Consider the following 57,671-nt stretch of genomic DNA (forward strand, 5'->3'; position numbering starts at 1 on the left):
ATTATGGCATTTCAGGATTTCAAGCCGTACGACGGGATGTTAGGCTCGAAGTTTATCGGCCTTGAGCACTTTCGCTTCATGTTCGAATATCCGGACAGCAAGCAGGTCATTTGGAACACTTTGATTATTTCCAGTCTGAAGATCGTATTCGGCCTCATCGTTCCGTTCGCGTTCGCGATTTTGCTGAACGAAGTCCGGAAGATGTTTTTCAAACGGGTCGTGCAAACGCTGGTATACCTGCCGCACTTCATCTCGTGGGTTATTCTCGGCGCTATTTTGACGGATATGCTAGGGAGCAAAGGGATCGTGAACTCCACGCTGAACGCGATCGGACTGGATTCGGTCTTTTGGCTGGGAAATGGGGACTGGTTCCGATTTACCGTCGTTGTCAGCGACATTTGGCAAAATTTCGGCTTCAACACGATCGTGTTCCTCGCCGCGTTGGCAGGGGTGAACCCATCACTCTACGAGGCCGCGGAGGTGGACGGCGCCAACCGCTGGAAGCAGACGACTCACATTACGGTTCCCGCGATGATTCCGATCGCGGTCGTCGTAGGCACGTTATCGCTCGGCAACATCCTGAACGGCGGATTCGACCAAATATTCAACTTGTACAATTCGCTCGTGTACGACAAGGGCGATATCATCGACACCTTCGTCTACCGGACGGCGATCCTGAACGGGCAATACAGCTTCGGCACGGCGGTCGGGTTGTTCAAGTCGTTGATTGGCCTGATCCTGATCGTGTTCTCTTACCGAATGGCCTACAAATACGCGGGATATCGAATTTTTTGACAAAGAGGGTGAGAGAACATGTATCATAAATCGAAAGGATATAAAGCGTTTTCAGTTTTCAACTATCTCTTGCTGGCTTTAATCTGCGTCTCTTGCGTATTGCCGCTTGTGCATATTCTGGCCGTCAGCTTCAGCGCAAGCGCTCCCGCGAACTCCAATCTTGTGGGATTATGGCCGATCGGCTTCAATCTCGAGGCGTATACGAAGACGTTGAACAACGACAACTTTCATCACGCGCTGTTAAAAGGGCTGGAACGTACCGTTCTGGGCACGCTCATCGGCATGTCGCTTATGCTGCTTGCCGCCTACGCCTTGTCCAAGGACGGAAGGGGCTTTAAGAGCCGTTCGTATTACGTGTGGTTCTTCCTGTTTACGATGCTGTTTAGCGGCGGAATCGTGCCGTCTTACATGCTGATCCGCAATCTCGATCTCATGAATACGATCTGGGCGCTCGTGCTTCCGCTAGCAATCAACGTGTTTAATATGGTGCTGCTCATGAACTTCTTCCGGGCGGTGCCGAAGGAACTGGAGGAGGCGTCGCTGATCGACGGCGCGGGACACTTTCGAACGTTGCTCAGCATTTACCTGCCGATCTCGATGCCGGCGATCGCGACGATCTCGCTCTTTACGATGGTCATGCATTGGAACTCCTGGTTCGACGGATTATTGTATATTTCCGATTATCGAAAGTATCCATTGTCTACCTTCTTGCAGACGATTATCGTGCAGCAGGACTTTAATAAAATCAACCCCGATGTCAACGAACTAAAGAACATTTCGCAGCGGACGGTCAAGTCGGCGCAGATCTTTATCGGCACGCTTCCCATCCTGCTCGTATACCCGTTCCTGCAGCGTTATTTCGTCAAAGGCATCATCCTGGGCGCGGTCAAAGAATAGGCGAGAAAAGGGCATGAATGACAAAATTGTGGTCTTTAACGGCCTTGGCTGCGGCATTATGATTACATTATAACGATTTAGAAAATATCGTTATCTATAACATTATTTAACTTATAGGGGGTAGCAGAATGAAGAAAAAATGGCTTTCTACGCTGCTGGTATTGACTTGCGCGGCTTCCATCGCGGCTTGCTCGAGCAATGAGAATGGCGGCAGCAACGGCGGTGCGGCAACAAACAAGCCGGACAACACGGGCGGAGAAGCGACCAAAGCGGCGGATGCCGGCGATAACGGCTTCGTAAACGGCAAATATTCGACTCCGATCACGTTGACGACGGTATGGGGCTTGAACGAGAACGGCGCCATCTTCAAGGAAGGCGAGACGATCGAAAATAATATTTTGACGCAGACGATCGAGGAACGTCTCGGCATCGAAATCAAATATAACTGGGTTGTCACGAATACAAATGACGCCTACAAAACGAAGCTGCGTCTGATGCTCTCCTCCGGCGAGAAGATGCCGGATGTCGTGGCGTACCGCGGCGATCTGGAGACGGTCAACATGTTGATCGATTCCGGACAGTTTATGCCGGTGGGCGATCTGGTCGACCAATACGCGAACGAAACGTACAAAACAGGTCTCGAACTTGACCCTGCTATCTGGCTCCCTATCACTCGCGATGGCAGCAAAATGGCGTTGCCGATTCTCGACTATGCCTACAACGGCGACCATGTCATGTGGGTCCGTCAGGACTGGCTCGAAAATGTAGGTTTGCAAGCGCCGACAACTATCGCCGAGCTGGAGACGGTTATGGACGCGTTCGTGAACGGCGATCCCGACAAGGACGGTCAGAAAAACACGATCGGTCTCGCCACGGGCTTCAAGAACGGCTTCAACAACTGGATGACGGACATCGGCTTCGTTTTCGGCGCCTTTGGCACCATGCCGGGCCAATGGAACCTGAACGCCGAGGGCAAGCTGGAGCACGGCTCCGTCAACCCGGCTGCCAAGGCAGCGCTCGCCAAGCTGAAGGAATGGATGGACAAAGGATATATTTCGCAGGACGCGGCGTTGTATGACGAAACGGCGGGATCCGAGCTGTTTACGAAAGGCGAAGCGGGCATTATGTTCGGACCGAACTGGCTGCCGGCATGGCCGTTCCCGGATCTGAAAACGAACGTGCCTGGCGCGACGTTCAAGGCTTATCCGGTACCTGGCGGCAACGACGGCAAGATCGGCTCCGCGGGCGGCAACCCGCCGTCCAACGGTTATCTCTTCATTAACAAGGACGCCAAACATCCGGAAGCGGTGCTTCATTACTACAACTGGTTCTTCGAGAACACGGCCAACCCGCAGCCGGACAGCGAATTCGCTAACGGCTTCAAAGAAGGCTACGATTACGCGCTGCTGCCTGACGGCACGCTGACTGCGGACATCGCGAAGTATCCGGAGCTATTCCCTGGACTAAAGGATAAGGCTGCTCCGCCGCTTTTCTACGCACTGACTTACGAAGGCGCTCGTATTCCGAGCCTGTACGCCGACACGCATGTGAAGCTGGCAAGCGGCGCGGCGGCCGAGACGCCTTACGAGAAACAAGAGTTCAATACGCGTACCAAAGAAAATACGGACGCGATGAAAGTCGTCGTCGACCAAAAGGACATTCGCATGAAAAACTATTACATGGGTCCGCTGACCGAAACGATGCAGAGCAAAAACGAGCTGCTGAACAAGCTGCTTAACGAAACATTCAGCAAAATCATCTACGGCCAACAGCCGCTGGATTCCTTCGACACGATGGTGGAGAACTGGCACAAGTCGGGCGGCGAGCAAATCACCAAAGAAGTCAACGAGTGGTATGACAAGGCGAAGTAAATGCAAAGTCTTTAATAATAATAAGGTTTAAAAAATCGATTTTCAGCACCGAGAAGGTTGGATGAAGCTAGAAACTGAGGAGCGGAGCGTAGTGGAACTACGTGAGCACCGGAAGTTTCGGCTGAATGCAAGATTCGACGTCGAATTGACATCCAGATATACTTCGTGATCAAAATTGTTTTTTTAAACTACCTCTGAAAAAGCAGCCGGCCAACTTTGCGTTTCTCTGTGGGAACTCCAAGGAGGCAGGCTGCTTTTCTCATGTCGATGTAAGCGTTATCGAATTAAACTCTTCTATTATTGTCAGGTTAGGAGTGTATACATTCATGCGAAAAAAATGGCTTAGTTGGCTTATGATCCTGGCTATCGTATGCAGCCTGATGCCGGCGCCGGCATCCGCTTCGACAGGCGATCAAGGCAAGGAGGCGGCTTTTAAGAGCGAGAAGCTTTGGGGAGAAGCATTAATGCGGGATTGGATTGCGCAAGGATTGCTATCCGGTTATCCGGACGGCTCGCTGCGCCCGAATGAGCCCGTAACCCGGGCACAGTTCGCGAAGCTTCTAAATACTTTATTCCAATACATAGACGGCGGCTCCGTTGCGTTCAGCGATGTGGAGAACGGGGCATGGTATGCGGCGGATGTCAGAAACGCGGCAGCTGCAGGCGTAATTTCGGGTTTCCCTGGCGGCTTTTTCAAACCAGGGGATCCCATTCGAAGGCAGGATGCGGCAAAGCTTTTGGATACCGCCTTTCAGCTCGCCTTAACGAAAATGGGTTCTGGCAAGGACCTCTCTGCTTTTTCCGATGCTTCATCCATTCACGCATATGCGGCAGAATCCATGACTCGACTCGTCTCGGGTGGCTATATGAACGGCTATCCGGACGGGACGATTCGGCCGCTGCGTGCGGTAACGCGTGCCGAAGCAGTCTCCCTGCTGGCTGCGCTGGCTGGCGAAGTCATTGGGAAGGCAAGTGTTATTCGGGATGTTGTATATGAAGGCAACCTTCTGATTGGAACAAGCGGTGTTCGGATTATGGACTCCACCATAAAGGACCATGTCTACATTGCGCCGGGGGTTGGAGAAGGCGAGGCGTTTTTCGAGGGAACGTCGATTTTAGGGAATTTGTTCGTAAGCGGAGGCGGAGTAAACAGCATTTATCTGACAGATACCGATGCAGACGAGCTTGTTGTCAACAAAAAGGGCGGACCCGTGCGCATCGTAGTTGGCGAGGGATCGCAGGTTGGCACTCTCCAGGTGGAGAGCGAAGCGATCATTGAGCTTGAGAATGATGCTCGCATCGATAGCCTTGTTTTCCGGTACGGGGCGGAAGGAAGCGAACTCCGCGACAATGGCGGCTTCATCGGCGAGATCGTGAACGATGCCGGCATTGCGATTCAGGGAGGCAGCAGTACGAGTCGGCCAAGTCCGACTCCGACATCCCGGCCGGTAACGGGACCAACGACCGGACCGACGGCGGGTCCGACGGCGAGTCCGACCGCGGAGCCGTCCGCCGAGCCTAGTCCAAGCCCTACGACGGAGCCGGAGAAAGCCTGGAGGCTGGTATGGAACGATGAATTCGACCGTTCAGGGGATAATTTGGACGACAACGGAATCGACTTGGACAAATGGGGATACCAGCTGGGCACCGGCGCGCAATACGGGCTGGACGGCTGGGGGAACAACGAACAGCAATATTACAGATCCGAGAACATGATCGTTGACGAAGAGACGGATATGCTGATCGTGACCGCCAAGAAGGAGACGCACCAAGGCAAGCCGTATACGTCCGGCCGGATTTATACGGAACCGACATTCTCCCAAACGTACGGCAAGTTCGAAGCCCGCATGAAGCTGCCCGCAGGCGAAGGCGTCTGGCCAGCGTTCTGGATGATGCCAAAGGACAGCGAATACGGCGTCTGGGCAGCCTCGGGCGAGCTCGACATTATGGAGGCGCGCGGACGGCTTCCGGAGGAGGTCGGCGGAACGATCCATTTCGGCCGCAATTGGCCGAACAACAAAGCGACGGGAGACGAGTACCATTTTCCCGAGGGAGAAGACATTACGGGTTTCCATACGTACGGCGTGGAGTGGGAGCCGGGAGAGATTCGCTGGTACGTGGACGGGAATTTGTATCAAACCTTAAATAATTGGGATAGCTGGGGGGCGGACCAGCCGGCGAAATACGCCTATCCGGCACCGTTCGATAAGCCGTTTTACATGATTTTGAACCTCGCGATCGGCGGCAATTACGACGGCGGGAGACTGCCGAAGGAAAGCGATCTTCCCGCTCAGATGCTCGTCGATTACGTACGTGTGTACGAACCGGATGGCTGGGAATACCGCGAGCCCCTCGAACCGCAAATTGATGCGGAGCCATATCCCGATGCATATAAGGCGCCCATAAACGGCAATTTCGTCTACGACGGCGAGTATGGGGAGACCTTTACGAACGTTACGGAGGCCGGCCAGTCTTTGAACAAGGACTTCTGGAATTTCGTGACCGTAGGCACATTTCTCGGCCAAGCAACGGTTTCTGTGGAAGAACTCGACGGAAAGCGGTTCGCCAAAGCCGATATCGCAGCCGGAGGAAACGCGGTCCATGCGGTACAGCTTATTCAGAACGTGACGCTGGGCAAAGGAAGATGGTATAAGCTGTCGTTCGATGCCAAGTCGAACGCAAGCCGCACGATGACCGTCAAGCTCGGCGGCGGGGAGAACCGGGGCTGGTCGGTCTACTCCGACAGTCTGGAGGCAAGACTGAACGATTCGTTGCAAGGTTACGAAATGACGTTCCAGATGACGGCGGAGACGGATACGTTGGCGCGGCTGGAATTTAATATGGGACTCGCCACAAATCCCGTCTGGATCGGGAATGTGAAGCTGGAAGAAGTGGCTGCGGCGGATCCGTACAAGGAAAATGATCCCAAGACGCCGCTGGCGGACGGCAATCACGTATTTAACGGCAACTTCGATCTCGGACACTTGAACCGACTCACTTACTGGAAGCTTTCCACGAAAGCAGGAGCGGAAGCGGCCGTCTCGGTAGATCCGGTCGAGAGGCAGCTCGCGGTAAGCATCTCCCGGGCAGGGGGCGAGGCAGGGGACATCGTGCTTGCGCAGAGCGGGATCGAGCTTATTGAAGGCAATGATTATTCCCTTTCGTTCCAAGGAAGCGCCGCAGCCAACAGAACGGTAACGGTTGCGTTAGCTTCGACGGACGGCACTGTCTATGACGAGGGGCAAGCAGAACTTGAGCCCGGCGATTTGACGGGCCGAACGGTATCCCTCCGCATGGATGGAGCTACCGATCGCAACGCGGTATTGCTGTTGATGTTCGGCGGAGCGGATGCCGATGTTCGGATGGATGATATTCGTCTGACCAGGCTGACGAACAATAACGTAGGAGAGCCCGAGCTGAATGCGCAATTCCCGCTGAAGAACGGCGATTTCTCCAATGGCAAGTTGTTCTGGAGCGAGCATGTGCAGGGACGATACGATGGTTGGGACGGCGTTACGGCTTTCTCCGTTCAGGAAGGCGCCATGAAAGGGCTGGTGTCCAGCGTGGGCAATAATCCTTGGGATGTCATGTTGATGCAGACCGACTTCGAGCTGGCGAAAGGTCTCACCTATATCGTATCTGTCGATGCCCGATCGACTACGATAAGGGAAACCGAGCTTGTTGTGGATTACGGCAATACGAGGCTGCTATCGGAGCGGGTCGGTTTGACTTCGGAATGGCAGACATTCAGCTACGAGCTTCCTGTTACGGCTGACGTGACGGCTTCCTTCAAGATGCTGCTCGGCAAGCTGGACGGGGCTGCGGCGCTATCCGCGCATGAAATATATGTGGATAATGTCAAGCTGGAGCTGAAAGGGGCGCGCGACGCGGTATTCCTGGCGAAGAACGGTTATTTCGACGAAGGGTTGGCAGGCTGGAACAGTCATGTGCAGGGCATCTATGACGGTCCGTCCACGGCCGTAGTATCCGGAGTAGCAGGCGCGCTTAAAGCCGAAATCGGGCACGCCGGGCTTAATCCTTGGGACATCGTTGTCTCGCAGGACACGGTGGAGCTGAAGAAGGGCAAGACGTACATCGTGAAGTTCGATGCTCGCTCGACGATGCCGCGCACCATCGAAGTGACCGCGGAGAACGCGGCTTACACGCGGTTCTTGAATCAGCCTGCGCGGCTGGAAGATTACACGCAAACCTACAGCTACGAATTTACGATGAACAGCGACGAGAATGCGAGTCTCAAATTTCTGCTCGGCAAGATGGCGAATCAGGACGGGACGATCGGTCATGAGCTGTTTATCGATAACGTAAGATTCGAGTTGAAAGGCGCCATGGAGGCGACTGGCGAAAAAGCCCGCACGTCGAACGACATTACGTTGCCGAAGCCCCCAGCCGTCTCCCCGGACGCAACGGGAAATCTGATCGATGCTCCGCTGACTCTTACGTTCGCGGACTCGGCGGTCTGGCGGGAAGGCATCTATGCCGTAATCGTCAATGGCGAGGCATTGGACCCGGGCGATTATACGATCGGCGCCGGAACGATTACGCTTGCGGCAGGCGTGCTGGAACAACCGGGCATGTATGGCATTACGATCAAAGCTGTCGGCTACGAGCCTGCTTCCGTCTCGCAGGAGGTGCTGGCCGTAGAGATGTGGACGCTGGTCTGGAACGACGAATTCGACGGAACGGGCACGCAGCTTGACGACAACGGCCTTGATCTGGCGAGATGGGCCTACCAGCAAGGAACGGGCAGCGATTACGGCCTCGATAGTTGGGGCAACAACGAGCTGCAATATTACAAGAAAGACAATGTAAAGGTCGCGGATGGCAGCTTGCTCCTGGAAGCAAAACCGGAATCCTATGGCGGCAAGTCGTATACGTCGGGAAGGCTGTGGACGTCCCCGACTTTCGGCAAGGCATACGGCAAATTCGAAGCCCGCATGAAGCTCCCTGCGGGGCAGGGACTTTGGCCGGCGTTCTGGTTGATGCCGAGGGATTCCGAGTACGGCGGCTGGGCCTCCTCCGGCGAGATCGATATTATGGAAGCGAGAGGGCGGCTGCCGGAAACGGTGGACGGCACGATCCATTACGGCAAGGGAGCGCCTAATAACAAGGCGGCCGGCTCGCATTACGTGTTCCCGGAAGGCGAAGATTTTACCGATTTCCATACGTATTCGCTGGAATGGGAGCCGGGAGAGCTGAGATGGTACGTGGACGGCAATCTGTACCAGACGATTAACGATTGGCATAGCTGGGGGGCGGGTCAGCCGGACAAATACGCGTTCCCGGCTCCGTTCGACAAGGAGTTCTACATCATTATGAATCTTGCGGTAGGGGGCAATTACGACGGCGGACGGCTGCCGGACCCCGGTGCTTTCCCTGCCACAATGGTGGTCGATTACGTCCGCGTATACGAATTGACGGGGCGGCCTTATTTGGAGCCGGTTGAGCCGCGGCTTGTCGCTGACGAATTCCCCAAAGGCGGCAAGGAAGCCGTAGGCGGGAATTTCCTGTACGATATTGGTTTCGCGGAAGGCATCAACAGCGTGACGGATGCTGCGCCGGACATGGACCCCGTCTATTGGAACTTCCTGCACGATAATCAGTTCGGCGGCTCCGGGACGGCGAGCGTCGAGACGATAGACGGCGCGAAGTTCGCCAAGCTGGATCTGACCGCGGGCGGCAACGCGAATTACGCTTTGCAGCTCATTCAATATTTGACGCTGGTCAAAGGCAAGTCGTATAAGCTTAGCTTCGACGCGAAAGCGTCGGCGGCCCGGAATATGAGCACCAAGTTCGGCGGGGATGCCAACAGCAATTGGGCGATCTATTCCGACAACTTCGATGCGGGATTAACGGAAGTCGTGAAATCCTACGAATATCGGTTCCAGATGACTGGCGACACCAACGCGGCGGCTCGCTTGGAATTCAACGTGGGGCAGAATGTTGCCGATGTCTGGATCGGCAATGTCCGCGTCGAGGAGATCGACATGGTAAACACGCCCGACGATCCCAAGAAGCCGCTGGACAACGGCAATCACGTCTACAACGGCTCCTTCGATTTGGGGACGATGGACCGCATGAAATATTGGCATGTATATGCGGGAGGCACGGCTTCGGCGGTGCTGGGAGTGAAGCCCGACGAACGTTATTTGAGCGCGAGTATCGAAGCAGGCGGCGCGTCTCCTTCGGATATCGTACTGAGTCAGAAGGGCATCGAGCTGCTGCAGAGCGATACGTACCGGCTGTCGCTGGAGGGTTGGGCGGACGGCGCGCGAAGCATCGAGGTGCGGCTGCGGGGCAAGGACGGCGCCGTCTTTGCCGGACCATTCAGCGTGCTGCTCGGAACGGAACGGGCAACGATTGCCGTAGCGGAGTTCGATATGCCGGCCGGCGTGTCGGACGCGGAGGCGGAGCTTGACATTGCGCTTGGCGGCTCTTCGGTTGACGTTTACCTGGACAATGTGACCCTGATTCGCACGTCGAACCGAAATGTAGATTTCTCGGGAGTTGATCTGTATCCCGTGCGCAACGGCGACTTCCATTTCGGTCTGAGCGGTTGGGAGCCGTTTGTCCAGGGCGGTGCGGCGACATTCGAGAACGTGGGGGGCGAGGCACGCATTAACGTGACGAACGTCGGCTCGGCCGGTTGGAACATTATGCTGAATCAGTCGAATCTGAAGCTGGAAGGCGGCCTGACCTACGTCTTGTCCTTCGAGGCTTCCGCGAACGTAGCCCGCGACATCGAGGTATCGCTGGAGAACGAGGGTTATGTCAGGCGGTTCTTCTCGGGAGCGCTTGCGTTGACGGGGGAGAAACGGCGCTTCGAATTCGTCTTTAGAATGCCGATGGACGAAATTCTGGCGCTCAAGATCATGACCGGCAAGACGGCGAACAGTCCTTCGGGAGCGCATGCGATAACGATCGACAACGTGGTACTCGCCGTGCAGTACTCGCCGCTTCTGCAGCCCGCGACCGTCATGTCGGACGAATCGGATAATCGCATCGGGGAAGCCGTCGCGCTGCTTCATTCTCCATCGGTTGGTTGGGCGGAAGCGCTGACGCAGGTCGCGGTGAACGGGACGGCGCTGGACGCCGGTTTGTACGAGAAGGGCGACGGCGAGATCGTCATCGCGGCGGAAGTTTTTGCGGAAGAGGGACTTTACGATATCGTGCTGAAGTCGACAGGATATGCGGATGTCGCGGTACGTCAGCAGATGCTGGCCGGCGACGGCAACCTTGTCCTGAACGGCAGTATGTCGCAAGGGCTAGCGAATTGGGAAGTGTGGGAAGGCGAAGGCGGGGATTCTACGGTTACAGCGGAGAACGACGCGGCCAAGGCCGTTATCCATTGGCACGGGGGGATGCATCCCGCCTGGAACGTGCCGATAGGGTGGTCTACGCAGTTCACCCAATCCGGCATCAGGCTGGAGGCCGGCAAGACGTATGAGCTCAGCTTCAACGCGTGGTCGACGGAAAGCAGGCCTATTGTTACGGAACTTGGCGGTTACAATAATAACCAGTCGGTGACATATGCTTTGACGACGAATTCGGACGACGTGCACAAGACAACGCTGCGTCCTTCGTCCAATGTGAACCTGTCGCTGAAATTTCTTCTTGGCAATGTCGTGAGCGGGGCGTTAACGACGCCGGACGAGGAACATACCGTCTTTATCGACAACGTTGCGATCAAAGAAGTGAAGGCTCCGCCGGTCCTTGCCGCCGACTCGGTGGACAATAAGATGGGTCAGCCCATCGCGCTGACCTTCGACGATGACGCGGAGTGGCGCGCGGCGGTAGCTCGCGTGCTTGTAAACGGCGCGGCGGCTTCGCCCGCGCAGGTGACGATGGAAGCAGGCGTCATCACGCTGGCTGCGGAGCTATTCCCTGCTATCGCGACTTATTCCATCGCGATCGAGGCGCCGGGCTATGGCGTTGCATCGGTGCAGCAAAAGATACAGACGGCAGCGCCTAATGTGGCGCTCCCACGCGCTGGCGGCGCCAGCGCGTCTAGCGAAAACGGCGCGGCCGGGGCCGCTTCCCGCGCGTTCGACGGCAACGCCGGCACGCGTTGGGAGTCCGTCACCGGAGCGGACCCGCAGTGGCTCGCCATCGATCTTGGCGGCGTTTATGCACTGGATGGCATTACGCTCCAATGGGAGGGAGCTTACGCCAAGGCATATAAGCTGCAGGCATCAACCGCCGTCGTTCCGGGCGAGGGAGATTGGATAGACCTGTTCAGCGAGGAAAACGGCAACGGAGGGCTGGACGAAATCGCGCTAAGTGGCGAAGAAGCAAGGCATATCCGGATGTACGGCACCGTTCGCGGCACGCCTTGGGGATATTCGCTATGGGAGCTTGAGGTGTACGGCTCGCTTGTAAGCGACTGAAGCGGCTTGTTCTGACTTGGAAACGTGCCTACGGGATTCATTCCAGGTACTGACGAAGGTGCAGGGAGAGATCTCAGTGCAGACAGCAACGATTGGGGCACGGTTTTCAGTGACGATCGCGTATTAAGCCAGGGCGATTGGAAGGAAATCGTTACTATGGAGAAGTCGGCTGAGAGTCGTTACATCCGCATTCTCGTCACGGACAAAGTTTTCCGCCCTATGGCCGTCGTTGTTTGAAATCGAGGTATACGCTAGTTAGCATGCAAGTAATTGAGATGGAGAAGAGGGTTCTTACCAGTCATGGTAAGGGCTCTTTTTTGTTTTGTCTGTGCAGAGAAAAGTATGTGTGACGAGAGGAGTAGATCGATGTGACCGACTTAAATCCGGAAAAGTGTGCCTAACGGGAGGAGTAGATCGATGACCGACTTAAACGCGGACCTAAAATAAAAATGATGATTTAATGAAGATTCCACCCTTATATATTGCGTCATAATTAAATATATGATACATATTAAATAATGAAAATGAGTGCTAATAGATGAATGCAACCCAAAAAAGAGATGAACCTACGAGGAGTGAGCGAGTATGGAGAGAGAGCTTGCGCTAGAAATTGTAAGAGTTACGGAGCTGGCGGCATTGGCATCGGCGCCATGGATGGGCCGTGGAGACAAAAACGGAGCAGACGGAGCCGCAACCTCCGCAATGAGAGCGATGTTCGATTCGGTGTCGATAAGGGGAACGGTCGTCATTGGCGAAGGCGAGATGGATGAGGCGCCCATGCTATACATTGGCGAAGAGGTGGGCAGCTTGAACGGTCCCGAGGTCGACGTCGCAGTGGATCCGTTGGAAGGGACCGAGATCGTCGCCAAGGGGCTGAACAACGCATTGTCCGTCATTGCAGTCGCAGGCAAAGGTCAATTGCTGCATGCGCCGGATATGTATATGGAGAAGCTGGCTTACGGGCCTGCTCTGGTGGGCAAGCTCAGCATAACGGATCCCCTGGAGGAGACTCTGTCCAAAGCGGCGGAAGCACTGAACAAAAAGGTGTCCGATCTGACGGTGATGATTCTCGACCGTATCCGTCATGAGGCGAGCATCAAAGTGCTAAGGAAGGTTGGCGTTCGCATCAAATTTTTATCCGATGGGGACGTAGCAGGGGCTATGGCGCCGGCTTTTCCGGAGGCGGGAATTGATTTGTACGTGGGGTCGGGCGGAGCGCCGGAAGGGGTGCTCGCGGCTGCCGCGCTGAAATGTCTAGGAGGCGAATTGCAGGGGAGATTGATGCCCGCCGACGCGGCGGAATACGACCGCTGCATCGCGATGGGCATTGCTGAGCCTTATAAGGTGCTGACGATGGAAGATATGGTCGGAACGGAGGATGTTATTTTCGCGGCTACGGGGGTCACCCCGGGCGAATTTCTTGGCGGCGTCCGATATTTCCCGGATGAACGGGCGGAGACCCATTCCATCGTCATGCGCGCCAAAACAAAAACGGTTCGTTTCGTGCGCTCCATTCACTATTTGCCCAACAAGACATACCTCCAGACAGCGCGTTGAATGTTGTATTCGCAGCGAGTGGGCATCGTCGCTAGTGAATCGGAATAATATTCTCCTACTAGGAGTAGGAGCTCATATGTCTTACGCAAAAGAGAGCAGCTCCAAAGTCTCCGTTGGATGACATTTGAGGACTGCTCTCTATTTGCATAAGAGTATAGCCGAGCATCTCGATTAGCAGCGCTCCACACCCCAGTGAAGCAAAAAAGTTTGCTTCAATGGCTCAACTGGTGCCCGCAACGCTCAACGAAGCAAAAAAGTTTGCTTCGATAATCCTCTAAGCCGACCTTCTCGGCTTGCAGCACACCGCGCGGTCGCGAACTGCCCCAGCTACTAGTCCAGCGGAGGCGTCGTTTCGCCCTCGCGTTCCGCCTGCTTGCGGTGAGCGATGCGGCTGGCCGCGGACGCCGCGATGGCGCCGACGATATCGTCCAGGAAAGTGTGGATCTCGCCTTCCGTCTTGCTGTTAAGCCTAACGAGGATGCCCGGTTTCACTTTGTCGATGAAGCCGAAGTTCGTAAACCCGATGCTGCCATACACGTTGACGATCGATAAGGCCAATATTTCGTCGCAGCCGTACAAGCCCTCGTCATGTTGAATCATCTCCTGCAATGGGGGCAGCAGCTTGCCCTCCTCCGCCAGCATATCAAGCTGAATGCCGGTCAGAACGGCGTTCTGTACCTCGCGCTTCGACAACACGGCATCTACATGAATCATACATTCGTCCAGCGTCAGCTCGGGGAAATAATCCTTCTGCAGGAAATGCACGAGCTCGGCAATTTCCATTTTGGTGACTCCGCGTTTCTCCAGCCATTCTTCTGTGGCTTCAGCCACCTTTTTACTATTTAAGCTATATTTTGCGGGATTGCTCATCTTCTTTGTTCCCCCTCATGATTTTGTGGACAAAACTGGTCTAAAACAGGGAAGGGCTCGTATACATAGTACTACAAATAAGGAGTTGTACAAAGCCGACAGGCAATATTCATTGGGGAGGAATTGTAATCATGGTTCAAAAAAGATGGATTCGCCATACCGCATTAACCGCCGTACTCGTATTGCCGGTCATTACGGCAGGCTGCGGACTGTTCTCGCAGCAAACAAGCAAGTCGATCGATCCGCCGCCGTCACAGGTGGAAACGACGGAAAACAACGACCCTACCGGACAGGCTCCGGTGGACGGGCAAGCGGGGGGCTCCAGCCTGACCGTGTATTTGCAAGATCGAAACGGTTACTTGGCGCCTATCTCGATTCCGATCGCTTACGGTGCCGAAGAGATGCCGGGACAGAAGGCGCTGGAGCTGATGGTGGATGGCGGCACATACGCATCTACGCTGCCGGAGGACTTCCGCGCGCTGATACCGCAAGGCACGCAGATTTTGAGCTACAACTACGATAAGGAGCGTCAGATCGCCCAAGTCGACTTTTCCGAGCCGTTTATTAGCTACAACGCGGCGGACGAGCGTGACATTATCGAATCCATTACTTGGACGCTGACCGCCATGAGCGGTATTAAAGGAGTAGAACTGTCCGTGAAAGGCGAACCGTTGACAGAAATGCCTGTAGCAGGATTCCCGATTAATGGCGAGCTTACCCGTGCAATCGGCATCAACATCGAGCTGGCGGACGGCGTCGCCATTACGAACTCTTCGCCGGTGACGCTGTACTTCTCGGCCGATACGATGAACGACGAACAATATTACGTGCCGATCACTCGCTTGATCTCCCGAGCAGATTCGCCGGCCTTGGCGGCTATGGATGAGCTCATCGCAGGGCCGCTGAACAAAAAGGCGTTGAACAGCGTTATTTTGCCGGATGTGGAAGTAGCGAGCATCGAAGAGAAGGACGGCATTGTCTTTGTAGACCTGGAAGACGCCGTTTATGAATCGGGTCATCAATTGCCGGCGGAAATGCTGCAAGCGGTCGTGCTCTCCCTTACGGAGACGACGGGAGAAGCCGAAGTCCAGATCCGCATCAATGGCGAGTCCAATCTGGTGGACACCAACAACAACGATTACAGCAAGCCGGTCGGCCGGCCGCATCATGTGAACGCGCTGAAGTCATAAGACTAGTATAAACGGGAAGGGACGAACGCCGCGGCGCCGCGGGTTCGTCCCTTCTCTATGTGGTCGCGGAGATGCAATTATTAGCTATGCTCAGATGCCAGGGTGCAATTGCGGGTACACTTTGTTAAAATAGGAACGACCTGCAAGAGTCGGTCGGAGACGGATAATAGTTCAGGAGGCATACATAAGATGAGAAACGACGGTCGACAACCGAATGGACTTCGTTCGGTCACGATAACGCCAAACGTAAATAAACATGCGGAAGGTTCGGTCATGATCGAATTCGGCGACACAAAGGTGATTTGCACCGCAAGCGTGGAGGAGCGCGTCCCGCCTTTTATGAAGGGACAAGGAAAAGGCTGGGTAACTGCGGAATATGCGATGCTGCCGCGCGCGACCCATTCCCGCAACCATCGGGAAGCGGCTAAGGGCAAGCTGACGGGCCGTACGATGGAAATTCAACGGCTGATCGGCAGGGCTTTGAGATCGGTCGTCGATCTGCAAGCGCTGGGCGAACGCACGATTACGTTGGATTGCGATGTCATCCAGGCAGACGGCGGCACCAGAACAACTTCGATTACAGGCGCCTTTGTCGCATTGGCAATCGCCGTGAACAAGCTGTCCGCAACTGCCAATTTCTCCAAATTCCCGATCCGCGACTTCCTGGCTTCGGTCAGCGTAGGGGTCATTGGGGAGCGGGCATTGCTTGATCTGAACTACGAAGAGGATTCCAAGGCGAAGGTCGACATGAACGTCGTTATGACGGGGCAAGGTCGATTTGTTGAAGTGCAGGGGACAGGCGAGGAAGCAACGTTCTCCCGGGAAGAACTGAACGAGCTGCTTGCGTTGGCGGAAGGCGGAATCAACGAGCTGTTCGCGAAGCAGCGCGAGGTGCTGGGACCGATCGCCGATCGGATCAGAGGTTGACCGTATGGGAGAGGGCAATATTATTGCAGGAAGCCGAGACGGATTAGGAAATGACGCCATTGTCGTCGCGACGAAAAATAACGGTAAATTAAAAGAATTCGCCCATGCGTTGGGTAAGCTGGACAAGCGAGTCCTTAGTCTGCACGATTTCCCGGAAATTCCGGATATTGTTGAGGACGGAGACACTTTTGCGGCGAATGCCCGAATTAAAGCGAAGACGACTGGCGACGCATTAGGCGTACCGGCGCTTGCGGACGACTCGGGTCTGCGCGTTGAAGCGCTCGGCGGAGAGCCGGGCGTCTATTCGGCCCGATATGCAGGGGAAGGAGCGGCCGACGAAGAAAATAACGCCAAGCTGATTCGGGAGCTTACGAGCATCGGCGCCAGCTGTTCGGAGCAGCAACTGGAGGATGGTTCTCGGCAACTCAGCAAAGCGCAGTTCGTCTGCGCCCTTGCGCTGTACGACCCTGCCACAGGAGAATTCGTGGAAGCGGAGGGCACGGTCGACGGCGTCATCACGGACAAACCGCACGGAGACGGAGGTTTCGGCTACGATCCTCTCTTCTGGCTTCCGCAGCTTGGCAGAGGCATGGCGGAGCTGAGCAAGGAGGAGAAGGGAGCAATCAGCCATAGGGGAGATGCGCTTCGAAAGCTTCTTCCTCTACTTATGAAGCAGCAATAATTTCGAGCGATGTCTCTTAAATGAAACGGCTGCCCCGAAAGTGCTTGCATGACATGTAAACATCCTGAATTACAAACGAAAGGACCTCGAATTCCACTTTATTGTGGGGGTTGAGGTCCCTTTTCTTGAAGAAAATCGCTTTTTATTCTCTCAGCCTACGCTTACCTTGTAATGCTTCAGCCACAGGTTGACCTGGTACAAATACGCGAATATCTGCGGGCCAGACATTAGTTGGCCGAACCAAGGAATGTTGGACTTCGCGGAATCGGATTCCGCCAACGACCTGACTTTCTTTATATCGATCAAAGGAAGAATCGGGGAGTTCGGATCGTTTAGCACGTCGAGCAATAGCTCCTTGACCGCGGTCAAATAGTTGGGGTTATGCGTTTTCGGGTAAGGGCTTTTTTTGCGATAGAGCACATCGTCCGGCAGAACGCCTTGCAGCGCCTTGCGAAGAATGCCTTTCTCGCGGTCTCCCGCCGTCTTAATCTCCCAAGGGATGTTCCACACGTATTCGATCAGCCGGTGATCGCAAAACGGGACGCGCACCTCGAGACCCGCCGCCATGCTCATCCGGTCCTTGCGGTCCAGCAGCGTCGGCATAAATCTCGTTATGTTAAGGTAGGACATGCGCCGCATCCGGCTTAGCAGCTCATCCTCGCCGGCCAGCTTCGGAACTTCGGCCACGGCATCGGCGTAACGGTCGTTGATATACTCCTGCGGCTTGATCCAAGCGGCCACTTCCGGGGACAGGAGGTCTGCGCGCATAGCCGTAGCAAGCGACCAAGGGAACGTATCGGCCTTCAGCGCTTCCTCGCGGTGGAACCAAGGGTAACCGCCGAATATTTCGTCCGCAGCTTCGCCTGACAATGCCACGGTTGCGCCTTTCTTGATCTCGCGGCAGAAGAGCAGCAACGACGCGTCAACATCGGCCATGCCTGGCAGATCGCGGGCAAGCGTAGCGTCCAAAAGCGCGTCGACGAGTTCGGGCGTGTCGAACTGGATCGGATGATGGACCGTTCCGAGATGGGAGGTCATCCGTTCAATCCAGGGCGCGTCGCTGTTCGGCTGAAAGGCATGTGCCTGAAAATGTTTGTCATTATCCCGATAATCAACGGAATAGGTATGCACATTGCCTTGCCCATTAGCATCATAATAGTGGACCGCAAACGTCGTTAGAGCGCTGGAATCGAGGCCTCCAGACAGCAGCGTGCAGACAGGCACGTCGGAAACAAGCTGACGTTCTACCGTATCGCGCAACAACTCTCCGACATGTTTTGCCGTCTCCTCGACGGAATGCTCGTGAGGCGTGCTGCGAAGCTGCCAATAAGTGATCGTTTTGACTCCGGCACGGCTAACGACCATGCATTGACCGGGTTTCAGTTCAGTGAGATTTTTATACACGCCATGGCCCGGCGTGCGCGCGGGACCCATGACAAAGATCTCCGCGAGTCCTTCGGCACCAACTTCGGCTTTCACGGCGGAGTGCTCCAGAATGCATTTCGGCTCGGATCCGAACAGGAAAAGCCCGTCGACTCTGCATATAAACAAGGGTTTTACGCCAAGCCGGTCGCGCGCGAGAAACAGCTCCTGTGCTGTCACATCCCAGATTGCGAATGCGAAAATGCCGTTAAACCGCTCGACGCAGGAGCGGCCCCATTCCATGAAAGAGACGAGCAGCACTTCGGTGTCGCATGTCGTCGTGAACGTTCTTCCTCTGCTTTGCAGTTCCTTGCGGAGCTCGGGCGCGTTGTACAACTCGCCATTATAGACAACGATGTATTGATCGTCGCCCGTGTACCTGATCATCGGCTGGGCGCCATTCTCGGGATCGATGACGGACAAGCGGCGATGTCCTAGCGCGCAATGCGCGGAAATCCAGGTGCCTGCTGCGTCCGGCCCGCGCGGCGCAAGCGTTTCGGTCATGCGCTCCAGATCGGCGCTTTCCCGGGTCAAGTCACTGTTCCAATCGATCCAGCCGGTAATTCCACACATCTATCTCATTCCTCTCTATGCTGGACTCCAGTTGCGATAATAAACAGTTATATGCGGAAAAAAGGGATAAAATGTCTGTCCACAAGGGGAAGCTAAGGAAGGCATAACCCGAAGTTTGTCGCAAGCTGTACAAGCGATGGAGGTGAATTCAGATAATGGAAGGTCAAGGCGAGCAATTGCGCGGAAGCGACGAAGAACGGCAGCATCTCTATGTATCCGTCCAGGCGGGGCAAATATTGACCGATCCCGAGGCGGCCGCTTACGAGTTGGATATCGTTGCGAACGAAGAGGAAGTGTCGCGTCTTCGCGAGCTGTTCGAAGAGCTGTCGAGCATGGCGGAGGCGGAGCTTGGCTATTACGCAAGGCCTGTCGCTAAGAGCGACCATGATGAAACGATTAACGGCGCCAGCGATGAAATCATTACGAGGATCTACCGGTTGTTATACGAATGCGGCACGGAATCCACGCGGAGACATATTTCCTCTATGGGGCTGCTATAGCCAGCTTCATCATCCCGATCACTAATGGCGGCCAGGCCACACTGCCGCCTTTATTCATTTTATGGGAAATGATGCAACATACCGGGCTGTGGATAATGAGCTTCAGATGTAATAGGAAAAATAGGTTGGCGGTCATAAAAGTAGGCGAACGAGCAGCTGTAGGCGTTAAAAACGCCGATGGACCGGAAAGTACCTCTGATTAGCGTCCATAGGCGTTAATAAAGCTTATGGCTCCAAAAAGTAGACGAATGAGCAGCTGTAGACGTTAAAAACGCCGATGGACCGGATAGTAACTCTGATTAGCGTCCATAGGCGATAATAACGCTTATGGCTCCAAAAAGTAGGCGAACGAGCAGCTGTAGACGTTAAAAACGCCGATAGACCGGAAAGTAACTCTGATTAGCGTCCATAGGCGATAATAACGCTTATGGCTCCAAAAAGCAGGTGAAAGAGCAGCTGTAGGCGTTATGCTTGCCAAATACCCGCCAGGGTGATCTTGTCCTTCTAAATTCAAAACAACAACCGCCCGGTGATCCGGGCGGTTGTTGTTCTGGTCGGACACCGGAGCCTTGCCGTTAAGCGGGCGGCGGCGTTTCCTCCCTGTTCTTGCGTGTTCGGATGTACAGCTCGTACGATTTGACTCCTACGATCTTGACGATCATGTAGATCGGAATGACGAGCAGGAAACCGACGATGCCGGCTATATCTCCGCCTACCAGGACGAGAATGATCGTGGTCAGCGGGTGAATATCCAGCTTTTTGCCGAATACGTAAGGCGCGATCAGATTATCCTGAACCTGCTGGGCCGCGAGAATGATCACCAGCGACCAGATGGCCGTAGCCGGGGACACGATCAGCCCGATGATCACGATCGGAATGCTGGACAGGATCGCGCCGATGACAGGGAAGAAATTCAAGATGACCGCGACCACCGTTAGCAGAAGCGCGTAGGGCAGCCCGATAATAAGAAAGCCGATGTACATAAGAACGCCGAGCGCCAGATTGACGATGACCCTTCCGACGATAAAATTGCTTAACGCCTGATCGATGTCCCCCAGCATGGAACGGCCATCCTCCTTATAGCGGGAAGGAAAGAACCAGACTAGCCGATTCTTGAATTTGCCGCCTTCCTTCAGCATGTAGAAGAGCATGATCGGGAAGGTGATCAGCACGATCGCAAAGTCGGAGAAGAAGGTGAAAAGACCGGATACAGAGCTGCTAACCACGTTAAAACCTTTGTTCAATAACTCAGTGACCTGTCCCGAAATGTCCGTATTGGCAGGCAGCAAAGGCGCAATATACTCGTTGTCGCTCAGCTTCTCGAGCTGTTCGTTGATGCCCGCGAATATGGCCGGAGCGTTATGCACGAGGTTCATCACCTGGCTTTTCAGAGAAGGCCAGACTCCGATGAAGAACACCGCGAGCAGCAAGGAAATAACGAGATAAAGCAGCAGAATAGCGAGCGACCGGTTCAGCTTCTTGACTTCCAAATAATCGATGAGCGGCCTCATCAAATAATAGAAAAACCCGGAGAGCAGAAGCGGCGTCAGAATAATGCTGAAAAGCGAGAGAAGAGGGGTGAAGATGAAGGAGACGAGCGAACTCAAATAAATAATACCCAATACCAGCAACACTGCGATACATATCCGTATAAAGACGTTTAGCTTGGTCATCGTTTCTCTCCTGTTCCTGTCCATTCCTAAGCATCGACGCGATGCAACAAATCAGTAATACGCGGGATGAAGCCGACGGTAGCAACAAAAGAGTCCAGTTGTGTAAAATCCAATATATGGAACCCATCTCTTTACATAGGGTCGGGGGGTATGTTAAAGTGTATAGAAAGGAGTTGATTGAACTGGATAATACAATACTAGAGGCTACCTCATGCGACCATACATCCTCTGCAGAGCGGAAAAGTCATCATTCCGAAAAAACGAAACGCAGCTTGATGCATCGTTTAAATCGGATCGAAGGGCAAGTACGAGGGGTGAAGGGGCTGATCGAACGAGACACTTACTGTGATGATGTTTTGATTCAAATTGCTTCGATCCAGTCCGCTCTTAATGGATTGGGGAAGCAGCTTTTAGAACACCATTTAAAAAGTTGCGTCGTTGGACGGATCGAAGAAGGCGATCATGAAGTTCTAGACGAGCTTTTAATCACGGTAAATAAGTTGCTAAAATAAGCCAAATAGGGGGATGCTTTAGAAAAAGCAATCCCCCTTTAATTATTTTTTACGCAATCATCTTCCGGCATGCTTCCGCACAACGGAAACAGGCTTCAGCACAGCGTTTGCAATGCTCGTGGTGTTCGTGCTTGGCGCATTCATTGCCGCAAGCCTCGCAGACCTCGGCACACAAACGGCAGATTTCCTTCACAAAGGGGCTATTTCTGGACATGGCCGCAGCGGCCAGCGCGCAAATGTCAGCACATTCGCGATCCAGTCGGATGCAATCGGCCATCATCTTAACGTTATCTTCCTTGAGGCAAGCATCGTAACAGTGATTGCATTCCTGCATACATTTCAGACATTCTTCGATACATTGTTTGTAATGTTCATGCATGGGTATCACTCCTTTATTTTGGATTCAAATATAGTGTACCCCTCTGTACTATATGCGAAACACTTTTGACAACTATACTACAATCAAAAAAAGAATGGCAGGGAACGTTATGAAAACCATCTTAATTGTCGACGATGAAGACAATATTCGCGAGGTTATTCGATCTTATTTACAAAAGGAAGGTTACCGGACGATTGATGTGGAGACAGGGGGGGAAGCCCTTCAGTGTGTGCGCAGTCAGCCGGTGGATTTTGTGATACTGGATTTAATGCTGCCCGATATGGAAGGGGAGCAAGTATGTCAGGCTATCCGGCAAATCGATTCCGTTCCCATACTCATGCTTACAGCTAAAGTTTCCCAAAACAATCGTATTCGAGGGCTTTCGGTAGGAGCGGACGATTATGTGTTAAAACCATTTGACCCTAGAGAGGTCGTGGCGAGGGTTCGAACGATATTACGGCGATCGGATGATGATGTGCTTCTAGCCGACCGTTTGACGTTTAATCATGGCGAGCTGATGATTGATTCGATGAAGCAGCAAGTCTTTCGTTCCGGCGAGCTGGTGAATCTGACGCCGAACGAATATAAAATTTTGCTTTTGCTCGCCAAATATCCGCAACGATGTTTTCAAAGGGACGAGCTGATTGAGCGCGTTTTGGGTCACGATTTTGAAGGTGATGTGCGTACCATCGATCAGCATGTAAAAAATCTCCGCCACAAGATCGAAAGCGATCCGAAGAAGCCGGTTTATCTTGTGACCGTGTACGGTTTCGGATACCGTTTCGCAGGTGAAACGGTATGAACCGTCGACTCTATTCGAGGCTCGCGTTCATTATTATTGGCACTGCGGTCGGCATTGTTGTCGTTTCAAGCGCGGTACTTGTTATTTCAACACACTACCATTTTCAGATGTATCAATCGCAAGCTTCTGTTATAGGCCATGACTTAATAGAACTGAATTACCATTTGGAGCTGGCTTTGTTGCAAACGATTCTTTGGACATGTTTCGTGTCAATTGTGCTGGCGATCGTGCTTGGCTTTTATGTGGCCAAGCGGATCTCGTCCCCTCTGGTACATATGAAGCATGTGGCGGAAAAGATGACGGTTGGCGAGTGGCACGCGCGGGTCTCCCTTTCCGGCACAGACGAGCTGGCCGAATTGGGAAGGTCCATCAACACGCTTGCGGCGCAGTTACAGCATCAGGAACAGCTTCGGGTGACGATGACGGAGAATATTGCCCATGAGCTGCGAACACCATTGACAACTCTGAAAAGCCATATGCGGGCGCTGGAAGAAGGCATTTGGGAGCCGACCCCCGCGCGCATTCATACCTGTTATGAAGAAATTGAACGTTTAACGGAGCTAGTCGCCGAACTGGAAGATTTAAACCAACTCGAATCGCCCGGCTTTCAATTGGTACGAAAGGAAGTGCGGCTTGCGGAGGTCATTGAACATGCCGTCAATCTAGTCGATGCGTCCTATCGGGAGAAACATGTCCGCTTGGATTATTCGGTCGATCCGGATGTTCGGGCACTCATAGATCATGACCGGATGATTCAGGTTTTGGTGAATTTGCTGAGCAATGCGCTCAAATTTACATCCGAACATGGTGAAGTAAATATATCGGCAGCAGAAGAACAAGCGGAAATCCGGATCGTTGTTAAAGATTCGGGCGAGGGGATTCCTCCCGAAGATCTGCCCAACGTGTTTGAACGCTTTTACCGTGCAGATAAATCGCGAAGTCGCAGAATTGGAGGGAGCGGACTCGGGTTAACCATTGTAAAACAGCTCATAGCGGCTCACGACGGGCGCATTAAAGTAGAAAGCGAAAAGGGTACAACCTTTACGATTCGACTTCCCAAACTCTTAAATGAATCTACACAAGTTCTTCAAAAGTATAAGGTAGATTAGTTGTGTAAGTCGAAATACATTACTGAAAGGAGTAAAGAAAATGAAAAAAGCGCTGATCTTATTTGGTCTTGCCGCTACACTGGTGCTTGGCGCATGCGGGAACGGCAATAACGACAAGTCCAATGACTCGAATAACGGGATACAGAATGAGGGGGATAACGGTCACGCCGGCATGGATCATTCCGGTTCAAGCGGGGCTCCGGAAGGGATGCAAAAAGCATCCAATCCGAAGTTTCCCGAGGGAAGCGAGGCCGTCATTACTGATGCGCATATGGACGGTATGAAAGACGCGGCAGCTAAGATTGCGGGCGCATTTGACACGACGGTATATACCGTGTCTTACACTCCTGCAAGCGGCGGTGAACGTGTAACGGATCATAAGTGGGTCGTGCATGAAGAAATCAAGGATGCAGGCAAAGAACCGTTCAAGCCCGGCGATGAGGTGGTTTTGGAGGCTGACCATATGACGGGGATGGAGGGTGCTGCAGCAACCATTGATTCTGCGGAGCAGACGACCATCTATATGATCGATTTCACCTCAACGACAACCGGCGAAGAAGTGAAAAACCATAAATGGGTGACGGAAGACGAGCTGGCTTTACCATAGAAAAACAACAACCAAGCCGACGGTTATTCAACCGCCGGCTCTTTCTTCGTAGGGAGCATTGTGTCATAACGGGATCGCCGGCGATTGACAGGAGGTGTTATTTTGCTGCGGGTGAATAGTAGATCGGGCCGGGCGGCGTTTCGTCCGGCCGATTCTTTATGTCTTAAGTTTTGCTACTCGATGAGGCCCAATTCTTCATATATTGTTCGCGAAACTACACCGTTGGGGAGTAAATGCCGATCGCGTTGAAATTTTTTGATAGCCGCCGTAGTATCCGAGCGGAACTTGCCATTACATTCACCTGTAAAATATCCGCCGCTCTTCAATCGGGATTGGATTAATTGTACGTCTCCGCCAACATCCCCTTCGGCCAAATCTCTAGGATCTTGATTCATGTAGCCAAGCACATGGCCGTGGATGATAACCTTTGTGCCAAGCGGGATAAACTCAAATAATTGCAAAACATCCGTATTATTCATGCGAATGCAGCCATGGCTTTGATGCTGGCCGATAGAATGGGGCTTGTTTGTACCGTGAATTCCATAGTTGCCCCATGGAACATTTAGTCCAAGCCAGCGTGGACCAAATGAAGGTCCCCAGTCCTTCCCTTTATAAGTGATGATGTAAACCCCGACGGGGGTGGGCGTAGACGGATTGCCGACAGCGACTCTATACTGCTTGATCAGCATGTCTTCTTTAAATACAGTGAGTCGATGTTGAAGTGGGAAAACTTCGATTCGATATTCGCTTATTGGTGCATAAATAGGTAATGGATCTTTATCGATTGCCATTGCGGATTCTGGCATCAAAGTCCAAATCCATACAATAAGCGGAAGCAATAGCGCGCATTTTAAAAGTCTCAATTGTCGTCATCACCATTCGTAATCATTGATTTCTGCAGCCTTGTCGACGCTAACTATATGGTCTCCAACCGCAAGCTGAATATTACTATTGAGCTCCCAAAGTTCCATTGAATCCGAACAAATAAAAATCCCCGCTTGCCCAGTAAAATGAAGGGCTCGCGGGGATTTCATTATTTAAAAAACAATCATTGGCAACGTAATGGCGTCCCAGGAGGGATTCGAACCCCCGACAACTCGCTTAGAAGGCGAGTGCTCTATCCGACTGAGCTACTGGGACACTGTTTGATAATATATCATGCCGACCTATGGTTTTGCAAGTAAAAAAATGGAGGAATTCAAAAAAGATTGACGGACATATCGATGGCCATTGAAGATAGCGGACTTTGTTTGGCGCGGACGACCATGCGTGGTATAATCGATCGCAGGATTATTCAGAACCTATTTACGAGCATGCCTTAAGGCGGTGTTATCATTACGACTCCTCAAGAGCCACATAACGATGGCAAAGACAATGTTTATTTATTCCCCAGCATGCTGGATCAGTACCAGATCTCGCTTACGAGGATGCTGGAGGCCGAACAATACAGGGAAGCGAAGGAGCTTCTCCGGTTTCTGCTGCAATGCCAGGGGCAGGAGAAACGCCATTATGAGGAATGGGCGAATTTGCTGAGCTGGCTGGAGATGGCGTTCCCGGTGGGGAGCGAGGCTGCAGAAGAGAACGCGCAGGAAAGCGGACAGGACGAAGAGGCGCTGCGTGCCGAGCTGCTGAAGCCGCCCGTTCAAGATGAAGCTTATATCAGTCAGGTGCTCTATATCATGCGCAACCATCCTATGATGGACCAGCAGCAGCTGGCGCTGGAGCGCGCCGTCTACATCGATGATCCCGGCGTTGACGCTGCCATCCTGGAATGGCTGAAGGATGAGAGCCTTCATCCCATCCTTCAATTCAAGGCGCTGCAATGCCTTAAGCGGAGAGGGGCGACAGGGGAAATACGGCTTAGACGGCTGGATGAGGATATCTTGCTGGAGATCGAAGCGACCCCGCTGTCGCTAGAGGAATTCCCGGCTCCGGTGGGCGACATCCTGGAGCGTACGATCGCGGTTGCGGAGGTTGACGACCCGACGCTGCCTCATTTCGCCACGGAATTATGGAAGGAAAGCCTGCAATTCCTTTATGGGACATCGGCTTACGGGTGGATGCTTAGAGACGAGGATGCGACGGTGGATTGTTTCGCGGCTGCGCTGCATCTTACGCTGCATCTGACGGTGTACGGCTCGGCGAACGACGACGATATACGCGATACATATGGCATTTCCGACAGTCTCAGATTTCGTTATGAACAGGCTTGCCGAACGCTCAGAAGCATCGCGATGCTGCTGCAAACGGGCGGCGATGAACATCAGCCTTGATAACTTGTCCATCTTTGTTTATAATAGAATGGTTTATGTAACGTGAAAACTATGGATGCATGCGCATTTTTGGAGGGGAAGGCATAAAATGAAAGCAACTTGGGAAAAAATAGACAAGAACATCGTATCGATCGATGTTGAGGTGGACGCGGACAAAGTGACCGGCGCTCTGGATCAAGCCTTTAAGAAAGTGGCGGCGAAGGTTAACGTTCCTGGTTTCCGCAAAGGCAAAGTTCCGCGGGGAATCTTCGAATCCCGATTCGGAGTAGAGAGCCTTTATCAGGATGCAATCGACATTCTGTTGCCAGAAGCTTATACGACTGCCGTTCAAGAGAACGAGCTGCAGCCTGTAGACCGTCCCGAGATCGACGTTACGCAATTCGCGAAAGGCCAATCTTTCAAGTTCGTCGCGAAAGTAACGGTTAAGCCCGAAGTAACGCTTGGCGAATACAAAGGCCTTGAGATCGATGCGGTCAGCTCCGAAGTAACGGAAGAAGAAGTGGCTGCCGAGCTGGAGCGTCTGCAACAGCGTCACGCCGAGTTGACGGTTGTCGAAGAAGGAGCTGCCCAGAATGGCGACATCTCCGTTATCGACTTCGACGGATACGTGGACGGCGAGCAGTTCGAAGGCGGCTTCAGCGAGCGTTATTCCCTGGAGCTTGGATCGAACTCCTTCATCCCGGGCTTCGAGGAGCAAGTAGTAGGCATGCAGCTTGGCGACTTCAAGGACGTGGAAGTTACGTTCCCTGAGACGTACCATGCAGAGCACCTCGCTGGCAAAGCTGCCGTATTCAAAGTGAAGCTGCATGAGCTGAAACGCAAAGCGCTTCCTGCCCTGGACGACGAATTCGCCAAAGACGTAAGCGAGTTCGACACGTTGGAAGAATACAAAGCCGACTTGAAAACGAAGCTTCTGGAAAGCAAGGAGAAGGAAGCGGAGCAAGCGCGTGAAGTAGCGGTTGTCGACAAAGCGACGGCAGCGGCCGAAGTCGAAATTCCGGAAGCGATGATCGACACGGAAACCGACTATATGGTGAAGGACTTCGAGAACCGTCTGCGCATGCAAGGCATGAACATGGATCTGTATTACCAGTTCTCCGGCCAGAACGAAGAAGCGCTGCGCGGTCAAATGCGTTCCGACGCCGAGAAGCGCGTACGCAACAACCTCGTGCTGGAAGCGATCGCGAAGGCCGAAGGCTTCGACGCGACGGAAGAGGATCTGGCTGCAGAGCTGGAGAACCTGTCCAAGCAATACAACCGTCCAGCGGAAGAACTGCGCGACATTTTCGAGAAGAACGGCAACATTAGCAACCTTCAAGAAGATATTCTCCTTCGCAAAACGATCAAGTTTCTGCTTGACAACAGCAAAACTGCCTAAAAGTGTAACCTCTTAATACCGTTTGACATACGCTCCATGCGCGTGCATGGGAAGCGACATAGAAGAATAGGTTAGATCGAGGATAAGGCGCGTGCATGTAACGTGCCTTATTTTCACCCTACATATGAAATAGGCGGATCTCTTCGACCGCCAGGGAAGCGTACATATCAGGCGTCGGACGCCGTATACTGTAGTATTCGGCGAAATGACAATCCATAACTTAACGTGTTACAATAAGGATGCATTCCAAGTCCACAACGAAAAGAGGTTGGTCGCATGAACCTGGTACCGATTGTAGTCGAACAGACGAATCGCGGAGAACGGTCCTATGACATTTACTCCCGATTGCTGAAAGATCGCATTATTTTTCTCGGGAGTGCCATTGATGACGATGTCGCGAACTCCATCATCGCTCAGCTGCTGTTTTTGGCGGCCGACGATCCGGAGAAGGACATCCATCTGTATATCAACTCTCCCGGCGGCTCTGTAACCGCCGGAATGGGAATATATGATACGATGCAGTATATCAAGCCAGAAGTATCCACGATCTGCATGGGTATGGCGGCAAGCATGGGCTCCCTTCTTCTTACAGCCGGTGCGAAGGGCAAACGCTTTGCTCTGCCAAACGCAGAAGTGATGATCCACCAGCCTCTCGGCGGCGTCAGAGGCCAGGCAACGGATATCAAGATTCATGCCGACTGGATTCTCAAGACGAAGCAGAAGCTGAATCAAATCTATGTCGACCGTACAGGTCAGCCATATGAGAAGATTGATCGCGACACCGACCGCGATTACTTTATGAGCGCGGAAGAAGCCCTGAATTACGGTCTGATCGACAGGGTCATTACGGCGCCGCTGGGCTAACATAAACATTCAAGGGGTGAGTACATGTTCAAATTCAATGACGAAAAGGGTCAATTGAAGTGTTCGTTCTGCGGCAAATCGCAGGATCAGGTGCGCAAGCTGGTCGCCGGTCCTGGCGTCTATATATGCGATGAATGCATCGAGTTGTGCACAGAAATCGTGGAAGAGGAGCTCGGCAACGATGAAGAGCTTGATCTGAAGGATATTCCGAAGCCGAAGGATATTCGCGCCATTCTGGATTCCTATGTCATCGGTCAAGACTTCGCCAAGAAGTCGTTATCCGTTGCCGTCTACAACCATTACAAGCGGATTAATTCCGGCAGCAAAATCGATGACGTCGAGCTCCAGAAGTCGAATATTCTGCTTTTGGGTCCTACAGGCTCCGGCAAGACGCTGCTGGCGCAAACCATGGCCAAAATTCTTAACGTGCCGTTTGCCATCGCCGACGCCACTTCCTTGACGGAAGCCGGCTACGTAGGCGAAGACGTTGAGAATATTTTGCTCAAGCTGATTCAAGCCGCCGATTACGATGTGGAGAAAGCCGAGCGCGGCATTATCTACATCGACGAGATCGACAAAGTAGCCCGCAAGTCCGAGAACCCGTCGATTACGCGCGACGTATCCGGCGAAGGCGTACAGCAGGCACTGCTAAAAATTCTGGAGGGTACGGTCGCATCCGTTCCGCCGCAAGGCGGACGCAAGCATCCGCATCAAGAATTTATCCAGATCGATACGACGAACATTCTGTTTATCTGCGGCGGCGCATTCGACGGCCTCGAGCAATTGATCAAACGCCGGATCGGCAAAAAGGTCATCGGCTTTAACTCCGCGGGAGACACGACAAAGGATTTGAAGCCGGGCGAATACTTGGGCATGGTATTGCCTGAGGATCTGCTGAAATTCGGTCTTATTCCGGAGTTTGTGGGCCGTTTGCCTGTCATTTCGACGCTGGAGCCGCTTGACGAGCCGGCATTGGTACGGATTTTGTCCGAACCGAAGAATGCTCTTGTCAAGCAATACCAGAAACTGCTCGAAATGGACAACGTAAAGCTCGACTTCGAGCCCGGAGCGCTCGACGCGATCGCGAAGGAAGCCATCAAACGCAATACCGGCGCCCGCGGTCTTCGCGCCATCATCGAAGGCATTATGCTCGACGTGATGTACGAAGTTCCGACGCGCGATGACGTGAACACTTGCCTGATTACGGAGAAATCCGTGCAGGAGAAGATCATGCCTGAGCTTTCCGCCAAGAAGGGCAAGAAGAAGGAAGAAAGCGCCTGATAAGGGACGATACTCCACCCCGTGGCCTGCGATAACACGCTTGCCGCGGGGTGGACTTTGACGTTTTTGTCACCTTTCCGCTGATTCGGCGTAGTAGTTATAACGTGTTCAAAGTCCAATTGTCGGCACCATCTTCGTACTACGTTTCCCCAGATTGGACGCAATGATGGGAGAGATCATAATGTATAAACGCCAGGATACGATTCCGGTGAAAGTCGGCGATCTGACGATCGGCGGCAGCAATGAAGTCATCATTCAGAGCATGTGTACGACGAAGACGGCTGACGTAGAGGCGACCGTGGCCGAGATTCTTCGTCTGGAAGAAGCGGGCTGCCAGATCGTTCGCGTAACCGTCAATAACAAAGAAGCTGCAGAAGCGATCAAGGAAATTAAGAAACGAATTCATATTCCGCTCGTTGCGGATATTCATTTTGACTACAGACTGGCTCTTGCCGCAATCGAAAACGGCATCGACAAGGTTCGGATTAATCCCGGCAACATCGGCCGCCGCGAGCGTGTGGAAGCTGTTGTGAAAGCTTGCAAGGAACGGGGGATTCCAATCCGGATCGGCGTCAACGCAGGTTCTCTGGAGAATCACTTGCTGGAGAAATACGGTTATCCGACGCCGGAAGCCATGGTGGAGAGCGCGCTTTTCCACATTGGCATTCTCGAGGAGCTCGACTTTCACGACATAATCGTTTCGCTAAAAGCGTCCGACGTGCCAATGGCGATCGCGGCCTACAGCATGGCTGCAGAGAAGATCAAATATCCGCTGCATCTTGGCATTACGGAAGCAGGCACTCTGCATACCGGCACGATCAAGAGTTCGGCGGGCATAGGAGCTTTGCTGGCTCTGGGCATCGGCAATACGGTTCGGATCAGCCTCAGCGCCGATCCTGTTGAAGAAGTAAAGGTTGCGCGCGAGCTGCTTAAGACTTTCGGTCTCATTACCAACGCGGCTACGCTCGTTTCCTGCCCGACATGCGGCAGATTGGACATCGACTTGTTCTCTATCGCCAACGAGGTAGAGGAGTATATCTCCAAGATCAAGGTACCCATCAAGGTGTCGGTGCTGGGTTGTGCGGTTAACGGTCCAGGCGAAGCGCGCGAGGCGGATATCGGCATCGCGGGCGCTCGAGGTGAAGGCATGCTGTTCCGTTACGGCGAGATGATTCGCAAAGTGCCGGAAGCGGAGCTGCTTAACGAGCTGAAGAAGGAAATCGACAACATCGTGACCGTGTTTGAGGCCACCGGCGAAATTCCGGGACGCAAAAATCACGCCCACGCCTAATGTACAATAAATGAGGTTATCTGAACCGTCTAACGACTGTCAGAAGGCCTCTTCTTTTTTTCTGGCAGGGCAAGCGATTATTCCTGTATCCAAGCGGCAATACTGACAGAATACGGTTGGTATGAAAGGAGCGGGAAGGTTATGAGTTTAAGTTTGGTATTAATGCTGATTCAAGTGTTCTTTGCCGTGGTAATTGGATTGTACTTCTGGAATTTGCTTCGCAACCAGAAGACGAACCGATCGGCTGTTGATAGAGAGTCCAAGAAGGAGATGGACAAGCTCAGAAAGCTTCGCTCCATCTCGCTTACGAAACCTCTCGCGGAGAAAACGCGTCCGCAGACGATGAACGATATTATCGGACAGCGAGACGGTCTGCGCGCGCTGAAGGCCGCCCTTTGCAGCGCCAATCCTCAGCATGTCATCATCTATGGACCGCCCGGCGTCGGCAAGACGGCGGCAGCCCGCGTCGTGCTGGAGGAAGCGAAAAAAAATCCGTCATCGCCTTTCCTGGCCGATGCGAAATTTACGGAAATTGACGCGACGACGGCCAGATTCGACGAGCGCGGCATTGCGGATCCGCTCATCGGCTCGGTTCATGACCCGATTTATCAAGGGGCCGGAGCGATGGGAGTGGCGGGCATTCCGCAGCCGAAGCCGGGCGCCGTAACGAAAGCGCATGGGGGTATTCTGTTCATCGACGAAATCGGGGAATTGCATCCCGTGCAGATGAATAAATTGTTAAAGGTGCTGGAAGATCGCAAGGTATTCCTCGAAAGCGCCTATTACCATTCCGAGGATGCCAATATTCCGTTATACATACACGATATTTTCCAGAACGGATTGCCAGCGGACTTCCGTCTTGTTGGCGCCACGACACGTTCCCCCGGCGAAATCCCGCCTGCGATCCGTTCCCGCTGCATGGAAGTATACTTCCGGCCGCTGCTGGCGGATGAGATCGCGCAGGTGGCGGAGAATGCCGTGAAGAAGATCGGATTTCCTCCGTGCCCGGAGGCGATCGACGTCGTAAAGCGGTATGCTACGAATGGCCGGGAAGCCGTCAACGTTATTCAACTGGCAGCAGGCGTGGCTCTATCGGAGAAACGGGATGCCATCGCGGCAGCCGATATCGAATGGGTTGTCAACAGCAGCCAAATTCCGCCTCGCCCGGACCGCAAAGTGCCAAACGAGCCCCAGGTGGGATTCGTGAACGGTCTTGCCGTCTACGGTCCCAATATGGGGACGCTGCTGGAGATCGAAGTGAGCGCTATTCCCGCTGATTCCGGCAAAGGTACATTCAACATTACTGGCGTTGTTGACGAAGAAGAGTTGGGGGGAGGCTCGCGTACGCTCAGGCGTAAGAGTATGGCAAAGGGTTCCGTCGAGAATGTGTTGACGGTGCTCCGCAGAATCGGCCTGAATCCGCAGGACTTTGACTTGCATATCAACTTCCCGGGCGGGACTCCGATCGATGGACCATCCGCGGGCATTGCGATGGCAACGGCGATCGCTTCGGCAATTCGGGAGTTGCCGATCGACAACAAGCTTGCCATGACGGGCGAGGTTGGCATTCATGGCAACGTGAAGCCGGTCGGCGGCGTGCTCGCCAAGGTAGAGGCGGCATTTCAGGCCGGGGCGGTGCAGGTCATCATACCCAAGGAGAATTGGCAGGCGATTTTCGCCGATCTGGACGGACTCAAGGTTATACCTGTCGATAGGGTGGAAGAGGTATTCAGGCACGTATTTCCAGAGTTGGAGACCGCTCGAGAGGAGAAAGAAGTGCCTGCCGTGAGCGAATTGTTTAGGCCAAGCAGCCTTCCTTATTTGCAGGCGGATTCCGCGGAGTGATAAGATAAGGTAGATGCTGTAGAAATGGAGGTGCAGGTATGGGACCAAGCAAGTCGAAAGGTCGCCGGCTGCCCTTGCTTCCGCTGAGAGGATTACTTGTTTATCCAAGCATGGTGCTCCACCTTGATGTGGGCAGGGATAAATCCGTCCGCGCGCTGGAGCGGGCAATGGTCGAAGACCACATGATTTTGTTGTGTTCGCAGTCGGAGGTCAATATCGAAGAACCGACGCAGGAGGATATTTACAAGGTTGGCACAATCGCGAAGGTCAGGCAGATGCTTAAGCTGCCTAACGGCACCATTCGCGTACTTGTGGAGGGCGTTGTTCGCGCAGAGGTGCAGAGCTATGTAACGAATGACGAGTTTTATGAGGTTATGGCGAAGGAGCTGCCGGAGGAGGATACGGACGATCCAGAGGTGGACGCATTGATGCGCTCCGTCCTGAGCCAGTTCGAGCATTATATTTCGTTATCGAAAAAGGTTACTCCGGAAACCTATGCGGCAGTATCGGATATCGACGATCCTGGCCGCCTGGCGGACGTCATTACAAGCCATTTGTCGCTCAAGATCAAGGACAAACAGGATATTCTCGAAACGATCGATGTGGCTGCGAGGCTGGAAAGACTGCTGGATCTGCTGAATAACGAACGCGAAGTGCTGGAGCTGGAGCGTCAGATCAACCAGCGCGTCAAGAAGCAGATGGAGAAGACGCAGAAGGAATATTACCTCCGCGAACAGATGAAGGCCATCCAGAAGGAGCTCGGCGAGAAGGAAGGCCGGGCGGGCGAGGCCGAAGAGCTTAGAAGCCAGTTGGAGGAAGCCGGCGTTCCCGAAGCGGTTAAGGAAAAGGTCGTCAAGGAAATCGAACGGCTCGAGAAGATGCCGCCTTCCTCGGCTGAGGGCGGAGTCATCCGCAATTATATCGATTGGTTACTCGCGCTGCCGTGGAACAAGAGAACAAATGATGATCTCAGCATCGAGAAGGCCGAGGATATTTTGAACGACGATCATTATGGCCTGGAGAAACCGAAGGAGCGCGTACTGGAATATTTGGCGGTACAACAGCTCGTGGGCAAGATGAAAGGACCTATCCTCTGTCTCGTAGGCCCTCCCGGCGTCGGCAAAACATCGCTGGCCCGATCCATTGCGAAGTCGCTCGACCGGAAGTTCGTGCGCATCTCGCTGGGCGGCGTGCGCGACGAAGCCGAGATTCGAGGTCATCGCAGAACGTACGTCGGCGCGATGCCGGGCCGCATCATGCAGGGGATGAAGACGGCCGGCAGCCTTAACCCGGTGTTCCTGCTCGACGAGATCGACAAGATGGCTTCGGACTTTCGGGGGGATCCTTCGTCAGCATTGCTTGAGGTGCTCGATCCCGAGCAGAACAACACGTTCAGCGACCATTACATCGAGGTTCCTTTCGACCTCTCCAACGTGATGTTCGTGACGACGGCTAATGCGCTGCACAATATTCCGCGTCCGCTGCTGGACCGGATGGAAGTGCTGTACATTCCGGGTTACACGGAGCTGGAGAAGGAACAGATCGGCGTGCGTTACCTGCTGCCGAAGCAGAAGCGCGACCACGGTCTTGAGGAAACGCAGCTGGAGCTGACGGACGAGGCGCTGCAGCTGTTAATTCGCGAGTATACGCGCGAATCCGGCGTACGAAATCTGGAGCAGCAAATCGCAGCCGTTTGCCGCAAGGCGGCCAAACATTTTGTATCCGAGGTAAAAACAGCTGAAGAAGGTTCGGAAGAGCAGGAGACGAAGCCGCTAAAGGTGGACAGCGAGCTCGTTAAGCAATGGCTTGGGCCTCCGAAGTTCCGATACGGCTTGGCCGAAAGCGAAGATCAGATTGGCGCCGTTACGGGGCTGGCCTGGACCGAGGTCGGCGGCGATACGCTGGTCATCGAGGTGACCGTCATGCCGGGCAGCGGCAAGCTGACGCTGACGGGCAAGCTGGGCGACGTGATGAAGGAGTCCGCGCAGGCTGCATTTAGCTATACGCGTTCCAAAGCGTTGGAGTTATCCATTGATCCGAGCTTCCACGAGAAAAACGATATCCATATCCATATCCCGGAAGGAGCCATTCCGAAGGATGGTCCATCCGCTGGCATTACGATCGCGACGGCGCTCATCTCCGCGCTGACGAATCGGTATGTCTCGCGCGAAGTGGCGATGACCGGCGAGATTACGCTCCGCGGCCGCGTGCTGCCGATCGGCGGCTTAAAGGAGAAGTCTCTTGCCGCGCATCGGGCGGGTATAAGGAAGGTACTGCTTCCGAAGGATAACGAACGCGATTTAAAGGACATCCCGGACAGCATCAAAGCAGATATGACTTTCGTGCCGGTGGGGCATATGGACGAGGTTCTGCTCCAAGCACTCGTTCCGGCAGGAACAGCAGAGAAAGCGGGTACCCCAATTTCATGAAAATAAAAGATTCTCAATTCATCATCAGCGCGGTTAAGCCGCATCAATACCCCGAGGATGCCTTGCCGGAGATTGCTCTGGCAGGGCGTTCCAATGTGGGTAAATCCTCGCTGATCAACAAGATGATCATGCGCAAAAACCTGGCTCGTACGAGCTCGCAGCCCGGGAAAACGCAGCAGCTTAACTATTATCGGGTCAACGATATGGTTTATTTCGTCGACTTCCCCGGCTATGGTTACGCCAAAGTATCCAAAACCCAGCGAGAGCAGTTCGGCGAGATGATCGAGACGTATCTTAGGGAACGCGAACCGCTCAAGCTTCAATTGCTCGTTATCGATATCCGCCACGAGCCCTCTAAGGACGACGTGCTGATGTACCAATGGCTCAAGCATTACGAGATCCCCACTTGTATCGTAGCGACGAAAGCGGACAAGATCCCGCGTTCCAAGTGGGACAAGCATATCAAGATGATCAAGACGGCGCTGGAAGCCGACCCGCGCGACTCCGTCGTCCTGTTCTCTTCGGAGACCGGGCTTGGCCGCGATCAGCTCTGGGACGTCATTACGGATGCGATCGGCTACAATAGCGAGCAAGAAAACGATGTTCTACCATAAGGATGAGAATTCAGCGCAATTGTATCGATTTGTAAAGAAATCCTATATTTACACATAAACTGTTTTCGCTGGAGGCATAAGTGAAGCTTCGGGGCGAAGGGAAAGCGGCCGCACACATGCGGCCGCTTTTTATTGTAGTTGTCCGTTAGGAGATAGCTGGACGTTTTGTTCTTGCAGAGATCTAACGGCATTAACGAGGCCGTCGATTCATTGTGTGCAAAATTGGAAATGAAGCTGCAATCCATCATCGCCAACCTGTTAACGGAAATTAGGGGCCTTATATGGAGCTTTTGGGGCGATATTAAAATCTAACGGAACTGTGCGACGTTATTTGTGAGAAATCCAGGCAAACCGCGGACTTTTGCCCATCATAAGGGCTGTCAGTTCCATTAGATTCGCGAAGTGCCGCTTTTTGCTGAAATAACGCCTTTCATTTCCGTTACAGTTGCTCCCGTTCATTTCATGCCGGAGATTTGCCCGCCATTTCACCTTTGCACAATGAATCGACAGCCTCTTAACGGCTGCTATACGGCGGTCAAAATAATGGGTTCATTCTTCGTAATGATAATGGTATGCTCGTGTTGCGCAACGAAGCTATTGTCGGGCACGCTTAAAGTCCATCCGTCCGCTTGCTCGACGACATACCCCGCGCCCGTGGACAAAAAGGGCTCGATCGTAATGACCATTCCTTCTTTTAATACGCGCTTATCGTGCTTGTTGTAAACCGGCAGTATCTCCTGCGGGGCCTCGTGGAGAGCTTTCCCGATGCCGTGGCTGCACAGATTCTCAATGACGTTATAGCCGCCTTTTTTGGCCTCGCTTTCGATAATCCTTCCTACTTCGTTTAACTTCACTCCATGTTTCAGCGACGAGATCACTTTCATCATCGTATTGTGCGTGTATTGGCATAGTCGCGTTAACGCCGGCTTGAATGGAGCGATCACAAAGGAATGTCCAGCGTCCGCATAATAGCCTCCCAATTCAGCCGAAACATCGATGTTGATCAAATCGCCAGGCTTAATGACGCGTTTGCCCGGGATGCCGTGTGCGACTTCCCGATTGATGCTAATGCAAGTGTCGCCGGGGAAATTGTAAGTTAACTTAGGCGCGGAAACGGCTCCGTGTTTTGCCAGAAACAGTCCCCCGATTTCGTCTAATTCCTTTGTCGTCATTCCGACGCGCGCGCTGCTTTTCATTTCTTGAATCGTCAATGCGACGATTTTGCCGATCTTCTTCAGTCCATCCATGTCTTCTTGCGAGCCTACTGTCATAAAAATACCTCCAAATCCGGAATTGATTGATTTATTACATTCACTGTGAATACCTCTGCCTCTAAGATACCATACTCACGAAATGAAAGTGTAGGCAGGGGATGAATCGGGAATTTTGCTGGTGGTTAGAAGCGAACGTATGTGCTATGATTTAGGTATTAAAAACTACTGTGGGTGGTGACCTAAGCTATGCTCCAGCATAAAGCATTCAAATTTCGGATCTATCCGAAATTAGAACAAATCGTGCTCTTGCGTAAAACATTAGGATGCAGCCGCTTTGTGTTCAACCACTTCTTGGCAAAGTGGAAAGAGTCGGTTCAGGCTGCTGGGAAAGGCCTCTCTTACAACGCCTGTGCCGCACAGCTTCCCGCTTTGAAGCAAGAATTTTCATGGTTGAAGGAAGTGGACAGTATTGCCTTGCAATCGGCGGTTCGAAATCTGGCTGACGGGTTTCAGCGTTTCTCCAAGAAACAGAATGATGCGCCTCGTTTCAAGAGTCGAAAGCATCCGGTGCTGAGCTATACGACCCGGTATACGGGCGGTAACATCAAGGTGAGCGCGAATCAATTGCAGTTGCCCAGACCATGCTGCTGGTATTCGTGGCATGGGCGAGCTGCAAGTGGAAGAACCAATGATGACTCGGATCGAGCTGGTGTAATTCGCGGCTCATGATGTACCATATGCCAAAAACCATGGAGGCAATCCATGGTTATTTCTTTGCGGAATAAGGGAAATACTATGCTACATCGACCGCTGGACGGTACATATTATGTAATCCGCGCGGATTTCTTCAAACATTGGTCAAAAATGAACCCTGCATGAATGTCGAACTGTGCTATAATAATTCCAATCAACGGATTATCGGACCAATAAGAACGTGGCGAAGACGGACAGGCTTGCGCTCGCGGAGGAAGGGGGGAATACCACGCATGCACATCATCGCGGTTGGATTGAATTACCGGACGGCGCCCGTAGAGGTTAGAGAGAAATTTACGTTCGCGGAGAAAGAGCTGCCGGAAGCGCTAAACGCCTTGATCGGAACGAAGAGCATCATGGAAGGTGTCATCGTGGCGACCTGCAACCGAACGGAGATGTACGCCGTCGTCGACCGTCATCAATTATGCGGGCATTATATTCGCAGCTTTATGGAGAAGTGGTTTGGTTTGCCGCGAGAGCAATTTACCAACCATCTCTACATGTACGAGGACGAAGCCGCCATTCGTCATCTCTTTAAGGTGACAAGCGGCCTGGATTCCATGGTCATCGGGGAGACCCAAATTCTCGGTCAGGTGAAGGACGCGTTCCTGCTTGCCCAGGAGAAAAAGACGACCGGCACCGTATTTAATATGCTCTTTAAGCAGGCGGTAACGATGGCGAAACGCGCCCATTCGGAGACAACGATCGGCGAATCGGCTGTTTCCGTAAGTTATGCGGCCGTAGAGCTTGGCAAGCAGATTTTTGGACAATTCAACCGCAAGACGGTTATGATTATCGGGGCAGGCGACACAGGCGAACTAACAGCCAAACACTTGTATGCGAACGGGGCAGAGCGTATTCTTGTCGTCAATCGTACTTTCGAGCGCGCTGCTCAACTTGCAGACAAGTTCGGCGGCACCCCGTTATCGCTGGAGGAAGGTTTAAAGAAGCTGCCGGAAACGGACATTATTATTAGTTCGACGGGCTCGGAGAGTTATGTTCTTAATCGACTGCAGGTTGCCGAAGCCATGAAGAGCCGGAAGTCCAAGCCGTTGTTCATGATTGATATTGCCGTTCCGCGTGATCTTGATCCAACGATCGCTGCCGTCGAGAACGTCTTTTTATATGATATTGACGATCTGGAAGGCATCGTGGAGAGCAATCTGGATCAGCGCCGCCGCGAAGCGGCGAAAATCGATGTTATGATCGACGACGAAATGGTTGCCTTCGAGCAATGGTACAAGACGCTGGGCGTCGTGCCGCTTATCCGATCGCTGCAGACGAAGGCGACGGATATCCATGACGAGACGATGAACAGCCTGACGAAAAAGCTGCCTGGCCTCAGCGAACGCGAGCTAAAGGTGATTCGCAAGCTGACCAAAAGCATGATGAACCAAATGATACAGGATCCCATATTGCGCATTAAAGAGATGGCCGGCGAAAAGCGGGCAGAGGAAGCGATGGACATGTTCGTGAAGCTGTTCGCGCTGGAGGAGCTTGCGGAATCGCAGCAGCAGTCCGGACTATATCCGGGAGCTGCCGAGAAGGCGGCGGGCGCCTCCAAGCCGAACGCATCGACGGCTCTGGTCAAGAATGCTCAGCAACAGGCGGGGGCACCTGCTTTTGCCCCTACTTGATCGGCTGGAAGGTTTCAACGCGGAGGGGTTATGGGAACAGCAAATTGGTTATACGATACGATACTGTATGTTTACGCCCTGAGCCTTCTGTTTTATTTCTCCGACTTCATGAATGCAAGCCGGAGAGCAAAACGGATAGGCACAGGGCTCCTTGTTTTTGTATGGGTGCTTCAAACGGGCTACCTGATTATGAGGCTCGTCTCCCATCTGGATTTATCGCAAATATCCGCATTCGAATACTGGTTATGTTTTTCATGGCTGATCGTGACCGTATCGCTTGTGATGAGCCGCTTTTATTCCATCGATTACATCGTCTTTTTCGTTAATGTCGTCGGATTCGCCGTATTGGCCCTTAATTTATATGCCGGAGCGGCCCAAGGCAACGAGAATGCGGTAGGGCAGACGACACGAGAGCTCTTATACGTACATATCAGCCTTATTGTATGCGCATATGCGGCGTTGACCTTCGGGGCCCTGCTCGCGGGGATGTACATGTTTCTTCATCATCGGCTTAAGAGCAAACGCTGGTCGAAGTTCGTGAGGCGTTATCCCAGCCTGGGTATGATCGAACGTTTCTCGGATCGCGCCGTGATGATCGGAGTGCCGCTGCTCGCGATGTCGCTTTCTATCGCCGTTACCTCGCTGCTTGTTGAGGGGCGAATCGTGTTGCTGCTGGATTGGAAGGTGCTGTCCTCGTTTGCCGCGCTTGTCATGTTTATTGTATACATCTATCAGCGCGCCAGAAACAGGCGTACCGGGGAGCAGCTTGCCAAGCTTTATCTGATCGCGTTTCTTGTGCTCCTGCTGAATTTGGCTTCCAGCGCCTTCTCTTCCTTCCATTGACGGGGACGGGGATGTTCGGCTCGACGTAGTAACTTGAGAGGGGCATCGTTACGGTGGAACTGGCAAGGGAACATAAGGAGAGACCAACGTATTACGCGGCCGCGCTGGACTTAAAGGGAAAGTTATGCGCCGTTATCGGCGGAGGGATTGTGGCGGAGCGGAAGCTGAAGGGGCTGCTGGAGGGGGGCGCCGATCGGGTTCGATTGGTAAGTCCTGCGGTGACGCCAGGCATTGCCGCCCTTGCGGACGGGGGAAACATCATTTTAGAGCAGCGTGCCTACCAGGAGAGCGATCTGGCGGATGTGTGGCTGGTCTTCGCTTGCACGGACGATGCGATGTTGAATGCCGCAATTGCGCTGGCTGCGAATCGGCGCGGAATATGGTGCAACGTGACGGACGATGCGGCGTCGGGCAGCTTTATTTCGCCGTCCGTCGTGCGCAGAGGCGATTTGCTGCTGGCCGTGACAGCTTCTGGAGCAAGCCCTTCTTTGTCGGCTTTGATCAGAACCGAGCTGGAACGGCAGTACGGTCCGCAATATATAGAACGCGTGGAGCGGCTGCGACAGCTAAGGGAATATGTATACAAGACGCAAAAGAACGAACGTGTTAGACGCGAAGTGTTGAGACTTGCAGCCGAAGGCGCGTTAATGGATGACGGGGCTGCAGGAACGCTTGGACTAGATGAGTGGTATGCTGTGTTGCTGGAGATAACGATTGGGAGGCAGATGGAATGAGCAGAGAGGAACGCGTGATTACGGTAGGAACGAGACAAAGCGCGCTTGCGTTGACGCAGACGGGACAAGTCATTGAACAGCTCGAAGCGATATGCGAGGAGCATGGATTGCCCTATACGTTCGAAATTCGCAAAATCCTGACCAAAGGCGACCAGATTCTGGATGTCACTTTGTCCAAGGTGGGCGGCAAAGGGCTGTTCGTCAAGGAAATCGAACAAGCGCTTATCGATAAAGAGATTGATCTTGCCGTACATAGCATGAAAGACATGCCTTACGAGCTTCCGGAAGGGCTGATTAACGGCGCTACGCCTAAGCGGGTCCATCCCGGCGACTGTCTGATCATGAAGAAAGGGAACAGCCTGCAGGATCTGCCGCTTGGCGCCAAGGTCGGCACAAGCAGCTTGCGACGCTCCTGCCAGCTGAAGCATGCGAGACCGGATTTGCAGCTGGAGTCGATCCGCGGCAACATTGATTCCCGTATCCGCAAGCTGGAGACCGAAGGGTTCGATGCCATCGTTCTCGCCGCAGCAGGCTTGTCAAGAATGGGCTGGGAGGATCGAGTCTCCGCCCATATTCCGATGGATATCTGCACGCCGGCGGTCGGGCAAGGCGCTCTTGGCATCGAATGCCGGGAAGGCGATTCCGACGTCAGGGAGCTGTTGAATCTCTTTAATGATTCCGATACGGAGCTGACAGTGAAAGCCGAACGGAGCTTCCTGGGCACGCTGCAAGGGGGCTGCCAAGTGCCGATCGGGGCGCATGCCGTCATCGTAGACCGTGCCGGGGCCGTGCCGGTGCTGGAATTGACCGGCATCGTCGGCTCGCCTGACGGCGTTACGCTATTGAAAGAGATCAAACGCGGGACCGATCCCATCGAGCTGGGCAAGGAAGTGGCGAATGCGCTGCTTGCGGCAGGCGGAGATGTCATTCTGGCGGAAATCGGGGGATAATGATGGACAAGGGGAAAGTATATTTGGTCGGCGCGGGTCCGGGAGATCCCAAGCTGATTACGGTGCGCGGCCTGCAATGTCTGGAGCGTTGCGACGTCGTCGTCTATGACCGTCTGGCAAGCCCGCGGCTGCTCCGGCATGTCAAGCCGACTGCGGAATTCATCTACGTCGGCAAGCTTCCGGACCGCCATACGATGAAGCAAGAAGCGATCAATCAGTTGCTCGTCGATCTGGCGCTGGCCGGAAAGACGGTAACGCGGCTCAAAGGCGGAGACCCGACGATTTTCGGGCGCGTGGGAGAGGAAGCGGAGCTGCTTTACGATAACGGCATCGAATTCGAGATCGTACCCGGCATCACATCGGCCATTGCCGTTCCGGCTTACGCCGGCATCCCGGTCACCCATCGCGATCTGGCTTCCTCGCTGTCTATCGTGACGGGGCATGAGAGCCCGGATAAGCTGGACCGTTCCATTTATTGGGACAAGGTGACGAATGCGACCGGCACGCTGTTGTTCCTCATGGGCGTAGCCAAGATTGGATACATCGCGGAGCAGCTTATGAAGCACGGCAAACCCGCGTCGACTCCGGTAGCGCTGGTCCGCTGGGGAACTCGCGTGGAGCAGCGGACGCTGGTCGGTACGCTTGCCGATATCGAAGAGAAGGTTAAGGCGGCGAACTTCCAGCCGCCAGCCGTCATTATCGTCGGCGAGGTCGTGCTTCAACGGGAGAAGCTGCGCTGGTTCGAACGCAAGCCGTTGTTCGGCACGAGAGTGCTTGTGACTAGAGCGCGCGCGCAAGCAAGCGAGCTGTCGGAGTCCATCGAGGAATTGGGCGGCGAGCCTTGCGAATTCCCGGTCATCGATATTCGCGAGCCGGAGGGCGAAGCGGAGATTCAGGCACTGAAGGAGAAGCTGGCGGAAGCGGGGAGCTACGACTGGCTGATCTTCACGAGCGTGAACGGGGTCGATTATTTCTTCCGCTGGCTGCGCCGGTTCGGTCTGGATATACGTGCCTTCTCAAAGGCTCGAATCGCAGCTGTCGGACCCAAGACGGCGGAGGCGTTGGCGCATAGGGGGCTGCTGACTGAGGAGCTGCCTGTCAAATTCCACGCGGAGTCGCTGCTGGATCGGGTTGAAGGCTGGATGAAGCCGGGAGAGAGAGCGCTGCTGCCAAGAGGCGATCTCGCGAGGGATGTATTGCCGAGGCTGCTGCGGGAACGAGGCGTGGAGGCGGTCGAGGCGGACGTATACGAGACGTCGATTGCCGATACGCAAGACGAATTCGTGATGGATTGGCTGCGCGAGGGAGCTATCGGCATCATTACGTTTACCAGTTCCTCGACCGTAACCAACCTGATGACCCTGCTGCGGAAAAACGGGATCGAGGAGCCCGCGCGGGCACTGTCGGGCATCCCGATTGCTAGCATTGGCCCAATCACTTCCGAGACGGTGCGAAGCGTCGGCCTTGAGGTGACGGTCGAAGCGGAAGAAGCTACAATTGATGGTTTGCTGGCCGCGGTCGTCGATTGGCGGCATAAGGATAAAGCATCGAAGGAGGACGATTAATATGGCATTCCCGATTACAAGACATCGCAGACTTCGCAGAACGGCGGGCATTCGCGGCATGGTGCGCGAGACGTTATTGACGGCGGAGGATTTTATATACCCCATATTCGTAACTCACGGTACGAACGTGAAGGAAGAAATTCCGTCCATGCCGGGCGTCTACCATTTCTCGATGGATCGATTGGAGGAGGAGATTCGCGACGTAGTGGCTTCCGGCGTGAGGTCCGTGCTGCTGTTCGGCGTTCCCGAGCACAAAGATTCGATCGGCAGCTCCGCCTATGACCGGGATGGAATCGTGCAGCAAGCGATTCGGGCGGTCAAAAATTGGGCGCCGGAGCTGGTCATCGTAGCCGATACTTGCCTCTGCCAATTTACGGATCATGGCCATTGCGGCATCGTGCATCAAGATACGGCGTCGGGTACGGCAGTGGTAGACAATGATCAATCGCTGGAGCTGCTCGTGCGTACGGCGGTATCCCAAGCAGAGGCCGGCGCGGACATTATCGCTCCATCCAACATGATGGACGGATTCGTCCATGCCATCCGCAGCGGCCTGGACGATGCGGGCTACAGCGATATCGCGATTATGTCTTATTCCGTCAAATACGCATCTGCCTTCTACGGGCCGTTCCGCGATGCGGCGCATTCCGCTCCGCAATTCGGCGACCGCAAGACGTACCAGATGGATCCCGCCAACGTTAGAGAGGCGATCAGGGAAGCCGATTCCGACGTTGCGGAAGGCGCGGATATGTTAATGGTAAAGCCGGCGCTTGCTTATCTCGACGTGCTGCGATTGCTCAAAGAGCAATTTGACCTTCCGCTGGTCGCTTACAACGTCAGCGCGGAATACTCCATGGTGAAGGCGGCGGCCGCGAACGGCTGGATCAATGAGCGCGGCATCGTGCTGGAAACGCTGACTGGCATGAAGCGCGCCGGCGCGGACATTATTATTACTTACCATGCCAAGGACGCATCCCGCTGGCTGAGAGGAGAAGAGGTCTGATGAGCGAGAATTCGAGAGTTAGGCAAGATGCCAAGTCCGCAGAAGCGTTCGCGAGAGCGAAGAAGGTGATCCCGGGCGGAGTAAACAGTCCCGTACGGGCGTTTAAGTCCGTTGGACTGACTCCCGTTTATATGGAACGAGGCGCAGGCAGCCGTGTATATGATATCGACGGCAACTCTTATATCGACTACGTTGCCTCCTGGGGCCCGCTTATTATGGGCCATGCTCATCCGGAGGTTGTGGATGCGCTCCGGAAGACTGCGGAGAAGGGGACGAGCTTCGGCGCGCCTACGGAGCTGGAGACGCTCATGGCTGAGCTTGTCTGCGAGCGAGTGCCGTCCGTCGACGTCGTGCGGATGGTCAACTCCGGCACGGAAGCGACGATGAGCGCGCTCAGGCTCGCTCGCGGCTATACGAAGAGGAGCAAGATCATGAAGTTCGAAGGCTCCTACCATGGACATGCCGACAGCCTGCTCATCAAGGCGGGTTCCGGCGTCGCGACGCTCGGCCTGCCGGACAGCCCAGGCGTGCCTGAGCATGTCGCTTCCCACACGATAACGGTGCCGTACAACGACATCGAGTCTGTGAAGCTGGCGTTCGAGAAGTTCGGCGAGGAAATTGCTTGCGTCATCGTGGAACCAATCGCCGGCAACATGGGCGTAGTGCCTCCGCTGCCAGGTTTCCTGGACGGTCTGCGGGCCATTACATCGGAGTACGGCAGCCTGCTGATCTTCGATGAGGTAATGACGGGCTTCCGCGTTGGATATTCCTGCGCGCAAGGACTCTACGGGATCACCCCTGATCTGACTTGCTTCGGCAAGGTCATCGGCGGCGGATTGCCGGTCGGCGCCTATGGCGGCAGACGCGAAATTATGGAGATGATCGCGCCAAGCGGGCCCATCTACCAAGCGGGCACCCTGTCGGGCAATCCGCTGGCCATGGCTGCAGGCTACACGACGCTTAAGCTGATGACGCATGACAAGTACGAGCTGCTGGAGCGCCAGGCGGTCAAGCTTCAGCTTGGCATCGAACGCAATGCCGGAAAGCATGGCATCCCGATAACCATCAACCGGGTGGGCTCCATGGTATGTCCGTTCTTTACGGAGAAGACGGTCATCAACTACGATGCCGCGAAGACATCCGATCTGGAACGGTTCAAGACTTATTTTGCGGCTATGCTGGATCTCGGAGTTAGTCTCCCGCCATCCCAGTTCGAAGGCATGTTCGTATCCGCCGTCCATTCCGACGAGGATATTGAAGCGACGATCGCGGCCCATGACGGGGCGCTGGGTCGTCTATAGAGGTTAGAGGAGGTTGGCACGGAGGATGGATATCGCGTATGTACGCAGAGGGGAATGGCTTGAGCTGGATGCCGGAACGCTCGCCTTATCCGCCGGAGCCGGGCCGATCGAAGCCGGCAGTCACTCGCATGAGGTGCGAAAGTGGCTGCTGGCTTGTTCCGTATTCCCGGACAAATGGATCAATCGCCTCTACTCCGTCGGGGGCATCAAAATGACGGAAGGAGGGCGGATCGCCTTGCTGGCATTCCCAAAGGCGGATGAACGGCAATCGCTCCTCTATGTCGCGGCTGCCAAGGAACCGGATCTGATCGTGCCTCCGGTTTTGTACGAAGACGACTTCTGCCTGGTGCTGGACAAGCCGGCGGGGATGTCCGTGCACGGGTCGGATCCGGGGCAAGCCGGAACGCTTGACGTAGCGGCCGCTAAACATATGCTCGCGCAAGGCGACAATCTCCCTGTCCGCCATATTCACCGGCTTGACGACGACACATCCGGTCCCGTGCTGTATTCCAAAAACGATCTCGCTCAGCATCGTCTCGACGAAGCGATGCGAGAGAAGGAGATCGACCGGATCTATATCGCGGTCGTCCACGGACGTCTGCGCAAGCCTGCCGGCATCATTGATGCGCCTATCGGCAAAGATCGCCATCATAAGTCCAGGCGGATCGTTACGCCTGGCGGGGATGAGGCGGTTACTCGTTATGAACGGCTGAGCGTTTCGGACGCCATCTCTATTGCCAGGGTGGAGCTCGAGACGGGCAGGACGCATCAGATCCGCGTCCATATGAGCCATCTTGGGCATCCGCTGATCGGCGACACGCTTTATGGGGGAAGGGAGGCGGGAGGTTACTTTCTCGGGCATCAGGCTCTTCATGGAGAGAAGCTGCTGTTCCCCCACCCCCTTACCGGTGCGCGGATTGAGGCGGATTCGCCTTGGCCGGGGTGGCTCGCGAGGCTGTTAAACAGGTAACAGGTTTGTCCATGCCAAGATTCCTGTCTTCCAATTCTTCTTGGCTATTAAAAAAAGACAGTCATGCTCCCGCTTGCAAGGCCATATAGATAAGTAGTGTATGTGCCATTAGACCAAGCATTCAGTATGAGAAGGGAGGACTTTGGCGTGTCGAATCAGAGCAACGGTTTACGATTTGACGTGTATGAGCGCGTGCATCTGCCGGATGACGTCGCGGCGATAGACGAGTTGGAGGAGATAGAGCTGGTTCCCCGCATCCAGGTCATTGATCAGGGGGACCAAGCCGTCCTGAAGGGACAATTACTGCTAAGCGGAGTCTATCGGGGACAAAACGCGATCGCGGGACCGCTGACGCTGGAGCATTGGATCCCGGTGGAAATCTCGCTGCCGATGAACCGCGTGTCGCGGCTTGACGACATCTCGATCGAGATCGACAACTTCGACGTGGATTTGATATCCGCGCGTACGCTTAACGTGACGGGCGTATTATCGCTCAGAGGCATCTTGGTTGATCCCGTCGAAGAACAGTCCGCGCAGCCTTGGGAGGAAGAACCCTTTACGGCGTCGCATGAACGCGAGGCGGGCTTCCAGCAAGAAGGAGACGACAACGGCATACAAACCGTTCAGACGTATGGTGTCGGGTCGTACGGCAACGTCGATGAGACGGCGGACGGAGAAGCGTCGCAGATCTGGTTCCAGCAGCAACAGCAGCTTCGCGAGCAGCAAGAGGCACAGCTCTGGGCTCAGCAACAGCAGCAACAGGATCAGGAACAGCTTCGCGAGCAGCAAGAAGCGCAGTTCTGGGCTCAGCAACAGCAGCAAGAGACAGCTCAGCAAAACTTTCAAGACCGACAGCAGCAGGAGTGGAATCAGAACGACATTACGCCGCCGTCATTTCAGGCTGAGCAGAACGAGCAAGGCTACATAGCGGGCGAGCAGGCGAAAGCATGGACGGAGGACGGGCAGCGGGAGATTACGATCGCGTCCCAGCAAGGGGGAAGCGACAGCTGGCTGCAATGGAGCGCTCTTGCGGGATCCGGTCAGAACAACGTAGATAACCAGCAAACGGTCCAGTCCCAAGAAGAGCTTGCTTCTGTAGCGCAGCCTTGGACAACCGATGCGGCGAACGCCTCATACGTTCAACAAGAAGTCGTCCGTCCCGAAGACGAGAATGTTTTTCCTTCGGCAGATGAGGCGGCAACTGACATGTATGCCGCCGAATCCGAAGAAGATACCGGCATACGGCAGGAGCTTGAAGAGTCTTCGGAGGATGTTGGCGAAGCTCAACAAGAGCAGGATGCGCGCAGACAGCAAGAAGTTCAGATCGCTTTCGCCAGCAAATCGCCATCGGGCAGCGGAGAAGAACGACCCGATGTGGGCTTCCGCGCAATTCTGCAATCGAGTCAGCGCGAGCAAGCGGCGCGCGAGGCGGCGGAACAATTCAATCAAGAGCAGCAGGCACAGCAAGAAGGCTCGCGGACGGTTGCTGTCGAGGAAGAGATTGAATGGAAAAAGCTATTCCTCAGCAAGGCCGAGGGCAACGAGTTCCGCAAGATCAGGATGTGTATCGTCCAGAAGGAAGAGACGCTGGAGCAGATCGCGATGCGCTACAGCATGAATCCGCGGGAGATTCTGAATCATAACGGCTTGCATGAATCGGCGATCGAGGAAGGGCAACTGCTCTATATCCCTTAGTACGTCCGCCGTCCCAAGCCCAGGCAAAGCCTTCAGGCTCGCTCATGAAGCGGGATTTGGGGGCTTTTGTCGTGTGTACGAAAAATCATACACAATCGCCCTGAGATAGTGATATCGAGGCGCACGTGTATGAAAAATCATACACAATCGCCCTGAGATGGCGGTATAGAGGCAAACGTGTATGAAAAATCATATACAATCGCCCTGAGATGGCGGTATAGAGGCAAACGTGTATGAAAAATCATATACAATCGCCCTGAGATAGCGGTATCGAAGCGCACGTGTATGAAAAATCATACACAATCGCCCTGAGATGGCGGTAACGAGGCGCACGTGTATAAAAAATCATACACAATCGCCCTGAGATAGTGGTATCGAGGCGCACTTGTATGAAAAATCATACACAATCGCCCTTAAATGGCGGTATCGAGGCGTGCGAGCTCGTTTATTCTACTCGTGTACTTGACACCCTGGTTGACTCCGTCCGTTAACAAATGTATGATAGAGCATATGTATGTATAAGTGCGAGTTCAAAAAGCTGGATTTTTTTGAACAACCTTTATAAGAGAGACCTTGAAGGGGAGTAGTACGCAGTTGGCCTTCAGAGAGCAGAACCGTTACGCTGTGAGGTTCTGCAGGATTGGACTGCATACGGGTCGCCCCTGAGTCGCCGCGCTCAACGCGGAAGGTGGCAAGACAATTGTCACGGTTCCCGCCCAAGCCTGGCCGGCCGCAGCCGTTATCTGCTCCAAGTGCCGCGCGTGCAAGCGCCGCGGAACAAAGGTGGTACCACGGAAGCTAACCTTTCGTCCTTTACGGGACGAAAGGTTTTTTTGATTTTCAAGAGATACAGGAAAGTATAGTTTTTCTTCCTACTTGACCTCTATTTCTCGAAATGAAACGCGCTGCGCCGCCAAAGGAATGGCGACAGCCGATTCACCTTGGATTTATGTATTATTTATGTATTATATCTTGTTGCATGAATTTGCGCAGAAGAATGAATGGAGATGACACGATGTCTGACATGGAGAACAAATCGGCAATGCCCACGACGTACGACCCCAAATCTGCGGAGCAGAAGTGGTATTCGTATTGGGTGGAGGGCAATTATTTTCAAGCGGGAAAGAGGCCGGAGGCAGAGCCGTACACGATTGTCATCCCGCCGCCTAACGTTACGGGCATGCTGCATATCGGGCATGCGCTCGATTTCACGCTGCAGGATATATTGATTCGCACAAAGCGGATGCAGGGCTATGACGCCTTGTGGCTGCCGGGTACGGACCATGCGGGGATCGCCACGCAAACGAAGGTGGAGCAGAAGCTCCGCGAGCAGGGCTTGACGCGCCACGATCTGGGCCGCGAAGCGTTTCTGGAGAAGGTCTGGGAGTGGAAGGGACAATACGCGGACACGATCCGCGCGCAATGGGCGAAGATGGGGCTGTCGCTTGACTACTCCAGGGAGCGGTTCACGTTGGACGAAGGACTGTCCAAAGCTGTACGCGAGGTGTTCGTCCGCCTCTACGAGAAAGGCCTGATCTATCGCGGCAAAAAGATCATTAACTGGGATCCCGCAGCCCGCACGGCCTTATCCGACATCGAGGTCGAATACAAGGAATTGAACGGCCATCTCTACCATCTGAGATATCCGCTAAAGGACGGCTCCGGCTTTATCACGGTCGCGACGACGCGTCCGGAGACGATGCTCGGCGATACCGCGGTAGCGGTTAATCCGTCGGACGAACGTTACAGCCATCTGATCGGCGCCACGATCGTATTGCCGGTGCTTGGCAGGGAAATTCCGATCATCGCCGACGAATATGTCGAGAAGGAATTCGGCTCCGGAGCCGTAAAGATCACGCCTGCGCATGACCCTAACGACTTCGAGGTCGGCGAGCGTCACGGTCTGCCTCAGATTATCGTCATGGATGAATCCGGCGTCATGAATGCGGAGGCGGGTCCTTATCAGGGGCTTGATCGCTTCGAATGCCGCAAGCAGCTCGTGAAGGATCTGCAGGAGCAAGGCGTCTGCATCGAGATCGAGGACCACGTTCACCAGGTTGGCCATAGCGAACGCAGCGGCGCTGTGGTCGAGCCTTACTTGTCGACGCAATGGTTTGTGGCGATGAAGCCGCTCGCGGAAGCGGCCATCGCAGCGCAGAAGTCGGGCAAAGGCGTTCAATTCGTTCCGGAACGCTTCGAGAAGACGTACTTGAACTGGATCGAGAACGTACGCGACTGGTGTATTTCCCGTCAGCTATGGTGGGGGCACCGCATTCCGGCATGGTACGATGACGCGACGGGCGAAATTCACGTGTCCCGCGAAGATATGGAAGGCGATCACCTGCGTCAGGACAACGACGTGCTGGATACTTGGTTCAGCTCGGCGCTGTGGCCGTTCTCAACGCTGGGGTGGCCGGATCAGACCGGCGATCTGCAACGTTTCTATCCGACGAGCGTGCTTGTAACGGGTTACGATATTATTTATTTCTGGGTGGCTCGCATGATCTTTACCGCCCTGGAATTCACGGACGAGATGCCGTTTAAGGACGTGCTTATGCATGGTCTCGTGCGCGACAAGGATGGCCAGAAGATGTCCAAGTCGCTCGGCAACGGCGTCGATCCGCTTGAGGTCATCGAGCAATACGGAGCCGATGCGATGCGCTTTATGATCTCTACCGGCAGCACGCCTGGACAGGATCTGCGGTTCCGCTTCGAGAAGGTGGAGCAGGCCCGCAATTTCGCAAACAAGATCTGGAATGCGTCGCGCTTCGCCCTGATGAATCTGGAAGGATTTACGGCCGCCGACATTGACATCAACGTCAAGCTGGGAACCGCAGATCGCTGGATTTTGCATCGACTTAACGAGACGGCGCGCGACGTAACGCGTTTGATCGACAGCTACGAGTTTGGCGAGACCGGCCGCGTGCTGTACAACTTTATCTGGGATGACCTCTGCGACTGGTACATCGAATTCTCCAAGCTGAGCTTGAACGGCGAAGACCAGGCTGCGCGCCGGGCGACGCAATCCGTTCTTGCGTTTGTGCTGGACCGGACGCAGCGGCTCATTCATCCGTTCATGCCGTTTATCAGCGAAGAAATATGGCAGCATCTTCCTCATGAAGGCGAGACGATTACGCTCGCGGCCTGGCCGGTATACGATGCCGCGCTTGAGGCGCCGGATGCGGTCAAAGAGATGGAGCTGCTCATGGAGATGATTCGTTCCGTCCGCAATATCCGCTCGGAAGTTAACGTGCCGATGAGCAAAAAGGTCGAGCTTTTGATCAAGCCTGCCGGCGAGGCGGAAGAAGGCATTCTTCGCCGCAACGAAGAATTCGTACGGCGGTTCTGCGGAACGTCGCTGCTTGAGATAGGCCGCGCGCTGGCCGCGCCGGACAAAGCGATGACGGCGATCGTAACGGGCGCGGAGCTGTATTTGCCGCTTGCCGGCCTCATCGATATCGCGCAAGAGATCTCGCGCCTCGAGAAGGAACTTAAGACGTTGATCTCCGAGGTAGAACGCGTGGAGAAGAAGCTGGGCAACGAAGGTTTCGTCGCGAAAGCTCCGGCGAAGGTGATTGAAGAAGAACGGGCTAAGATGAACGATTATGCGGAGAAACGCGATAAGGTGCTTGCACGAATCTCGGAACTGCGCGGTTAACGGACGCGATCAAGGCAAGGAAGAAGGGATATGCATGACTTCAGAAGGAATCAAGGGGACAGCGGCGCTGTCCTCCTATCAGGAAGCGGTAGACTGGATTACGGGACTTATCCCGTTCGGTATCCGTCCAGGCCTGGAGCGAATTGAGCTGTTAATGGAACGGCTGGGCAACCCGCATCGCAGGCTCAAGTTCATCCATGTCGCGGGCACGAACGGCAAGGGCTCCACCTGCGCCTATCTGACCAGCGCGCTTATGAAAGGCGGATACGATGTCGGGACGTTTACGTCGCCATACATTACGAAGTTCACGAACCGCTTTCAATATAACGGATCCGATATCGAAGAGGAGACGCTGCTCTCGCTCGCGAACGAGCTTCGGCCGCATGTATCGGCCATCGCGGAGACGGAGCTGGGCTCGCCGACGATGTTCGAAGTGTCAACGGCGCTGGCTATTCTGTTCTACGCGAAAGTAACTTTCCCGGACTATGTCGTATGGGAGACTGGTCTCGGCGGCAGGCTTGATGTCACGAACATCGTGTATCCGGTTCTATCGATCATTACGAACATCGGCCATGACCATATGGACCGGCTTGGCGGTACGTTGACGGCCGTAGCCCGGGAGAAGGCCGGCATTATTAAGCCGGGTGTGCCCGTAGTCAGCGCAGCGACGCAGCCGGAGGTCGTCGAGGTGCTCAGACGCACGGCAGCGGAGCGCAAGTCTACTTTTTATTGTATTGGGGATCAATTTGGCGAAGTGCCGTTAGAAGTCCGCGAGGACGAGCAGTCCTTCCGGTTCGAAGGATTGTTCCGAACAATCGAGCCGCTTGCGATTACGCTCAACGGCGCGCATCAACGTACCAACGCCGCAACAGCCGTCATGGGTTTGGAAGTGCTGCGTCAATACAGCGCTCTCGTGCTGGATGACGATATGCTGCGCGAAGGGCTGCGGGAAGCAGCGTGGCCGGGCAGACTGGAGATGGTAGCCCGGGAGCCGCGTATCCTGCTGGATGGCGCGCATAATCCTGAAGGGGCGGAGATGCTCGCAGGAGCGTTGAAATCCACGTACAAATTCAATAAGCTGCATCTTATGATGGGGATGCTGGAGAATAAGAATCATCGGGATACAATTAAGCATATACTACCAATAGTGGATACGCTTATATTGACGGAACCGGATTACCGTATGCGAATGGACGCGGCGGAATTGGCCGCAATTGTCCAGGAGCTGTGCGAAGACATGCCCGAGCTCCCTCCGTTTCAGATCATCGTCGAGAAGAATTGGCAGCAAGCATTAAACAAATTACAGCAGATAACCGGGAACGAGGATCTCGGGGTCGTGACGGGGACGCTTTATTTGATAGCGGACGTACGCTCCCGCGTGATTGGCGGATCGGCTGCTGAAAAAGGGTGGTGAACCGTCTTTGAACAGTGCAGAACACGTTCATTTCATCGGAATCGGCGGTTACGGGATGAGCGCGATCGCCAGGGTCATGCTCGAGATGGGTTATAAAGTATCCGGCTCCGACGTTGCTCGCCAAGAGTTAACGGAGAAGCTGGCCGCCAAGGGGGCGGACATCTTTATCGGCCATCAGCCTGAGCATGTAAACGGTGCTGATCTCGTCGTCTATTCTACCGCGTTGACAAGCGATAATGTAGAGCGCAAGGCCGCCGAGGCGTTAAACATTCCCGTTCTACACCGCTCTCAGATGTTAGCCAGGCTGATGAATGCCGGCAAAGGCGTTGCCGTAGCGGGAGCGCATGGCAAAACGACGACATCCTCGATGATCGCGCTCGTTATGGAAACCTGCGGGATCGACCCCACTTATATCATCGGAGGCGAGATTGTCAACGTTGGCACGAATGCCAAAGCAGGCAAGGGGGAATACGTCGTAGCGGAAGCGGACGAAAGCGACGGCTCCTTCCTGCATTATCATCCCTCCATTGCGATCGTGACGAACATTGAGCCCGACCATCTGGAAAATTACGATGGCGACTTTGAGAAGCTCAAGTCGGCATACGTCCAATTTTTAAGTCAGGTAAGCGAAGGCGGCAAAGCGATAGTCTGCTCAGACGATCCCATCGTCCGGGAGCTGCTGCCAAGAGCTTGCGGGGGAGAGTTCGAATTGCCGGGGTCAGCCGTCATTACTTACGGCATAGAGGGGGATTCGGCCTATAAAGCGGAGAATATCGAGCTCGGCGATCGCAAGGTTTCCTTTGATATGAGCCTGCAAGGCGAAAGCCTTGGCAATGTCGAGCTGTCCGTGCCCGGCATTCACAACGTGTACAATGCCATGGCTACCATCATAACGTGCCTGGAAGCGGGGCTGTCGTTCGAAGCGGTTAAGGAAGCCATCAAGTCGTTCCGCGGTGCGAAGCGCAGATTCCAGGTGCTTGGCGAAGTAAACGACATTCTTGTGATCGACGATTATGCGCATCACCCTACGGAGATCCAGGCGACGATCAGCGCGGCGAAAGCGACGGGCAAGCGGATTATTGCCGTGTTCCAGCCGCAGCGCTATTCGCGAACGTTTTTCTTGTTCGAACAATTTAGCAAAGCGTTCCCCGAGGCGGATCAGGTTATCATTACGGATATCTATTCGCCGGCCGGAGAGAAGCAGATCGAAGGCGTCAGCTCCGGCAAGCTCGTAGAGCTAATTCGGAGCAATAGCAATGCCAGCGCCGAATATATCCCGACAAAGGAAGAAGTGCTGGAGACGCTCAAGGCCCGCATAGCTCCGGGAGACCTGGTCATTACGATGGGTGCCGGGGATATCTGGAAAGTAGCCGACGCGCTTGCGCGAGCATTAAACGAAAAGTAGAACTTAGTCCAATAAAGAACCGTTTCCGGAGAGCGTTTAACTGCGCCGGGACGGTTCTTTTTGCCGTCTGCCCCGAAGTCTCTCGTCATAACTCTCTTAAAGCGTTCATAGACTACTAATAGACCAGGTAGAGGGAGAGATCGACATGAAACCGAACAACCGAATTACGTACCGCTTTGACGTTCAGGGAGCCCAGACCGCGAAGGACAAGCCGGAGCGCGAAAAAGTTGTCGGGGGTGAGCCCATATCTGCGGAGTTAGACAAACATTCCGGACAAGCACTGCATGGGAAAAATAATGTTGTACCCTTATATCAACGGAATGCTGCGAATGGTATAGGCGAGGTTCAGCCATGGAATAACGCCTATCAGGAGGATATTGGCGCGCTGGAGCAGCTCATCCGCGAGGCAGACGCAGAAGCAGAAGGTGCTCAACCGCCGGTTGAACCTTCAACCCCGAATGCAGAAGACCTCAGCCATTGGCCTGCCATTGTACAGCAACCGTCGTTTTCGGAAGCAAAAAGTTCCGAGAAGCAATGGCCGGTCATTAATCCCGATGCCGAATGGATTTCGCGGGGAGGCGATAGCGGCTACCAACCATCGGTCGAGCCTTTCGGCAATCGCCAATCCCCGGTGATCATTGCCGACGATATGCGTCGTACGGGCGGCAAAGGCCCATCCTGGCTACATGTCTTCCTGTCTGTAAGCGGGGCGCTGGCAACCGGCGCCATATTCGGGTATTTGATACTGACTTTGTTCACGGGAGGTCCTGCTCAGCCCGACCGGGATACACAAGGCGACACCGGAATTCCGGTCGTGCAGCCGGGGACGAAGGAGACCATCGGTCTTGACGACCTGACCGGAGTACCCGTGGGAAGCAAAGAGGGCGAGGGTGGCAAGGATGGCAACAATGGCGAGGTTGTCGATCCCGGAGCAGCAAATGCGGCAACCGTTAACGTTGCCGGTATCCAAAGGACGTATACCTTGCTGCAATACGGCGTATTCAGCAATATGGAAGGAAGGGACGCTGCGCTGGGTCAGCTGAAGGACGTCGGATTGGCCGCTTCGTCGATGAAGACCCCAGAGGGCTACCGCGTCTATGCAGGCATCGCGCTTGACGGCACGAAGGCCGCCGTCGTTATAGGAGGTTTGCCGGACATCCTGTTGTACAAAAAGGAAGTGGCTGTGCAAGGTCCGGAAAAGCTGACATTCGCCGGAGGAGCGGAAAAAGCGGAAGCTTTTTTTGCCGCCGCCAACGACTTGATCGGGACTTGGTCCGACCTTGTCGTTGCGCAGTTAGAGCAGCCTTCTCTGTCTAAACTGGGCAAGGCGGCGTCAGAAGGCTGGCAGGCGCAGCTGGCGCAATGGACTGCGAATGCCGCGGAGATGGAGTCTGGGCTGCCGGAGGATGTCCGCTCATCTTATTTCGTTAAGCTGAAGAAGGCAATGGATACGGCTGCCGGATCGATGAAAGCATACGACGAAAATCCTTCCAAAGCTCAGTTATGGTCCGTGCAAACGGCACTAATGGAAGCGGTCCTGGTGCAAAAAGAATGGTTTGAGTCTCCAAGCGCATTGTAAACGGAAAGTATAGTGCGTATAATGGTTGTAGGTGTCATTTCGTGGCGAGGGGATTTATACGATGAAGAAAAACGGATGGATACTATTTTTGTTTATTGTGCTCGGGATGATTGCAGGGGCGCTGGTCGCAAGATGGCTGGATTCCGTGCCGGGCGTATCCTTCCTGACGAGACCGATTCAGACGACTTGGTCGCCAAACGTCGA

General features: G+C 54.1%; 41 protein-coding genes, 1 tRNA gene and 1 pseudogene (2 of these 43 only partly in view). 36 read left to right on the forward strand and 7 right to left on the reverse strand.

The genetic code is table 11. The annotated features are described in order from the left end of the window. From KJW29_RS03355 to glpX, 5 genes are all read left to right on the forward strand, one after another. A protein-coding gene (locus tag KJW29_RS03355; RefSeq protein WP_246608795.1) for an ABC transporter permease crosses the window boundary here: on the forward strand, window positions 1-795 show its 3' portion. It extends 60 nt beyond the left edge of the window; the window shows 795 of its 855 coding nt (coding positions 61-855); the start codon falls outside the window, past its left edge; its stop codon occupies window positions 793-795. Window positions 796-813: 18 nt separating this feature from the next. Next, complete coding sequence (locus KJW29_RS03360) at window positions 814-1,692, forward strand: carbohydrate ABC transporter permease (protein WP_214628758.1); 879 nt, start codon at window positions 814-816, stop codon at window positions 1,690-1,692. Window positions 1,693-1,820: 128 nt separating this feature from the next. Further along, window positions 1,821-3,563: an extracellular solute-binding protein gene (locus KJW29_RS03365; RefSeq protein ID WP_214628759.1), complete on the forward strand. Its 1,743-nt coding sequence runs from the start codon at window positions 1,821-1,823 to the stop codon at window positions 3,561-3,563. A 326-nt stretch (window positions 3,564-3,889) separates the two neighbouring features. Beyond that, on the forward strand, window positions 3,890-11,968 hold the full coding sequence (locus KJW29_RS03370) for a carbohydrate binding domain-containing protein (RefSeq protein ID WP_214628760.1): 8,079 nt from the start codon (window positions 3,890-3,892) through the stop codon (window positions 11,966-11,968). A gap of 585 nt (window positions 11,969-12,553) precedes the next feature. Beyond that, window positions 12,554-13,525 carry a class II fructose-bisphosphatase gene (gene glpX, locus KJW29_RS03375; protein ID WP_214628761.1) on the forward strand — a complete coding sequence of 324 codons (972 nt, stop codon included), beginning with the start codon at window positions 12,554-12,556 and terminating at the stop codon, window positions 13,523-13,525. A gap of 330 nt (window positions 13,526-13,855) precedes the next feature. Here glpX and KJW29_RS03380 read toward each other — a convergent pair whose 3' ends face one another. Further along, a complete protein-coding gene (locus KJW29_RS03380; RefSeq protein ID WP_214628762.1) occupies window positions 13,856-14,395 on the reverse strand; it encodes a phosphatidylglycerophosphatase A family protein in 540 nt (179 codons plus the stop codon). Window positions 14,396-14,526: 131 nt separating this feature from the next. Here KJW29_RS03380 and KJW29_RS03385 point away from each other — a divergent pair, with 131 nt between their 5' ends. From KJW29_RS03385 to rdgB, 3 genes are all read left to right on the forward strand, one after another. After that, window positions 14,527-15,585 (forward strand): GerMN domain-containing protein, encoded by a 1,059-nt coding sequence (locus KJW29_RS03385; protein ID WP_214628763.1) that lies wholly within the window; start codon window positions 14,527-14,529, stop codon window positions 15,583-15,585. A gap of 189 nt (window positions 15,586-15,774) precedes the next feature. Then, entirely contained in the window at window positions 15,775-16,512 is a 738-nt protein-coding gene (gene rph / locus KJW29_RS03390; protein ID WP_108993644.1) for a ribonuclease PH, read from the forward strand. A 4-nt stretch (window positions 16,513-16,516) separates the two neighbouring features. Further along, window positions 16,517-17,194, forward strand: coding sequence for an RdgB/HAM1 family non-canonical purine NTP pyrophosphatase (gene rdgB / locus KJW29_RS03395; protein ID WP_214628764.1), 678 nt, complete (start codon window positions 16,517-16,519; stop codon window positions 17,192-17,194). A gap of 150 nt (window positions 17,195-17,344) precedes the next feature. Here rdgB and asnB read toward each other — a convergent pair whose 3' ends face one another. Next, window positions 17,345-19,189 (reverse strand): asparagine synthase (glutamine-hydrolyzing), encoded by a 1,845-nt coding sequence (gene asnB / locus KJW29_RS03400; RefSeq protein ID WP_214628765.1) that lies wholly within the window; start codon window positions 19,187-19,189, stop codon window positions 17,345-17,347. 155 nt (window positions 19,190-19,344) lie between these two features. Between asnB and KJW29_RS03405 the strand changes: the two genes are divergently transcribed. Further along, entirely contained in the window at window positions 19,345-19,689 is a 345-nt protein-coding gene (locus KJW29_RS03405) for a hypothetical protein (RefSeq protein ID WP_187104786.1), read from the forward strand. 575 nt (window positions 19,690-20,264) lie between these two features. Here KJW29_RS03405 and KJW29_RS03410 read toward each other — a convergent pair. Continuing rightward, window positions 20,265-21,362 carry an AI-2E family transporter gene (locus tag KJW29_RS03410; RefSeq protein WP_214628766.1) on the reverse strand — a complete coding sequence of 366 codons (1,098 nt, stop codon included), beginning with the start codon at window positions 21,360-21,362 and terminating at the stop codon, window positions 20,265-20,267. Between the two features lie 182 nt (window positions 21,363-21,544). Between KJW29_RS03410 and KJW29_RS35925 the strand changes: the two genes are divergently transcribed. Continuing rightward, on the forward strand, window positions 21,545-21,874 hold the full coding sequence (locus KJW29_RS35925) for a metal-sensitive transcriptional regulator (RefSeq protein WP_281426373.1): 330 nt from the start codon (window positions 21,545-21,547) through the stop codon (window positions 21,872-21,874). Between the two features lie 49 nt (window positions 21,875-21,923). Here KJW29_RS35925 and KJW29_RS03420 read toward each other — a convergent pair whose 3' ends face one another. After that, on the reverse strand, window positions 21,924-22,253 hold the full coding sequence (locus tag KJW29_RS03420; RefSeq protein WP_214628767.1) for a four-helix bundle copper-binding protein: 330 nt from the start codon (window positions 22,251-22,253) through the stop codon (window positions 21,924-21,926). A gap of 109 nt (window positions 22,254-22,362) precedes the next feature. On the opposite strand from KJW29_RS03420, the gene KJW29_RS03425 reads away from it, so the two are divergent. From KJW29_RS03425 to KJW29_RS03435, 3 genes are read left to right on the forward strand one after another with little or no spacing between them, the layout of a single operon-like run. Further along, entirely contained in the window at window positions 22,363-23,055 is a 693-nt protein-coding gene (locus tag KJW29_RS03425; protein ID WP_214628768.1) for a response regulator transcription factor, read from the forward strand. Continuing rightward, the gene (locus tag KJW29_RS03430; protein WP_214628769.1) at window positions 23,052-24,164 is read left to right on the forward strand and encodes a sensor histidine kinase; all 1,113 of its coding nucleotides are present in this window, start codon (window positions 23,052-23,054) and stop codon (window positions 24,162-24,164) included. The genes KJW29_RS03425 and KJW29_RS03430 overlap by 4 nt, the downstream gene beginning before the upstream one ends. Before the next feature lie 40 nt (window positions 24,165-24,204). Then, window positions 24,205-24,771 (forward strand): YdhK family protein, encoded by a 567-nt coding sequence (locus KJW29_RS03435; RefSeq protein WP_214628770.1) that lies wholly within the window; start codon window positions 24,205-24,207, stop codon window positions 24,769-24,771. Window positions 24,772-24,944: 173 nt separating this feature from the next. Here KJW29_RS03435 and KJW29_RS03440 read toward each other — a convergent pair whose 3' ends face one another. After that, the gene (locus KJW29_RS03440) at window positions 24,945-25,577 is read right to left on the reverse strand and encodes a L,D-transpeptidase family protein (RefSeq protein ID WP_214628771.1); all 633 of its coding nucleotides are present in this window, start codon (window positions 25,575-25,577) and stop codon (window positions 24,945-24,947) included. Between the two features lie 257 nt (window positions 25,578-25,834). Further along, window positions 25,835-25,911 (reverse strand) — tRNA-Arg (locus KJW29_RS03445). Window positions 25,912-26,198: 287 nt separating this feature from the next. On the opposite strand from KJW29_RS03445, the gene KJW29_RS03450 reads away from it, so the two are divergent. The 8 genes from KJW29_RS03450 to yihA all read left to right on the forward strand — a co-directional run bounded on the left by KJW29_RS03450 (window position 26,199) and on the right by yihA (window position 36,746). Then, window positions 26,199-27,044: a hypothetical protein gene (locus KJW29_RS03450; RefSeq protein ID WP_246608559.1), complete on the forward strand. Its 846-nt coding sequence runs from the start codon at window positions 26,199-26,201 to the stop codon at window positions 27,042-27,044. A gap of 88 nt (window positions 27,045-27,132) precedes the next feature. Next, window positions 27,133-28,422, forward strand: a complete 1,290-nt coding sequence (gene tig / locus KJW29_RS03455) for a trigger factor (RefSeq protein WP_108993637.1) — start codon at window positions 27,133-27,135, stop codon at window positions 28,420-28,422. Window positions 28,423-28,698: 276 nt separating this feature from the next. Then, the gene (gene clpP, locus KJW29_RS03460) at window positions 28,699-29,286 is read left to right on the forward strand and encodes an ATP-dependent Clp endopeptidase proteolytic subunit ClpP (protein WP_087566544.1); all 588 of its coding nucleotides are present in this window, start codon (window positions 28,699-28,701) and stop codon (window positions 29,284-29,286) included. Window positions 29,287-29,310: 24 nt separating this feature from the next. Then, window positions 29,311-30,567, forward strand: a complete 1,257-nt coding sequence (gene clpX, locus KJW29_RS03465; protein ID WP_087566543.1) for an ATP-dependent protease ATP-binding subunit ClpX — start codon at window positions 29,311-29,313, stop codon at window positions 30,565-30,567. 181 nt (window positions 30,568-30,748) lie between these two features. Continuing rightward, window positions 30,749-31,858: a flavodoxin-dependent (E)-4-hydroxy-3-methylbut-2-enyl-diphosphate synthase gene (gene ispG, locus KJW29_RS03470; protein WP_087566542.1), complete on the forward strand. Its 1,110-nt coding sequence runs from the start codon at window positions 30,749-30,751 to the stop codon at window positions 31,856-31,858. Between the two features lie 141 nt (window positions 31,859-31,999). Continuing rightward, on the forward strand, window positions 32,000-33,703 hold the full coding sequence (lonB, locus tag KJW29_RS03475; RefSeq protein ID WP_214628773.1) for an ATP-dependent protease LonB: 1,704 nt from the start codon (window positions 32,000-32,002) through the stop codon (window positions 33,701-33,703). A 38-nt stretch (window positions 33,704-33,741) separates the two neighbouring features. Beyond that, window positions 33,742-36,132 (forward strand): endopeptidase La, encoded by a 2,391-nt coding sequence (gene lon / locus KJW29_RS03480; RefSeq protein WP_087566540.1) that lies wholly within the window; start codon window positions 33,742-33,744, stop codon window positions 36,130-36,132. Next, the gene (gene yihA / locus KJW29_RS03485) at window positions 36,129-36,746 is read left to right on the forward strand and encodes a ribosome biogenesis GTP-binding protein YihA/YsxC (protein WP_187104808.1); all 618 of its coding nucleotides are present in this window, start codon (window positions 36,129-36,131) and stop codon (window positions 36,744-36,746) included. Before lon ends, yihA begins: the two co-directional genes overlap by 4 nt. Before the next feature lie 524 nt (window positions 36,747-37,270). On the opposite strand, the gene map is transcribed toward yihA, so the two are convergent. Further along, window positions 37,271-38,017: a type I methionyl aminopeptidase gene (map, locus tag KJW29_RS03490; protein WP_108993634.1), complete on the reverse strand. Its 747-nt coding sequence runs from the start codon at window positions 38,015-38,017 to the stop codon at window positions 37,271-37,273. A 189-nt stretch (window positions 38,018-38,206) separates the two neighbouring features. On the opposite strand from map, the pseudogene KJW29_RS03495 reads away from it, so the two are divergent. The 15 genes and pseudogenes from KJW29_RS03495 to KJW29_RS03565 form a co-directional block, all read left to right on the forward strand. Further along, window positions 38,207-38,599 (forward strand): annotated as a pseudogene (locus KJW29_RS03495) (helix-turn-helix domain-containing protein); the annotation flags it as partial. Between the two features lie 347 nt (window positions 38,600-38,946). Next, entirely contained in the window at window positions 38,947-40,350 is a 1,404-nt protein-coding gene (gene hemA / locus KJW29_RS03500) for a glutamyl-tRNA reductase (RefSeq protein WP_087566537.1), read from the forward strand. Between the two features lie 30 nt (window positions 40,351-40,380). After that, window positions 40,381-41,193, forward strand: a complete 813-nt coding sequence (gene ccsA, locus KJW29_RS03505) for a cytochrome c biogenesis protein CcsA (protein ID WP_214628774.1) — start codon at window positions 40,381-40,383, stop codon at window positions 41,191-41,193. A gap of 53 nt (window positions 41,194-41,246) precedes the next feature. Beyond that, window positions 41,247-41,927, forward strand: coding sequence for a precorrin-2 dehydrogenase/sirohydrochlorin ferrochelatase family protein (locus tag KJW29_RS03510; RefSeq protein ID WP_214628775.1), 681 nt, complete (start codon window positions 41,247-41,249; stop codon window positions 41,925-41,927). Beyond that, window positions 41,924-42,877 (forward strand): hydroxymethylbilane synthase, encoded by a 954-nt coding sequence (gene hemC, locus KJW29_RS03515; RefSeq protein ID WP_214628776.1) that lies wholly within the window; start codon window positions 41,924-41,926, stop codon window positions 42,875-42,877. The genes KJW29_RS03510 and hemC overlap by 4 nt, the downstream gene beginning before the upstream one ends. Window positions 42,878-42,879: 2 nt before the next feature. After that, a complete protein-coding gene (gene cobA, locus KJW29_RS03520; protein ID WP_214630972.1) occupies window positions 42,880-44,442 on the forward strand; it encodes a uroporphyrinogen-III C-methyltransferase in 1,563 nt (520 codons plus the stop codon). 1 nt (window position 44,443) lies between these two features. Continuing rightward, window positions 44,444-45,445 (forward strand): porphobilinogen synthase, encoded by a 1,002-nt coding sequence (gene hemB / locus KJW29_RS03525; RefSeq protein ID WP_214628777.1) that lies wholly within the window; start codon window positions 44,444-44,446, stop codon window positions 45,443-45,445. After that, window positions 45,445-46,746 (forward strand): glutamate-1-semialdehyde 2,1-aminomutase, encoded by a 1,302-nt coding sequence (hemL, locus tag KJW29_RS03530; RefSeq protein ID WP_214628778.1) that lies wholly within the window; start codon window positions 45,445-45,447, stop codon window positions 46,744-46,746. The genes hemB and hemL overlap by 1 nt, the downstream gene beginning before the upstream one ends. A 25-nt stretch (window positions 46,747-46,771) precedes the next feature. Next, window positions 46,772-47,716, forward strand: a complete 945-nt coding sequence (locus KJW29_RS03535; protein ID WP_214628779.1) for an RluA family pseudouridine synthase — start codon at window positions 46,772-46,774, stop codon at window positions 47,714-47,716. A gap of 147 nt (window positions 47,717-47,863) precedes the next feature. Next, window positions 47,864-49,411 carry a LysM peptidoglycan-binding domain-containing protein gene (locus KJW29_RS03540; RefSeq protein WP_214628780.1) on the forward strand — a complete coding sequence of 516 codons (1,548 nt, stop codon included), beginning with the start codon at window positions 47,864-47,866 and terminating at the stop codon, window positions 49,409-49,411. A gap of 1,024 nt (window positions 49,412-50,435) precedes the next feature. Continuing rightward, on the forward strand, window positions 50,436-53,069 hold the full coding sequence (locus tag KJW29_RS03545) for a valine--tRNA ligase (protein ID WP_425517549.1): 2,634 nt from the start codon (window positions 50,436-50,438) through the stop codon (window positions 53,067-53,069). A 34-nt stretch (window positions 53,070-53,103) separates the two neighbouring features. Further along, a complete protein-coding gene (locus KJW29_RS03550) occupies window positions 53,104-54,483 on the forward strand; it encodes a bifunctional folylpolyglutamate synthase/dihydrofolate synthase (protein ID WP_214628782.1) in 1,380 nt (459 codons plus the stop codon). A 7-nt stretch (window positions 54,484-54,490) separates the two neighbouring features. Then, window positions 54,491-55,888, forward strand: coding sequence for a UDP-N-acetylmuramate--L-alanine ligase (gene murC / locus KJW29_RS03555; RefSeq protein ID WP_087566524.1), 1,398 nt, complete (start codon window positions 54,491-54,493; stop codon window positions 55,886-55,888). A gap of 145 nt (window positions 55,889-56,033) precedes the next feature. After that, a complete protein-coding gene (locus tag KJW29_RS03560) occupies window positions 56,034-57,467 on the forward strand; it encodes a hypothetical protein (protein ID WP_214628783.1) in 1,434 nt (477 codons plus the stop codon). A 61-nt stretch (window positions 57,468-57,528) separates the two neighbouring features. Further along, window positions 57,529-57,671, forward strand: the 5' portion of a protein-coding gene (locus tag KJW29_RS03565; RefSeq protein ID WP_087566522.1) for a DUF4321 domain-containing protein. It continues 100 nt past the right edge of the window; only the first 143 of its 243 coding nucleotides appear in the window; it begins with the start codon at window positions 57,529-57,531; the stop codon falls past the right edge of the window.

This window comes from Paenibacillus agaridevorans (genome assembly GCF_018604145.1).
GTDB lineage: Bacteria > Bacillota > Bacilli > Paenibacillales > Paenibacillaceae > Pristimantibacillus > Pristimantibacillus agaridevorans.

What these genes read in the sequence shown, in the direction of transcription:
- KJW29_RS03435 (WP_214628770.1), top strand. Translation starts at nt 24,205, where the DNA reads ATGAAAAAAGCGCTGATCTTATTTGGTCTTGCCGCTACACTGGTGCTT.
- KJW29_RS03560 (WP_214628783.1), top strand. Translation starts at nt 56,034, where the DNA reads ATGAAACCGAACAACCGAATTACGTACCGCTTTGACGTTCAGGGAGCC.
- KJW29_RS03370 (WP_214628760.1), top strand. Translation starts at nt 3,890, where the DNA reads ATGCGAAAAAAATGGCTTAGTTGGCTTATGATCCTGGCTATCGTATGC.
- clpX (WP_087566543.1), top strand. Translation starts at nt 29,311, where the DNA reads ATGTTCAAATTCAATGACGAAAAGGGTCAATTGAAGTGTTCGTTCTGC.
- clpP (WP_087566544.1), top strand. Translation starts at nt 28,699, where the DNA reads ATGAACCTGGTACCGATTGTAGTCGAACAGACGAATCGCGGAGAACGG.
- rph (WP_108993644.1), top strand. Translation starts at nt 15,775, where the DNA reads ATGAGAAACGACGGTCGACAACCGAATGGACTTCGTTCGGTCACGATA.
- hemC (WP_214628776.1), top strand. Translation starts at nt 41,924, where the DNA reads ATGAGCAGAGAGGAACGCGTGATTACGGTAGGAACGAGACAAAGCGCG.
- KJW29_RS03440 (WP_214628771.1), bottom strand. Translation starts at nt 25,577, where the DNA reads ATGCCAGAATCCGCAATGGCAATCGATAAAGATCCATTACCTATTTAT.
- hemL (WP_214628778.1), top strand. Translation starts at nt 45,445, where the DNA reads ATGAGCGAGAATTCGAGAGTTAGGCAAGATGCCAAGTCCGCAGAAGCG.
- KJW29_RS03425 (WP_214628768.1), top strand. Translation starts at nt 22,363, where the DNA reads ATGAAAACCATCTTAATTGTCGACGATGAAGACAATATTCGCGAGGTT.
- KJW29_RS03380 (WP_214628762.1), bottom strand. Translation starts at nt 14,395, where the DNA reads ATGAGCAATCCCGCAAAATATAGCTTAAATAGTAAAAAGGTGGCTGAA.
- rdgB (WP_214628764.1), top strand. Translation starts at nt 16,517, where the DNA reads ATGGGAGAGGGCAATATTATTGCAGGAAGCCGAGACGGATTAGGAAAT.
- lon (WP_087566540.1), top strand. Translation starts at nt 33,742, where the DNA reads ATGGGACCAAGCAAGTCGAAAGGTCGCCGGCTGCCCTTGCTTCCGCTG.
- KJW29_RS03410 (WP_214628766.1), bottom strand. Translation starts at nt 21,362, where the DNA reads ATGACCAAGCTAAACGTCTTTATACGGATATGTATCGCAGTGTTGCTG.
- yihA (WP_187104808.1), top strand. Translation starts at nt 36,129, where the DNA reads ATGAAAATAAAAGATTCTCAATTCATCATCAGCGCGGTTAAGCCGCAT.
- KJW29_RS03550 (WP_214628782.1), top strand. Translation starts at nt 53,104, where the DNA reads ATGACTTCAGAAGGAATCAAGGGGACAGCGGCGCTGTCCTCCTATCAG.
- glpX (WP_214628761.1), top strand. Translation starts at nt 12,554, where the DNA reads ATGGAGAGAGAGCTTGCGCTAGAAATTGTAAGAGTTACGGAGCTGGCG.
- KJW29_RS03360 (WP_214628758.1), top strand. Translation starts at nt 814, where the DNA reads ATGTATCATAAATCGAAAGGATATAAAGCGTTTTCAGTTTTCAACTAT.
- KJW29_RS03365 (WP_214628759.1), top strand. Translation starts at nt 1,821, where the DNA reads ATGAAGAAAAAATGGCTTTCTACGCTGCTGGTATTGACTTGCGCGGCT.
- hemB (WP_214628777.1), top strand. Translation starts at nt 44,444, where the DNA reads ATGGCATTCCCGATTACAAGACATCGCAGACTTCGCAGAACGGCGGGC.
- ispG (WP_087566542.1), top strand. Translation starts at nt 30,749, where the DNA reads ATGTATAAACGCCAGGATACGATTCCGGTGAAAGTCGGCGATCTGACG.
- KJW29_RS03405 (WP_187104786.1), top strand. Translation starts at nt 19,345, where the DNA reads ATGGAAGGTCAAGGCGAGCAATTGCGCGGAAGCGACGAAGAACGGCAG.
- KJW29_RS03430 (WP_214628769.1), top strand. Translation starts at nt 23,052, where the DNA reads ATGAACCGTCGACTCTATTCGAGGCTCGCGTTCATTATTATTGGCACT.
- KJW29_RS03535 (WP_214628779.1), top strand. Translation starts at nt 46,772, where the DNA reads ATGGATATCGCGTATGTACGCAGAGGGGAATGGCTTGAGCTGGATGCC.
- hemA (WP_087566537.1), top strand. Translation starts at nt 38,947, where the DNA reads ATGCACATCATCGCGGTTGGATTGAATTACCGGACGGCGCCCGTAGAG.
- lonB (WP_214628773.1), top strand. Translation starts at nt 32,000, where the DNA reads ATGAGTTTAAGTTTGGTATTAATGCTGATTCAAGTGTTCTTTGCCGTG.
- KJW29_RS03545 (WP_425517549.1), top strand. Translation starts at nt 50,436, where the DNA reads ATGGAGAACAAATCGGCAATGCCCACGACGTACGACCCCAAATCTGCG.
- cobA (WP_214630972.1), top strand. Translation starts at nt 42,880, where the DNA reads ATGGACAAGGGGAAAGTATATTTGGTCGGCGCGGGTCCGGGAGATCCC.
- map (WP_108993634.1), bottom strand. Translation starts at nt 38,017, where the DNA reads ATGACAGTAGGCTCGCAAGAAGACATGGATGGACTGAAGAAGATCGGC.
- KJW29_RS03385 (WP_214628763.1), top strand. Translation starts at nt 14,527, where the DNA reads ATGGTTCAAAAAAGATGGATTCGCCATACCGCATTAACCGCCGTACTC.
- ccsA (WP_214628774.1), top strand. Translation starts at nt 40,381, where the DNA reads ATGGGAACAGCAAATTGGTTATACGATACGATACTGTATGTTTACGCC.
- KJW29_RS03420 (WP_214628767.1), bottom strand. Translation starts at nt 22,253, where the DNA reads ATGCATGAACATTACAAACAATGTATCGAAGAATGTCTGAAATGTATG.
- KJW29_RS03450 (WP_246608559.1), top strand. Translation starts at nt 26,199, where the DNA reads ATGCTGGAGGCCGAACAATACAGGGAAGCGAAGGAGCTTCTCCGGTTT.
- asnB (WP_214628765.1), bottom strand. Translation starts at nt 19,189, where the DNA reads ATGTGTGGAATTACCGGCTGGATCGATTGGAACAGTGACTTGACCCGG.
- tig (WP_108993637.1), top strand. Translation starts at nt 27,133, where the DNA reads ATGAAAGCAACTTGGGAAAAAATAGACAAGAACATCGTATCGATCGAT.